At 69.6% G+C, this 57,671-nt stretch carries 38 protein-coding genes, 1 tRNA gene and 2 pseudogenes (2 of these 41 cut by a window edge); 31 read left to right on the plus strand and 10 right to left on the minus strand.

The features are described 5' to 3' along the window. Positions 1-852, minus strand: partial view of a hypothetical protein gene (locus M8J74_RS19065; RefSeq protein WP_249837591.1) — the 5' portion only. The gene continues 288 nt to the left of window position 1, outside the view; the window shows 852 of its 1,140 coding nt (coding positions 1-852); it begins with the start codon at positions 850-852; the stop codon falls past the left edge of the window. Between the two features lie 456 nt (positions 853-1,308). Between M8J74_RS19065 and M8J74_RS19070 the strand changes: the two genes are divergently transcribed. The 3 genes from M8J74_RS19070 to M8J74_RS19080 all read left to right on the plus strand — a co-directional run bounded on the left by M8J74_RS19070 (position 1,309) and on the right by M8J74_RS19080 (position 6,258). Then, positions 1,309-1,956, plus strand: a complete 648-nt coding sequence (locus M8J74_RS19070) for a nucleotidyltransferase domain-containing protein (RefSeq protein ID WP_249837592.1) — start codon at positions 1,309-1,311, stop codon at positions 1,954-1,956. 403 nt (positions 1,957-2,359) lie between these two features. After that, positions 2,360-2,557, plus strand: coding sequence for a hypothetical protein (locus M8J74_RS19075; protein ID WP_234042171.1), 198 nt, complete (start codon positions 2,360-2,362; stop codon positions 2,555-2,557). An 89-nt stretch (positions 2,558-2,646) separates the two neighbouring features. Then, entirely contained in the window at positions 2,647-6,258 is a 3,612-nt protein-coding gene (locus tag M8J74_RS19080; protein WP_249837593.1) for an NACHT domain-containing protein, read from the plus strand. Positions 6,259-7,128: 870 nt separating this feature from the next. On the opposite strand, the gene M8J74_RS19085 is transcribed toward M8J74_RS19080, so the two are convergent. Continuing rightward, the gene (locus M8J74_RS19085; RefSeq protein ID WP_249837614.1) at positions 7,129-10,020 is read right to left on the minus strand and encodes a class I SAM-dependent DNA methyltransferase; all 2,892 of its coding nucleotides are present in this window, start codon (positions 10,018-10,020) and stop codon (positions 7,129-7,131) included. A gap of 248 nt (positions 10,021-10,268) precedes the next feature. After that, positions 10,269-14,702: an AAA family ATPase gene (locus tag M8J74_RS19090; RefSeq protein WP_372500212.1), complete on the minus strand. Its 4,434-nt coding sequence runs from the start codon at positions 14,700-14,702 to the stop codon at positions 10,269-10,271. 156 nt (positions 14,703-14,858) lie between these two features. On the opposite strand from M8J74_RS19090, the gene M8J74_RS19095 reads away from it, so the two are divergent. The 5 genes and pseudogenes from M8J74_RS19095 to M8J74_RS19110 all read left to right on the plus strand — a co-directional run bounded on the left by M8J74_RS19095 (position 14,859) and on the right by M8J74_RS19110 (position 18,644). Continuing rightward, positions 14,859-15,716: an alpha/beta fold hydrolase gene (locus tag M8J74_RS19095; RefSeq protein WP_093600681.1), complete on the plus strand. Its 858-nt coding sequence runs from the start codon at positions 14,859-14,861 to the stop codon at positions 15,714-15,716. A gap of 438 nt (positions 15,717-16,154) precedes the next feature. Beyond that, positions 16,155-16,337 (plus strand): annotated as a pseudogene (locus tag M8J74_RS44840) (hypothetical protein); the annotation flags it as partial. Next, positions 16,279-16,560 (plus strand): DUF6207 family protein, encoded by a 282-nt coding sequence (locus M8J74_RS44550; protein ID WP_308406069.1) that lies wholly within the window; start codon positions 16,279-16,281, stop codon positions 16,558-16,560. The pseudogene M8J74_RS44840 and the gene M8J74_RS44550, both read left to right, overlap by 59 nt. 146 nt (positions 16,561-16,706) lie before the next feature. Then, positions 16,707-17,096 carry a hypothetical protein gene (locus M8J74_RS19105; protein ID WP_093600456.1) on the plus strand — a complete coding sequence of 130 codons (390 nt, stop codon included), beginning with the start codon at positions 16,707-16,709 and terminating at the stop codon, positions 17,094-17,096. A 147-nt stretch (positions 17,097-17,243) separates the two neighbouring features. Beyond that, complete coding sequence (locus M8J74_RS19110; RefSeq protein ID WP_249837595.1) at positions 17,244-18,644, plus strand: HEPN domain-containing protein; 1,401 nt, start codon at positions 17,244-17,246, stop codon at positions 18,642-18,644. A 175-nt stretch (positions 18,645-18,819) separates the two neighbouring features. Here the strand turns inward: M8J74_RS19110 and M8J74_RS19115 are convergent, their stop codons facing one another. Beyond that, the gene (locus M8J74_RS19115) at positions 18,820-20,907 is read right to left on the minus strand and encodes a DNA methyltransferase (protein WP_249837596.1); all 2,088 of its coding nucleotides are present in this window, start codon (positions 20,905-20,907) and stop codon (positions 18,820-18,822) included. A gap of 119 nt (positions 20,908-21,026) precedes the next feature. Between M8J74_RS19115 and M8J74_RS19120 the strand changes: the two genes are divergently transcribed. Genes M8J74_RS19120 through M8J74_RS19135 form a run of 4 tightly spaced genes read left to right on the plus strand, consistent with a single transcriptional unit; the run spans position 21,027 to position 29,941 of the window. Beyond that, positions 21,027-23,525 carry a DISARM anti-phage system protein DrmE domain-containing protein gene (locus M8J74_RS19120; RefSeq protein WP_093600465.1) on the plus strand — a complete coding sequence of 833 codons (2,499 nt, stop codon included), beginning with the start codon at positions 21,027-21,029 and terminating at the stop codon, positions 23,523-23,525. Continuing rightward, entirely contained in the window at positions 23,522-27,082 is a 3,561-nt protein-coding gene (locus M8J74_RS44845; RefSeq protein WP_093600468.1) for a helicase-related protein, read from the plus strand. Before M8J74_RS19120 ends, M8J74_RS44845 begins: the two co-directional genes overlap by 4 nt. Continuing rightward, positions 27,066-28,880 carry a DUF8724 domain-containing protein gene (locus tag M8J74_RS19130; RefSeq protein WP_143041107.1) on the plus strand — a complete coding sequence of 605 codons (1,815 nt, stop codon included), beginning with the start codon at positions 27,066-27,068 and terminating at the stop codon, positions 28,878-28,880. Before M8J74_RS44845 ends, M8J74_RS19130 begins: the two co-directional genes overlap by 17 nt. Further along, complete coding sequence (locus tag M8J74_RS19135) at positions 28,877-29,941, plus strand: phospholipase D-like domain-containing protein (RefSeq protein ID WP_093600474.1); 1,065 nt, start codon at positions 28,877-28,879, stop codon at positions 29,939-29,941. The genes M8J74_RS19130 and M8J74_RS19135 overlap by 4 nt, the downstream gene beginning before the upstream one ends. A 149-nt stretch (positions 29,942-30,090) precedes the next feature. Here the strand turns inward: M8J74_RS19135 and M8J74_RS19140 are convergent, their stop codons facing one another. The 3 genes from M8J74_RS19140 to M8J74_RS19150 all read right to left on the minus strand — a co-directional run bounded on the left by M8J74_RS19140 (position 30,091) and on the right by M8J74_RS19150 (position 34,494). Beyond that, on the minus strand, positions 30,091-31,242 hold the full coding sequence (locus M8J74_RS19140) for an ATP-binding protein (protein ID WP_176945246.1): 1,152 nt from the start codon (positions 31,240-31,242) through the stop codon (positions 30,091-30,093). A gap of 124 nt (positions 31,243-31,366) precedes the next feature. Continuing rightward, positions 31,367-33,718, minus strand: coding sequence for a transposase family protein (locus M8J74_RS19145; protein ID WP_249837597.1), 2,352 nt, complete (start codon positions 33,716-33,718; stop codon positions 31,367-31,369). Positions 33,719-33,735: 17 nt separating this feature from the next. After that, on the minus strand, positions 33,736-34,494 hold the full coding sequence (locus M8J74_RS19150; RefSeq protein ID WP_093600541.1) for a TnsA-like heteromeric transposase endonuclease subunit: 759 nt from the start codon (positions 34,492-34,494) through the stop codon (positions 33,736-33,738). Between the two features lie 706 nt (positions 34,495-35,200). Between M8J74_RS19150 and M8J74_RS19155 the strand changes: the two genes are divergently transcribed. From M8J74_RS19155 to M8J74_RS19190, 8 genes and pseudogenes are all read left to right on the plus strand, one after another. Then, on the plus strand, positions 35,201-36,100 hold the full coding sequence (locus M8J74_RS19155) for a hypothetical protein (RefSeq protein ID WP_249837598.1): 900 nt from the start codon (positions 35,201-35,203) through the stop codon (positions 36,098-36,100). Positions 36,101-36,166: 66 nt separating this feature from the next. Continuing rightward, the gene (locus M8J74_RS19160; protein WP_093600486.1) at positions 36,167-37,081 is read left to right on the plus strand and encodes a hypothetical protein; all 915 of its coding nucleotides are present in this window, start codon (positions 36,167-36,169) and stop codon (positions 37,079-37,081) included. A gap of 8 nt (positions 37,082-37,089) precedes the next feature. Continuing rightward, positions 37,090-38,115, plus strand: a complete 1,026-nt coding sequence (locus M8J74_RS19165) for an ImmA/IrrE family metallo-endopeptidase (protein ID WP_093600489.1) — start codon at positions 37,090-37,092, stop codon at positions 38,113-38,115. A 144-nt stretch (positions 38,116-38,259) separates the two neighbouring features. Continuing rightward, positions 38,260-38,541 carry a DUF3892 domain-containing protein gene (locus M8J74_RS19170; RefSeq protein ID WP_093600492.1) on the plus strand — a complete coding sequence of 94 codons (282 nt, stop codon included), beginning with the start codon at positions 38,260-38,262 and terminating at the stop codon, positions 38,539-38,541. Positions 38,542-38,595: 54 nt separating this feature from the next. Further along, positions 38,596-38,842, plus strand: a pseudogene (locus tag M8J74_RS19175) (transcriptional regulator NrdR); the annotation flags it as partial. Between the two features lie 62 nt (positions 38,843-38,904). Beyond that, positions 38,905-40,209, plus strand: a complete 1,305-nt coding sequence (mblB, locus tag M8J74_RS19180; protein ID WP_249837599.1) for an anti-phage 6A-MBL system MBL-fold protein — start codon at positions 38,905-38,907, stop codon at positions 40,207-40,209. Then, complete coding sequence (gene cap2-3 / locus M8J74_RS19185; protein ID WP_249837600.1) at positions 40,206-42,746, plus strand: anti-phage 6A-MBL system cap2_3 protein; 2,541 nt, start codon at positions 40,206-40,208, stop codon at positions 42,744-42,746. The genes mblB and cap2-3 overlap by 4 nt, the downstream gene beginning before the upstream one ends. After that, entirely contained in the window at positions 42,743-43,843 is a 1,101-nt protein-coding gene (locus M8J74_RS19190; RefSeq protein WP_093600501.1) for a patatin-like phospholipase family protein, read from the plus strand. The genes cap2-3 and M8J74_RS19190 overlap by 4 nt, the downstream gene beginning before the upstream one ends. Positions 43,844-43,932: 89 nt before the next feature. Here M8J74_RS19190 and M8J74_RS19195 read toward each other — a convergent pair whose 3' ends face one another. Further along, on the minus strand, positions 43,933-44,979 hold the full coding sequence (locus tag M8J74_RS19195) for a hypothetical protein (RefSeq protein WP_249837601.1): 1,047 nt from the start codon (positions 44,977-44,979) through the stop codon (positions 43,933-43,935). A 191-nt stretch (positions 44,980-45,170) separates the two neighbouring features. Between M8J74_RS19195 and M8J74_RS19200 the strand changes: the two genes are divergently transcribed. The 7 genes from M8J74_RS19200 to M8J74_RS19230 all read left to right on the plus strand — a co-directional run bounded on the left by M8J74_RS19200 (position 45,171) and on the right by M8J74_RS19230 (position 51,709). Continuing rightward, positions 45,171-45,434, plus strand: a complete 264-nt coding sequence (locus M8J74_RS19200) for a helix-turn-helix transcriptional regulator (RefSeq protein ID WP_093600507.1) — start codon at positions 45,171-45,173, stop codon at positions 45,432-45,434. A gap of 169 nt (positions 45,435-45,603) precedes the next feature. After that, the gene (locus M8J74_RS19205; RefSeq protein WP_249837602.1) at positions 45,604-46,452 is read left to right on the plus strand and encodes a DUF6083 domain-containing protein; all 849 of its coding nucleotides are present in this window, start codon (positions 45,604-45,606) and stop codon (positions 46,450-46,452) included. After that, positions 46,449-46,931, plus strand: a complete 483-nt coding sequence (locus tag M8J74_RS19210) for a hypothetical protein (RefSeq protein ID WP_249837603.1) — start codon at positions 46,449-46,451, stop codon at positions 46,929-46,931. The genes M8J74_RS19205 and M8J74_RS19210 overlap by 4 nt, the downstream gene beginning before the upstream one ends. Beyond that, positions 46,928-48,397, plus strand: a complete 1,470-nt coding sequence (locus tag M8J74_RS19215) for a UvrD-helicase domain-containing protein (protein WP_249837604.1) — start codon at positions 46,928-46,930, stop codon at positions 48,395-48,397. The genes M8J74_RS19210 and M8J74_RS19215 overlap by 4 nt, the downstream gene beginning before the upstream one ends. Positions 48,398-49,289: 892 nt before the next feature. Next, positions 49,290-49,577, plus strand: coding sequence for a helix-turn-helix domain-containing protein (locus tag M8J74_RS19220; protein WP_093600520.1), 288 nt, complete (start codon positions 49,290-49,292; stop codon positions 49,575-49,577). Further along, entirely contained in the window at positions 49,574-51,133 is a 1,560-nt protein-coding gene (locus M8J74_RS19225) for a helix-turn-helix domain-containing protein (RefSeq protein WP_249837605.1), read from the plus strand. The genes M8J74_RS19220 and M8J74_RS19225 overlap by 4 nt, the downstream gene beginning before the upstream one ends. Further along, positions 51,134-51,709: a transcriptional regulator gene (locus tag M8J74_RS19230; RefSeq protein ID WP_093600526.1), complete on the plus strand. Its 576-nt coding sequence runs from the start codon at positions 51,134-51,136 to the stop codon at positions 51,707-51,709. Positions 51,710-51,774: 65 nt separating this feature from the next. Here the strand turns inward: M8J74_RS19230 and M8J74_RS19235 are convergent, their stop codons facing one another. Beyond that, positions 51,775-52,539: a hypothetical protein gene (locus M8J74_RS19235; protein ID WP_249837606.1), complete on the minus strand. Its 765-nt coding sequence runs from the start codon at positions 52,537-52,539 to the stop codon at positions 51,775-51,777. Between the two features lie 210 nt (positions 52,540-52,749). Between M8J74_RS19235 and M8J74_RS19240 the strand changes: the two genes are divergently transcribed. After that, positions 52,750-52,823: transfer RNA gene (locus tag M8J74_RS19240), tRNA-Met, on the plus strand. A gap of 55 nt (positions 52,824-52,878) precedes the next feature. Here the strand turns inward: M8J74_RS19240 and M8J74_RS19245 are convergent. Beyond that, on the minus strand, positions 52,879-53,916 hold the full coding sequence (locus M8J74_RS19245) for a TniQ family protein (protein ID WP_176945247.1): 1,038 nt from the start codon (positions 53,914-53,916) through the stop codon (positions 52,879-52,881). 176 nt (positions 53,917-54,092) lie between these two features. Here M8J74_RS19245 and M8J74_RS19250 point away from each other — a divergent pair, with 176 nt between their 5' ends. The 3 genes from M8J74_RS19250 to M8J74_RS19260 all read left to right on the plus strand — a co-directional run. Beyond that, positions 54,093-56,468: a DEAD/DEAH box helicase gene (locus M8J74_RS19250; RefSeq protein ID WP_249837607.1), complete on the plus strand. Its 2,376-nt coding sequence runs from the start codon at positions 54,093-54,095 to the stop codon at positions 56,466-56,468. Positions 56,469-56,664: 196 nt separating this feature from the next. Continuing rightward, positions 56,665-57,168: a hypothetical protein gene (locus M8J74_RS19255; RefSeq protein WP_249837608.1), complete on the plus strand. Its 504-nt coding sequence runs from the start codon at positions 56,665-56,667 to the stop codon at positions 57,166-57,168. A gap of 157 nt (positions 57,169-57,325) precedes the next feature. Next, on the plus strand, positions 57,326-57,671 hold the beginning of the coding sequence (locus M8J74_RS19260) for a DEAD/DEAH box helicase (protein ID WP_249837609.1). 2,093 nt of this gene lie beyond the right edge of the window; the window shows 346 of its 2,439 coding nt (coding positions 1-346); its start codon is at positions 57,326-57,328; the stop codon falls past the right edge of the window.

Here is a 57,671-nt window from a genome sequence, read left to right on the forward strand (position 1 = left end):
CGGGCCCTGTCCACCGGCGGGGCTCGCATCGGGCAGACGGTAGCCGGTGTGGTGTTCCGGCCCGTAGGAGACCTGTCCGGTCATCGCCACGTGGCGGGCGTCGTCGACCATGGAGGCGGCCGACGCCAGCCGTACGATCAACGCGATCCGGTGACGCTGTTGCCCGGGAGCCTCGGGGATCTCCACGAGAGTGGGTTCCTCCGCGCGGTCGGCCAGCCGCAGCTGGCGGACCTGGGTGCGCTGCTGGGCACCGAGCGGAGTGCGCAGCGAGCTGCCGAGCACAACCCCGGGAACCACCGACCGCCCGGCCTGCTGCGACAGATGCATCACGACCAGCGACGTCTGGACATCGTCGGCCAGGCGTCGCCCGAGGAGAAATGCATCCTGTAGATGCGCGAGGACGTAGAGCGCGACCTCCGGCTCCGCGGCTCCGGCCGCCCGCAGCTCCTCGATCTGCGCGTCGACGAGCCGGGCTACGAAGTCGACGATCTCCGGACGCCCCTGCACCGAGACTTCGCCGGGCCACAACAGCGCACGGTCGACGACCAGCGTCGCGTCATGCGTCCGGCGCGAGGCGTTCTTCAGCGCCAGGACGCGGGACGCCTGCGTACGGTCCGCCGGATACAGGCTGACCACCACGCCGAGCCCGCGCGGACGCTGCAGCACCCACCCTGCCAGGACCAGGACGAGGGCTGCGGCGAAGACCGCGGCGAACACCCACGGCCGGTGCGTCCATTGCTCCAGGATGTTCGGTACGACCCCGAGCGCGACGGCCGTACAGGCCGCCATCAGCAGTGTGCCGCCGCCCTCCCGCGAGAACACCAGCCGTGTCAACTGCCCCATCCACCGCATGCGCCTACTCCTTCCCGCCCCAGTTGCGACGATCCTGCGCCAGGAACCAGAGGCACGCCACCCTCGACCCGGTGTACGTCCCGCCGAACCGGTGCGTCGCCCACCTGCGCGGACGAGCTGCCTGCCGTCTGCTGACCGAGCCGTGTTGATCAACGGGCCCGGCGGCACGGGGAATTGTCAGTGGCGCGTCCTACGCTTGTGGTTGAGCAGCCGGAAATGCCTGTTGTGGCCGCAGATCTCTCACCGAGGAGTCAGCGGCCGCGGTGTGCACCCGGGTGGACGTCACGCCTGAGGAGGCACAACGCATGGTGAACGGCGAGCTGTCCGACGCGCTCCTGTTCCCGACGGCCTCCAGTGAGGCCGTCGGTCCTCTCCTTGCCGGCCCGGCCCTGTCGAAGGGGTGAGCCAGGCCCAGCGCTGCCCACGCAGTCACATCTCTTGGATCGGAGGGCCCCGATGGCTCACCTGAAGCAGCAGTTCAAAGAGGCGCTGAGCTCCATCGAGCCCGGCGACGACAAGACCAACGCGCCCGAGGCCCACCGCCTCGTCCGTGATGTCCTCGAGGCCGACCCGAAGCTCGCCGAGTACGGTGTCAGCCCGGTGTTGATCGGTTCCTACAAGCGCAACGTGTCCATCCGCAGGATCAAGGACGTCGACGTGTTCGTGCGCCTTACCGACGTCCCCGGGGACGTCACGGCGAAGGACATCCTCGACAGATTCTTCAAGGTTCTGCACGCGGAGTTCGGCACCGACGCCGACGGGCACCGGCGTACCAAGCGCCAGGACCGGAGCCTGCAGGTCTCCTTCCCGGAGTACGACCTCTACGTCGACGCGGTGCCTGCCCGTCCCTACGGGGACGGGACGTGGGAGATCCCGCAGAAGGGCGACGGGAACGAGTGGGTGCGCACCAACCCCGACGGGTTGACGGCACTGTCGAGCACGATGAACGCGGACCACGACGAGTACTACGTGCCGACCGTCAAGTTGCTGCGTCAGACCCGTCGTGCCCTGCTCGGCATGAAGAAGCCCGGCGGCTTCTTCATCGAGATGGCTGCCTATCAGGCGTTTGCCTCGGGCTCTGACAAATCCGCCAGTGATCACTAGATGGATGATGCGTTGACCTTGGAATATAGTGATCGACCCCGGATTCTCGGCAGTGGCGCAGTGCAGTTCTGAGCTGGGGTCTTTCTGACAGCTCTGGGACCTGAAGAGGCTCCGAAGTGCAGGTCTAGTGATCATCTCGGAATGTAGTGATCGGCACGAGATTTTTATACAGCTGCGTGGTGCGGAGAGTCAGGTATGTGCTGGTCAGGGGCGCATTTGGCAAATCGCGTCTGTGGTCGACTACTGAAGAGAAGCACGGCCACAGGCCAGGGGAGTGGGCCGTGTACGCGCTGGACAGGCAGGCCTGCAGTGGCTCCCCGCCTGCCGAACTCGCTGCGCCGAATAGTGGCGCTGCTTTCCTCGCTCTTCCAGAGACCCGCAGCGTCTTGGACAGTGCTACCACGTGGTAGCTGCTGCCGATGGAGACGTCGTCTGTCAGGCCTGTCTCAAGAAGCCGGGCGACTGCGGTGGTGCCTGCGGCCTGTGCCAACGCATCGATGAGTTCTCCGCCGCCATCCACCAGTGGCTGGTGGTAACCGGCCGCATCGACCCCGCCGCGCACATCACCCACCTGGAAATCCGCACCTGGCGGCCCCGCTAACGCTAGCCAGAGGGACGCTCGGAGGCCGACGGTCTGCAGTGTCTCCGCGAACCCGAAGATCATCGTGGGGCAGCCTTTACGCTGTGTACGTGGTCGACAGCTTAGAGGCGAGGCGGGGAAGCGTTGCTGGCGCTTCTGGTGATGCGGGCACTGAGTACCGGCGCGGCGTTGCTGCCTACACCGTTGCATGCGGTCTGGCAGGAGTCTCCCTGCCGCGCATCGGGATTCCATCCGCACATGCCCGAGTGGCATCGGTGTCGCTGGAGACCGACGACCCGGTCGACGACATCCGGATCGATTTCGACTCAGGGTGGCGAGCGCTCGTACAGGCCAAGCGAAGCCTGACGGCCGGGAAGCCTCTTAAGGAAGCCGTGGCCCAGTGGGTGCACGCCGCGGAAGCTGGTCTGAACCCCGCCAAGGATCGTCTGGTGATCGTCGCCGGAGCGCTGAGCGGTCCCATGAAGCACCTCCAGCGGGTTCTTGACCGCGGGCGGACCGATCATCCCGGCGCGCCCAGCAAGCCCGAGGCGGATGTGCTGGCGGATGTCCGTCGACTACTCGGCGCTTTGGACGAGCAGGCACAGGACCTGGTCCTCAAATGCACGGTGATCTGGGAACTGCAGGTAGAGGAACCGGGTGACCCAGGGGCCCAGCTGGCCATGGACCACCTGCGTCACGTGGTCGCCGACGGCACCCACAAATCGGCGGGCGACGCGTGGGAAGCCCTGGTCAGGGTCTCAGGCCGCGCTGCGCGGCTCCGGGGCGGATACAAGATCGCTGGCTGGCTGGACGCCCTGCACGGTGAAAGCATCGAGATCGGCAGTACCGGCAGCGCGCCGACGGCCGTGCTTGAGTTCCGGCGAGGGGCACTGCAGCGGTATATCGCGCGCCTCACTCGCGAGGGAACGCAGATCGACCTGCGTGCGCTGGGCGCCGAGCTGCCTAGCCTCCCGCTCGCGCAAGCAGACGCGAATATCAAAGTGGGCACCGACACTGAAGATGAGCGGAGCGAAAGCGAGTTGATCTGGGCTTTCCTGCGGCGCGGTCGCGTTGTGCTGACGGGCTTGCCCGGCGGTGGCAAGACCACTGCGCTGAAGCAGCTGGCGGCGGAACTGGCTTCGGACCGGACCCTCCCGCTACCGGTGCGGGTATCGCTCCGTGAAGTCAACACGGCTGGGTCGCAATCCAGTTTCCGGGACCGTCTCATCGCCGTCGCGGTGCGCGATGACAGGCCAGGAGACCGAATCGAGCTCACCCACGAGATCAACGAGCGCCTGGATCGAGACGGCGGCATCGCTCTGCTCCTAGACTCGCTGGATGAGACTTACGACCAGCGTCGGAAGGTGGTCAGCGAGATCGCCGACCTGGTTGCTGACCTGCCGGCAGGAGTCTGCATCCTGCTGTCCACACGCGATGTCGCCTATGGACAGGCTTCCACCCTCGGCTGGCCGAGCCTGCGTCTGCGATCACCCTCCGAGGTGGAGAGCACGGTGACCGCTGTCCTGGAGGCGGCCGCATCCCAGAAGCGTGCCAAGCCAACCGACCGGCGGGACTGGGTTGCCCAGCGCGCAGCATGGGTGCGGTCAACGCTGGCGCAGGACGCACAGCTCCGCGAAACGCCCCTCCTCCCCGTGCTGTTAGCGCTGCTCGCCGCACGGAAATCAACCCAGTCGCTCCCCACGCGGCGCGCGAGAATCCTCGAAGCCGTCGTGAAGCAAGTCGTCGCCGATCACGAGGTACAGCGCCGCGACGGACGCACTCTGGGACCGTTGACAGGCACTGCCCTGAACACGGCGAGCATGCAGGCATTCACCAGCGAGGCTGCAGAAATCCTGAACAGCCGGGGACAGGCCGATGCGGAATCAGTCGCGGCCGCCGTCGCCGCCGACCTCCGCGAACCCTGGGGGCTGCCGCCGGCGCAGGCGATTACCGCGGCCTGGGAGGCGGTCCGGCTCTTCGACGAGACCGGAATCTTCGTCATGTCAGGCCCCGACGAGACCATCGCCCCACGCATCACCCTCTTCGCGGAGATCGGAGACGCCATGCAGATCGTCTCGCGCCCGCAGGAGATCCCGGCATGGGTCGCGGCGCGAATCGCGGCCCAGCAATTCGAACCACTGGTGCTGGCGTGCGCTCTCAGCCGGAGCGTAGCGCGCGCCACCTCCGACGCCCTCCAAAGCAGCCCCGGGAATATCGCGCTGGCGAAGGCGCTTGCCCAGGCCGACCGGGAAGGGGCGGACCTCGACGACGCCACCGTCCGGCAGGTCTGCGAGAGCTTGATTGCTCACGTTGCTGAGGGAACTCAGGATGCGTGGTTGAGCTGGACCGACCTCCTTCGGCTGTCGATCCCCGTTGACCTGCGTGCCTCCGCGGAGGCCGCCGCAGCGCATCACGGCACGGACTACGCCCTGGTGGCGCGGGCGTCGCTGGCGCTCCACTTTCGCCCCGACGGCTCCCGCCCGGAAGATCCCCAGATACTCAAGGACCTGCTCGGCCTGCGGTCCCTGCCGCGCCGACCGTCAGTGAGCAAGAGCGTGAAGGTCACCCTTGAAGCGTGGATGATGGACAGGACATTGGGCGAGACACAGCAGAAAGCTGCCGAGGCCCTGCTGGAGCATGTCCCGGACGCTTCTTCTCTCATCGCAGCTCTTGCCATCGACGCTCCGTACGGGCTGCAGGAAGCCCTCACACGACTTCTCGACGACCGGGGCTTCGAGGACGATGTTCAAGCCATTCAGCACGCCAACGCGCAGCGATTCAAGGACTTCAGGCTGCCCTCGTGGGCCCCAGAGCGCGACGGCACCGCCTACGCACACTTCCTTGAGCTGGTAGCCGACCACACCACGTCCGACCTCACTACCGTGCAGGCAATCCTCCTCGATGAGCTGGCCGAGTTCGTCGAAACGATGGAGATGAACGACGGCGGCGTAACGCAGCTGCACAAGCAGCCGGACGACGTGCTCCGAGAACTCATCGCACTGACCACATCCCTGTACGGATTCGACCGTTCGGTCCTCGCGACCCAAGCCAAGATCGCGTGGTTCCGCCTGGAACACTGGGACGGCAACGCCCCCTACTTCGCGCTCTTCGACGCCGCATCCAAGCGATCCCGCCCCGACTGGACCGCGGTGCGCGATCGCGATGCGGCGGTGCGATTGCTGATGCGGCTGTTCACCCTTGGCCTCGGGCAGGCAGTATTCGCAGCGAGGTCCTTGTACGACACGTCCGTCGCCGAGCAGGCAGCCCCGCAACTACGCCAACTCCTGCCCCAGCTTCGCCCCAGCACACGACATGAACACATTGCAGCCGTGACGCTGGCATCGCTCACGCCAGGCCCGGAACCCGATTGCTGGGCGGACAGCGAGGACCCGGTCCTGCGTTCCGTGGCGGCTTTGTTGATCGAGCCCGTCATTGGAAACACCGTCGGTGCCCAGTTTCGACAGCTTCTTGACGACCCCGATGGCCACGTCCAGGAAGCAGCGCTCCGACACCTCATCAAGGCCCGCCCACCGGAACTCACCGCGATCATGAACGACATCCTCGCCCGGCCAAGACCAGGATGGATGTGCTTGAACTGCCGCACCGTGAACCTCCCACCGGGATCCGCCTCATGCACCAGCGACAAGTGCTCCACAGTCGGGGCCGATCCCGCCAAGCTCGCGGCCGAGTTCCTGCAGGCAAAGCCGCACGATGCGAGCTGACTGCCTCCGACGCGCAGATGCTTGGCTGCCGTCGCCCGCGCCGGCCCACCCGCAAGGTGGCGGGCCGCGCGGACCCTCCCGACTCGGCTGGGCAGGGTGACCCACCAGCGAGCAACAGGGAAGTCAGCCATGGCTGACGTCAGCCACCAGCGCAGACAGCGCGCGCGATAGGCGGAACAGGCGGCGCACCGGCCCGGCGGGCGAGGACCGCCGGTAGCTTCGTGCTATGGCGCCTCTTCGGATTCCCCCTCCAGTCTGTGGACGACTTCCATGAGGCGTCGATACGTCTCGCCATCTGCCCGACCGGAGAGATAGCGGAGGCTGTCCTCCAGCGGCGGGTAGCGTCCAGGTGCGCTGCTACGCAGGTCATCCAGGATATCCAGAAATTCCGGAGAAGCCCCTGCCTCTCGGGCATCGCGCGCGAGCTGGCGAAGCAGGTCCTCGTTTCGTGGCCGGGGGAAGCCAGGCACCTGTGCGATTTCCTCGCTCGTGACGGGGCCGGGCCGCTGGGAGTCCAGAACCGTAATGCCCTTGGTTGTCGAGGCTGTCGGGCTCAGAAGGACGCGTGTCTGCCAGGAGTAGGCAATCCTGTCAGGCTCGCCGGTAAGAGGGCCAACCCGTCCTGGGCTGCCAGCAGCCAGCGTACGGAGGCAGTGAACCACTACTTGCGCCCATCGATCTCCTGGCGACGCCTGCTGGAAACGGCCCGTCTGGAGCACGGGCGCCCCGGTGCCGTCACGAGTGCCGCCCGGCAGGCGAGTTGATCTGTCCCTGCGCAGGCTGTGAGGATCGTGACGCGCCGGGGCACCTCACGTCCTCTCCGATCTCCTCTCGCTCATCTGCTCGCGCCCTCATGTGTGGCTGCAACGTTCACGGGGTGCTCCACTCGCGCAGTGCCTTGAAAACGGAGTCGCTGTCCAGCTCGTGGCCTCGATCCAGGCTCTTGAGGAGAGCCGTGGAACTCGTCATGCGGTCGGGGTAGTACAGCTCGGGTGCCAGGCACGTGGGGCAGTCGCTCAGGAGGCAGAACGGCGAGAGGGGGAGGGGTTCGTCGTTTGGGGGGATGAGGTACAGCTGGTCGTCTGCCAGAGGGTGTGCCGTGTCGAAGGAGACCGTTGCGAAGTCGGGGTGATCGCCCATCAGGGCCAGGCCTGATACGCGGAACTTCCCGGCGTCGGGCATCCATTGAAGCCGGTCGGTGTGTACCCATCGGGTGTGCGCAAGGAATGCGCATCCCGAAAGGCTGCTGAGCATCAGCGGTTCGATGCGTCCAAGGCTCCTCTCCAGCTCGGCTCGTGTCCGGGGGCCTGCGCCGTGACGGATCTTGTTGCGGAGCTCGACCAATTGGTCAAGGTCGGCGAACAGGCCCTTTTTGCCCTTCTTGCGGGCTGTTGCCTCGACGAGGCCGGCGGCTGGGTCTCCGTGCTGGCGGGCGTCGTCGGCTACTGCCCTGACCACCCCCACCCAGTGGCCGAGAGAGACACCGCCCCGCTCAACGGACTGGCTCCACTGGGCGATGGCCGGCAGATCCTGACGGCCGCGGTCGGTGGCCAGGGCAAGGGCCATGATGCCCAGAGAAAGGATCAAGGACTCGGTGCACTGGATGGCTGCCTCGTGCTTTTCGGCCAGGGACAGGGCGTGGCGGAACTTGCGGACCGCGCGGGCTACGGCGTAGGGGTACGAATCCTGGAACAGCTTGTAGGGCTCGTTGTGTCGGCGCAGGTTCTGCGCGGTCAAGGAGCTGATCGCGGCGGCGTCATCGAGCCGCCCGCGCCGGGCCGAACCGGTTCCGCTTTCGAAAATCTGCATCCGTTTGCGGTGGAGATCGTCCTGGATGCGTGCGGCTTCCCGTTCTCCTTCGTCGAGCATGGCGAGGGCGGCGCGGATTTCCGAGAGGCTGCCGTCACACCGGGGGATCCAGATGTCGGCCATTTCGCGGGCCTTGATGTGCGGGATGACTCCGTACTTCGGCAGCTGCTGCTCGGCCAGAGCGCTGGACAGGTAGGCGATCACGTACTCGTGGGGCAAAGGCTCCTCGGTGAGCCGGATGACGATCAGGCCCTGGCCGGGCTGCACGCCGTCGTAGTGGCTCGGCACGCACGTCCAGTGGCGGGTCCCGGCGAGATCCCGTCCGATGATGTCGCCCTGCCGCAACCGGCGGCGGGGTTCGCGCTGGTCCGCGCGCAGGGGCAGGTCTGCCACGTCCGGTAGCGTGCTGGTCAGCAGGGTGGGTGTCAGAACCCGCCGTTGCCCGTCCGTGTCCGTCGCATCCGGTTCTTCGTCCAGATCGGCTTTGCGTACGGACCCGGGAAAGATTTCAGCGAAGTCCCCCAGACGGATGCCTTCCTGCGCGGCCCGCTGCATCTCATGGATCTGACGGAATCGCTCCAGTGACAGGTTGTAGTCCTCCGCGGCGATGTCCGCGGCTGTCACGCAGAAGCTCTGCTCGGACCGTGCACGCCGGCGCTCGCTGCTGCGCCGCAGCCGCCAACGCCGCATGAGATCCGGGAGGTTGTTGCGCGTGTGATCGACGGCATCCAGAACGCTGTCGGGAGCCAGCCCGAGCTTATCTTGCGCCAGCAGCGGCTCACGCCGGTCGTCCAGGCTGAAGCCGTCCGCCGTGAGATCGTAGAACCACACGCTGTCGTTCTGTCCGGCGTCCTTGGTGAAGAACAGGATCGCCGTCGATACCCCCGCATACGGCTTGAAGGTGCCGCCGGGCAGCTGGACCACAGCCTCCAGCCCGTGCACGTCCACCAGCAGGCGCCGAAGTTCGATGTGTGCAGAAGTCGAGCTGAACAGCAGACCGGCGGGGACGATCACAGCCGCGCGTCCCTTCGGCTTCAACAGCTCCAGAATCATGGCGAGATGAAGAAGCTCGGTCTTCTTCGTACGTACCATTGCGAGCAACTCGGGTGCGACGGCCTCGTAGTCGACGCTGCCCGCGAACGGGGGATGGGCCAGGACGACTGAGTAGCGCTCACGCTCCGTCCCGGTGCCCTCCGCCAGATTGTCCCGGTAGCGCAGATCAGCACCTTCGTAGCCCTGAAGAGCCAGCCGCATGCTGCTCAACCGCAGCATGGTCGTGTCGAAGTCAAACCCGTGGATCCTGCCGCTCACCTCCGCTGCGCTTTGCTGCGCGGTCTCCCGGCGGGACCGGTGGACGAACTGAGCAGCGGCAGCGAGGAGACCGCCCATGCCGCAGGTTGGATCGCACACCTCCTCGTCAGCTCCGGGCTCAGCCATCGCTGCCATCAGAGCCGCCAGATGAGGAGGCGTACGGAAAGCACCATAGGGACCGGCCGTGGCGATCCGGGCGAGCAGGTGCTCATACAGAGCGCCCGCGATGGCATCCCCCGCCGAGAGCGTCTCTTCCAGCAGGCCCACAACCCTGGCGAGGAGACTGGGGGTCGGGATCGTGAAACGAGCATCCTTGACGAGCTGCGAATAGCCCACTCCGGCGAAAGTGTGGCGACGCAGCCAGGGAAACACCTCGTCGGTCATCGACGTGTACATGCGTTGAGGTGTCAGGCGGATCAGTTGGGACCAGCGCAGATGCTGCTCATCCTGAGTGAAGACTGGCTGCTGCTGTGGGGATTCCTGCCGAACAGTCTCCCGCTCCCAGTGTTCCTGGACGGCGTCCAGCTCGCGGAGATAGAGGAGGTGGGATATCTGCTCCACGATCTCCAGCGGACTGGAGATTCCCGCTGCCCAGAAGGCGTCGAAGAGGCGGCTGGTGGTATGCCTGAGACCGTCGTTCATCACGCATCGGAGACTATCCGCGCTGTCCACGGCCCGGTGGCGCATCCCGGCAAACCGGCGGGCGCCTGCGCCACGAACGCCCCGCTCGAGGATGTGCTGACCGTGCATGTCTTGCCCAGGCCCGCAGCGGCGCCAGGACACGAGCGGACCGGATCTCGAGCCTTCGACGAGGCATTGCTGCCCAAGCGCGTGGGGCCCGGCCCGCGGGCCATCGGCGGTGACACGTCATCAGCGGGCCATTAGCGTCCCTACGACGGTTCTGCCTTCAGCGGCCAGTCCAGGGTGGCAAGTCCTGCCGGCCCGGCAATGTGCACATGCTGCGTATCGCCGGCAGTGTGCACGATGTTGGTGACCGGTGCCGCGGTGAGCAGGCTATGAACGAGGCGTCCGGTGAGAGGGTCCCACAGCCGCATGCCGGTGCCGTTGCCGGCTGCCAGCAGCCATGACCCCGAGGGCTGGGGGAGTGCGGTCATCACAGCGGTGTACGGGGTGTCGATACGGCCCATCCGGCTCCACCCCTGCGGATCCCAGAACGCGATCTCATGAGGTGTGGCGATGGCCACCACGACACGATTTTCGGGTAGGGGGACGAGGCACAAGGCGGTGACTGTGTTGCGGTAGGGCAGCGTGCGTTCCTCGACGAGTTCGCCACCGGCCGCATCCCACACCAGCAGCCGGGAGCGCACCGCCCCCGCCACCAGGCAGCTGCCGGCGGGGGACGGCAGCGCCAGCAGCGCGCTGACCGGCCCGGTGCCGGGGAGCGGTCTTACCTCGCCGGTAACGGCATCCACAATGATCGTCCCGCTGCGGTCGGCCACCACGAGAGCGGGTTGCCCATCCGGGAGCTGCACGGCGCAGCAGCGGGCTTGCTCGAACGAGCCGTTCACCAGTGGCCGGGCGACATCATCTCTGGTGTTCCACAGACGGATGCCCTTGGTGTCGCCTACGGCCACGGCTGCTGAGCCGCCCCGGATGGGCAGGGCTTCCAGGAAGGTCACGGGGGAGGGCTGCTCGTAGTGGTCGAGACACTGCCCGGTGGCGACGTCCAGGATCTCCACCTGGGAGCCGGTGGGGACGGCCAGCCGTTGCGTACCCGTCGCGGACGGCAGGGCGGCCATCAGGTGCGCTGCCCGCGCGACCCGCTGCGGCTTGGCCGCCTGCCGGGGCCGTGGCGAGGGTGATGGGCGGGAGCCCCGCTGCACCGCAGGGCGGGGACCGTGGAGTTGGATGCCCTCGTCACCGGTGATGGCAACCTTCCATGCCTTGTCCGGGCTGGGAATGCCGGCGAACATCGCTCGCGGCGACGCCGGGTACGTCCCAATATGCTGCGGCTCGGGCCGGGATGTATCCCACACCTCGATGGCGTCGTCCGTCACGATGCCGGCCACACTGGCGCCGCCTGGAGCAGCCAGCGCCACGAGCCGCTGACCCTGAGTGGGCAACCGGCCGACCACCTCGCCCGCCTGGAGGGCATCGGTGGGGAAGAGCTCGCTCTTGCGGGCGGTGATCTGGAAGGGGTTGAACAGCCAGACCGGCTCGTCCGGGCCGCCGCGCAGCACGGCCAGTAGATCGCCTTCCGGCCCTTGCACGGCGGCCATGGACCGGGCAGTGGAGAACGGCAGGTGCAGGGGCAGGACGTCGCCGGTCAGGGGATTGAACAGCACCCACCCAGCGCGGTGCCGTTTACACAGGTGGTAGCCCCGGCCCCGCCGGTCACGGACCCAGGTCAGCCGCTCCGGCAGGCGAAGATCGTCAGGCAGACGGACCAGCTGGACCACGTCCTCTGACGGCTTCCACAGGGCCAGTTCGTCCCGCCCGCTGGCCAACACCATCGTCCACCGGTCGGCGCCATCCTGCGCCACCACCACCGTGCGCACACTGAGCTGTTCCAGGCCCGCCAGTCGGCGGCCCGAAAGCGGATCGAACACCGCCGCGCTGCGGGGCCCGGCCGCCACCAGGAAAGGACGCCCGCTGGTCCCCTTCGCGACCGTCAGGCCATGAGCCACACCGGTGTCGATGTGGGTGAGCTGCTGGCCGGTTGTGCTGTCCCAGACACCGATGCCGTGACGGGTGCTGGCGGCGAGCAGTTGGCGGCCGCCCACCGTCGCCAGCGAGCACAGGGCGTGCACCCGGCCCATGGGGGACGCCACCACGTTGGTCCGCGCCTGCCAGTGCCCCCACTGGGTGCGCAGCCGCGGGCCGAAGGAACGGGCGGGAGCCGGCGATGCCGGCAGCAAGTCCTTGCCCTCTTCCTCCCCCTGTGTCGCCAGCTGGAAGGAGAGGCTGCTGAAGCGGGACGGGGCATCCACCGACTCATCCAGGTACGGCTCGATCAGCCCGGCCGATGTGAGCACCCGACGCTGGGGGTCACCCACCGGCAGCGGCAGGCCCAGCCGTCCGCGCAGCGACCTTGAGCTCTCCCAGACCGCCAGTTCCACCGGCATGATCGAATCGTCCAGAGCGTGGCCCAGCTCGGCGTGGGCCACCGTGTGGCGGCGCACATAAGGATGCGGTGCCAGGCGGCCGCCCTGCTCGGCCAGGTGGGCGCAGGCCTCGGCGATGGCACGGTGGACCTGCGGCACGGGCCGCAGGCCTTCCATCTCAGCAGCCCATTCGGCAGGAAGGCCCTCAAGGGGCTCCCCGATCAGCAGGCCCGGCTCGGTCAACAGCACCTCGGCCACCCGCTGGTGGACGGGCCGGTAGGTGACTCGGCCGTCCTCCTCACCGGCGGCGAGGTAGCCGACCAGGCGGCTGTGGCGGACCGTGCGGATCACCGCATCGATCTCGTCGGCGGGCGGTGCAGCCGGGCCGAGGACCGCGGCGGCCACCGCCGGCCACACTTCCGCCCACGGCAGCCCCGCGCCTTGGGCGAAGGCGGTGGCCCGCAGCACCGCCAGCAGCATCGGCAGGCTGATGTCCTGGTCCCTGGCTACCTGCCGCACATCGCTGGCCAGCAGCGCCGTCGTCCCGGCCAGCAGCCGGCCACGCCAAAGGGGATCGTGCACGTCCTGCCAGCCGATCGCGGACCTCAGCTGGGCGGCGGCCAGCCTGGCATCGAGGAACGACGGCTTCACGGCCTGCGCGATCACCGAGGCCACCTCGGCAGCCGCCGCGGCGTGGCCGGCATACGGGCTGTCCGCAGCCGCCTGCAGCACCATCTCTACATAGGCGGTGATGTCGGCGGCGGTCTGGGCCCCGTCCGTGCGCAGCAGGTCCAGCGGCACGCTGCTCTCGCCCATCCCCGCCTGCAGCACGGTGTACAGGAAACCCAGCAGCTGGTCGGCCGCCGCATCCTGCAGCTTGCCGCCCTCGACGTCCTGGGCCGAACTACGCATTCCCAGTACCAACCGCACCGCCGGTTCCCCGTCCGCACTCCGCAGCCGGGCCAGCGGGGCGATCACGTCGGACAGGCAGGCGGTCGGTTCCTGCGCCTCATCCAGACCGTCGACCACGAGTGTTATCGGCTCCCGCACCTCCGCGCAGACTGCGGCCACCCGGTCCAGCAGTGCCTGCACGTGTGGCTCGCCCCCGACTCTCTCGGTGCCGAGGGCGGCCAGCAGATCCTCGATCAACGCCAGCGACGACTTTCCCCGCGCCAGCACGGCCGCGTCCACCGCACGCTGCCGCGGCCGCAGCGGTGCGGGAACCGCCTCCACCATGTCCGCGAACCGGGTAACGAACAACGGATCGCTCAGCGTGACCAGCCGGGCCAGCAACGCCGACTTGCCCGAGCCGGCCGCCCCGGTCACCACTAGCACCCCCGCCCCGGCATGAACGAACTCCACCAGCGCCTGCATCAGCGTCTGGCGCCCGCTGAAATACCAGCCCGGATCATCGTCATCGGTACGGCCCGAGGCGCGGGCCAGCCAGTACTGCGCCAGGGTGGATGCCGAAAGCGACACCGGCTGCCGGGACGCCTCCACGACCTGTTCCTGCGGCTGATAGCGCGGGTTGGGCAGGCACAGGCTCGGCTCGTCGCGGCGCGAGTCCGGCCACACCCACAGCGCCCGCAGAAGGGCGGGGTTCTCATCCCCGACCGTGTTGAGGAGCTTCTCCCATTCCTCGAACGACAGATGGGGCGCGGTGAAGCCGGCCGACTCATCCCTGGCCTTGTCCAGCGCCAGCTTCAGCAGCTGCGTGAACTCGCCCCGGTGCGGCTCCTGCTCGAAATCACCGCTGGTGATCACAGCGAGGGTCTTCAGATCGCGCCGCTGCGCGCACAACTCCTCAAACAGCACGCCCAGTTCGCTCTTGAGGCTGCCGGCGAAGCACGAGTCGACGAGCACCAGCACGTGCTCCGCCTCGCTGTCCATGACCTGCGTGATCAGCTCGCTGGTGGGAAACGCGGTACCCAGCAGCCGACCGGGAGAGGTGTGGCCGAAGGTCAGGTAATGGCGCCGGGACTGGCCGCGCAGGCCGTGCCCCGTGATGTAGACGACCAGCGCCTGGTCCCACTGCGCCTGCGCGAGTTCCTGCTCGGTCAAAAACAGCCGCAAGTCCTCCGGCTGCGTCAGCTCCTTGGGCTGTGCGACCTCGAACCGCCGCTCCTCGTCCATCGCGGGATCGGCCAGCCAGCCGGTGATCGTCTCCACCTGCTGCTGGATCCCCGCGGTGAAGGCATCATCCTCGGTGAAGTACTCGTCGACCGCCACGACCACCAGCCGCCGAGGCCACGGCGTCACCCCGTTCAACTACGCCCCCTCACGCACACGTTGCCCAGCACTCTAACCACCCCGGCCAGACCGAGGCCGCGACACGACCGCGGCCTCGGCCGGATAGGATCCCGGCAGCCACCACTCCCGCATCTGCGGGACAGTAGGCCCAGGGGGAAGATCAGCGTGCACATCGTCGGTATCCACGGCATCTGGCAGGGCAATACCAACGCCGTGAAACTCTCGGCCGACTGGGCCGGTGCCCTGACCAAGGGCTTGCGCACCTACCACGGGCCCGCCTGCCCCATCCCCCCGCTGACAGTGGCCTACTACGGCAACCTCTTCCGCAACCCGAGCAAACGCCTGGGCGCACAGGCCGCCACCCCGCTCGTCGATGACGCCGACCCCTTTACCGACCAGGAAGAGGCGTTCGTCCTCGAGACCCTCGCCCTGTACGCCCCACCCGGCCTCGATCCCGAGCAGCTCCAGACCGAAACCCTCGGCCCGGGCATCCCCTACATCCCCCGCCCCGTCGCCCAGGCCGTGATCGCCGTCGATCACAAGATCGGCCGTGACATGGGGCGGCGCCTGCTCGGCTTCGTCCGCCAGGTCTACCGCTACCTGCACCACGACATCGGTGAGCGCATCCGCGCCGAGGTCCGCACCGAACTGCACCGCCCCGGACCCCGCTTGGTCATCGCGCACTCCCTGGGCAGCGTCATCGCCTTCGACATGCTCACCCGCGAGGACACCGGCCCCGGCCCCGACGGCCTGACCGCCCTCGTCACCTGCGGATCTCCCCTGGCCTGGCCCACCATCCGTCATTCGCTGGGCCAGGACGGCGCCCTCGAACTGCCCGACGGCATCGACTGGCTGAACCTCCACGCTGCCGGTGACCTGGTCGCCCAGAGCGGACTGGGGGCCGTCGCTCCGGCCGTCCGTGACGAACTCGTCCGCAACGGCATCACCGATCCGCATACTGCCGTGCGCTACCTCGAGAAGCAGCCGCTCGCCGACCTCATCGTGCGCACCACCACCGCGTAATGCCACCAGGGCAGGTGCAGACGGGTGCGCCTCGAGGGCCGGACCGCACGGAGACGGCCGCCTGGGCGAACACTGCTGCACGCGGCGGCGGTTGAGCCTCACAGAGGGTGCCGCAAGCCGTTGCTCTGAGCCTCAGCGGCTCTCAGCACCGGGCATTCCGGCCCGGAAGATCCGTCACAACAGCAAAGCGTGAGAGCTTCGGTTTGAGTACGGTCTCTCGCTTCCTCCTGCCGCTGCTTCGGCAGGGTTGCGCCACCTGCCCGCCCGCCTCCGCCTTGCGGCGGGGCGGGTCTCCTCGTCGGTTCCATGAGCAAAACGCTGGCCTGGGGATCTAGTAATCATTTCCGGATTTGGCTGTGGTGTGGCGCGGCTTTGGACTGGGGGCTTGTGGAGCTGCAGGAGCTGGAGAGGTCCTGAAGTGCGAGTTCAGTGATCGGCGTGGGATTTCCTTGTGTCTGCGCGGCTGGACCGGGGCGTCGACGGCCCCGAGGGCCTGCCACTCAGCCGAGTGAAGACGCACTGCGGCGGAACCCTCCCGTGGACACCCGGCGTAGTGCCGTACATGAACGAAGTGCACGTAAGCCGGTTGGCCTGGTCGACGTCGCGGCCGCCGACGACGCCACCGCGCTCGCCTTCCAGCAGCTGCTTGCCGACCGGTGGGCGACGGCGAACAGCGGAGCACACGACCCAGGACGCGGGCGAGCTCGGCCTTCGGCTGCGCTGCTACCTGGACCTGCGTCAGCTCCATTTCCTGACCTCCTCGGCCTGGAACCGACGCATCTCGCTGGCCAGAGACCTGAACAAGGTACCCGTGGCGCGCCATGGGCCCTCCTGCGAAGGTTGACGGCTTAGCCCACAACCAGGGGCGCGCCACCCGTGCAGGTGCGCGTCCTTCCCTCAGCGTGGGTGGGCGTACGGAGGATCACGAAGTGGCCGCCGGAGGCACGTGACCTGTGGCAGGCTCATCTCCCTGGGGGAGAGGAACGACTGATGACCCGTTACCAATGCGGATCTTGCTCGTATCAGAGCGACCATCTCGGCGAGGCGCAACAGCACTCGCACCAGACGGGCCACGTTTGCATCGGCAAGGACGGTGCCGGGCCAGCCGGAGGTAAGTTCGGCAAAGTCAGGGTCGCGGTTAAGGTCGGCGCCAGCGTTCTGGCCGCCACCACCATCGGGGTCCTTACCTGGAAGTACAAGGGGCTTCAGGAAGAGCATGAGGAGCTCCAGGCGAAGCACGAGGGGCTCCTGTCCATGGCTGCCGGACTGGTCGTGCAGTTGGCGGAGTCGACGGCGGAGAATGAGAGCCTGAAGTCGGAGAACGACTACTTGAAGTCAGCCACCGGTGCCTCGAAGACGCTCAAGAGCTACGACTGCTGAGTGAGGGCGTACTACAGGTAGGGCCACTGGCGGACGGGTGCCCCGGAGTTCGATGCTCGAACAACGCGGGAACGGCCGCTCAGGCCGGGAGCTGTGGCCTGGTGGTTGGGTGTGGCGGGCGGCAAGGGTGCGCTATTTTCGTACCATATGGAAGACACTTTCCCGCTGCGTCAGGCCGTCCTCGCCTGGCTTGAACAGGCACGGGACCTGCCCTCGATACCCCAGGCGATCACCGATGTAGCGCTGTCGACGCAGCCGGAGTTCGATGCCGTGGTCAACGCGGTGGTGGGCGCCGCGCCGAAATCCGAACACCGCGACCTGTACGGCAAGGCCGATGGTGACTGGGTGCCCCGATGGTCCACGCTCCTGGGCGGATCAGGGCTCGGGGACGCGACCCGTCTGGTTGCCCAGGGGGCGACGGTGCCGGTGGAAGAGGTTGCGGACAGCTTCGTCGCTTTCTGTACGGCGCCCGCGCCGGCAGTGGAGGACTGGCTGCTGCTGAGCGGCGAACTCCCCGAGGGGACACGGATCCCGCTGGGCCGGTACACCCTGCAGACTTTCACCGCTGACGAGCTGAGGCAGTTGGGTCCGATGCCGGCCCTCCACGGCCTTCAGCCGGGCGGGCTCGACCTCCGTCTCCTGGCTGGTGCGCCGTTCGTCCACGCCCCCGATCCGGACCGTGCCTCGGACCGCAGTGGCGCGCCCTGGTTCGATTTCACCGGCCCGCGGCCGGAGGCCCGGCACTGGAGGGCGCTGCTGCCGCTGATCCTGTGGAGTCCCGAACTCCTGCATGTCAACGCGGTGTTCGATGTTGAGCGCGGCCGCGAGTTCGGGCTGCACCCAAACCACGTGCCCACCACCCTCCAGATCTACGAGGACCATGACGGCAGGCAGGAGGAAGTCGAGGTCCGCGAGACCGGCACCTTCCACGTCACCCAGGCGCAACTCCCGCGCCTGCAAGCCTTCTGCGCCGCCGTGACCGCAAAGATCGACGCTGTCATGGACGGCGCCACCAGCAGCCGAAGGCTGCCCAGGAGGCGCGCCCTGCGCTTGGAGCGCGCGGCCCGGCACCTGCTGCAGGCCCACCAGCGCACTCACAGCGACTACGGCGTGTGGGAGCAGGAGGCCGACGAGCTGCACCTGGACTACGTCATCACGCTGGAAGCCCTGATGGCTAGCCCCGACGACAAGCACGAGGGCGTCAGCGAAAGGATCCGGTCCCGTGCAGCCGCCCTGTTCCTTACCCCGTCCCTGCGCCAGCAGGTCGAGACAATTGTGCAGGAGGCGTACAGCGCGCGCTCCAAGTACGTGCACGGGGACGTCCTCAAGGACCAGGAGGAGAGCGAGAAACTGGCCGCCCTGCGTGACCTCAGGCTGATCGTGCGGCAGGTTGTTCTGCGCTGGCTCGTCCTCACCCCTTGCGACACTGAAGACCTCGCCCCCCTCCTCGACGCTGCTGCTGCCGGCACCGGCCGCGAACGCGCTATCGATGAACCCCTGCGTGCCTTCTTCCGCGCAACGCCGCCGCAGGACCGCCTCGGGCTCTGAGCCGGACCATAGTGCCGGTCGTGAGCAGTGCGACGCGGCCCGCTGTTCCTGGGCAGGCGACTGGCAGCAGTGCGAGGGCAGTCGCCGGCGGGCGGTCCGCGTGCTGGGGCCGTCCCCGGTCCTCCTGGCTGGCTTGGGCCAGGCCGGGATGTGGCAGGCACCGGCACCGGGGGAGTCAGGTGGTGCTGAACTCCGCTACCGCCGCCGTGGCTCGCTGGTCTGCCTCTGCTTGCAGGGTCTCCCAGTCGGCGGCCACCTGGCGTGTTCCTGTCGCCAAGACCGCGGCGCGTACGGCGGTGCGGACATCGCCGGGACCCACCCGCAGCCCAGCTCCCCTAAGACCCTGGATTTCCGACAGCGCCTGCGCGGCGGCCTGGTCGAGGTCGGGGGCTGCCCCGGCAGACGTGCCCGCGGCGTCCCGGCACAGCACGATGACGTCGATGCGGTTGGGCTCCGCCGCTGCGGTCTTGGAGAGACTGGTCGCCACTTCGGCGATCACGGCGCGGGTCGTGGTAACGGTGAAGCCGGCGTCGGACAGCGACCGCATAAGAGCGCACCAGCCCGTGGTCTGCGACTGGTGGAAGCTGAACAGGAGGCAGCCGCCGGGCTTGAGGACGCGCCGGCACTCGCGCCAGACACGGGCTGCGGTGGCTTGGAATCCATCAGGGGCGGCGTTCTGTACTTCCTGGACGGCCCGGGTGCTGGGCATGTCCGGGTAGCCCTGGTAGGGGCGCATGGCGCTGAGCCACGCGTGGAAGAAGTCGGCCAGTTCCGAGTAGTGGACGTTGTCGACGTAGGGGGGGTCGGTGACGATGAGGTCCACGCTGTTGTCGGGGAGATCCGTCTGTGAGGCGTCGCCGGTGGTGGTGTAGGCCGTTGCGGGATTCCGCACGAACTGCTGCCACGTCGTGCTCAGGGGGCGGGCGACGGGCAGCGAGGACTGGTCGACGGCGAGGATCCGGCCGGCCTCGGCCCTGAAGTCCAACGGGGTGCTCTTGTACTGGGCTGCTTTGTGCAGCCGGGTGAGCACCCCGGAGAACCCGGCCGATCCCCCCTGGGCGCCCCAGGGGTCTCCTTCGACGCTGCACCGCTCCGGTCGCAGTACGTGGTTGTGGAAGACCGAGCGGACCGGGCCGGTGCCCTCCCCCTTGTAAGAGCAGAACAGGTTGTGGTGTTCGACGGTTCTGCCGAACGATGCGATGAGCGCCTCGCGTTCCGCGGACGCCCCGGGGAGATCACGCAGCGCCGCGCCGATCAGTCCCAGGCTGTAGCGCTGGCGCTCGTTGAAGAACCGCTCCCAGGAGTCGTACCCCCAGCGCAGCGCCTGGATGGTGCTGACGCCTTCCTCCAGCGCGCCGAGCGGGCGTACGAGCTCATCGGGGGATGTGTCGGCGAGGGACTTTGCTGCCTTGTCGTACAGGCAGAGGTCGAAGTCGTCGATCGCCCGGTACTCACGCTGGCCGTCGGCGCGCAGCACCAGCTTCGCGTACATGCGCCGCTCCGGGACGGCGCCGTTCAGCGCGGCAATGACAGGGGTGCGGTGACCGTGACGGCACGTCATGAATCTTCCACGGGCGGCCCCTTGGAACGAGAAGGCCATGCCGCAGGCGGGACAGTGCCCCCTCTCGTCCTTGCTCAGGTCGGTGACGCAGACGCCCCGGCAGCCCGGGCATACGGCCTGGGCGCGCGGGAATCGGCGCGGGTATGCATGGCGGGCGAACACTCGGGTGGTGAAGAGCTCCACGTCCTCGCCGCACTCCGGGCAGTACGCGAGGGCGACCCAGAAGTAGTGCAGGACCGGTTCGTTGGAGGCGGTGCGGTGCAATTCCTGGACGGGACGGGCGCACTTCCTGACGACCTGCCCGAAGAGGTCCGCGAGCACCTCTAGATCCCATGGTTGCAGCGCCTGCCGCTGGGTGAGCGTCGCGACGGGGTTGATGTCGCGACCGACAACGGCGGCCCCGAGTTTGGCCGCCTCGACGAGGGTGGTGCCCGATCCGGCGAATGGATCATAGACGACGAGCCCCCGCAGCCTGGCCGCGGCGTCCGCAACAGAGTCGTCCGGCCCGGACACCGCAGCCAACAGTAAGTGGCGTGCGACGCTGCCCAGGCGCCTCGCCCACCACTTGTGCACGTAGGTCGCGGGCCGGTGCACCTCCTTGCGCCACGACTCGTGCTCGGCGATCCGGCTCCACTCCACTGGCGCCGGCCCGGCCTCGAGAAGTGACACCGGGGGAAGGCCCGCCCCTGGCTTCTCGTTCATGTGTACGCCCCCGGTGGTCCGAACCCGGATCCACCGCCCTCGGATTGGGCAGGAGCAGGTGACGGCCTGTCAACGTGCGTTACTGTAACGGCAGGTAGTGGGGGGATACCAGGTGGGTGATGGCACGCGTGACGTATCTGGACTGTCTCGTCCCTCCCGACGCAGACCCGGCCGACTTCTTCGAGCGCGTGCAGGCCCTTCGCATGACGGACCGCGGCCGCACCGTCGATCTCGGTCCACTGGACCGCGCCACCCTGACCCTGCTGTCCCGCGCCTTATCGAGCGACCAACACAGCGTGTACCTGGGACTCCCGCGCGGGCGGCACGACCTGGCCGTGCTGATCGGGATCTACCTCCAGCTCATACGGCGCGGCGCAGAGCTGACCGGCGGATCGCCCTGTCCGGTCCCTGACGGACCGGTGGTTGTCGTCGGATTGCGCACCAACGTCACCGTACGGCTGGCACAGCTCGCGATCGGCCGACAGAACCTCTCGCGAGCCCTGCGCATGCAGAGAATCCGCGGTGACGGGCGGGTTGTTGACCTCCAAGGAAGGATCACCAGGGCTGTCGACTCGCCCTCGGGACTGTTCTACCTCAACACCGCGCTCGGCAGGCCCTCACTGGGGAGCAGCGTCGGCACCGTCGTCATCGACCGCACCAGCATGGCCAACGACCAGTCCTGGGAGCGCGCGTTGGCCTGGGCGAGCGAGCACGACGCCGCTCGCGTCGTAGGCGTCGCCGACCTGGGCACCCAGCCGGGCAGCAGCAGGGCCTGGACCCAATGGCCGTGGACTCCCGCGCTGCGCACCGACGTGCGGCACACCCTCGGACACCGCTCCGCATACGGCCCCCTGACCAGCAACGCCCTCCTCGCCCATCGCCCGGCAGCCGCACCAAGCGTGGCGGTATACCGCCACGAGCAGCTCGCCGAGCTGTACCGGACCGTCGTGGCGGGTGTGGTTGCAGCACGGCGTATCCACACGTCGGAGCCCTGGCCACAGCCGATCGCCGACGCCGTGCGCCTGCTCAACCTGCTGTGGTGCAGCTGGGGTTCGATCGGAAAGCAAGACGCCTGGCAGGTGCTGATGGGGCGCGGCAGCGGCGCACGGGCGCTGGCCCGGTCGGTGTCCCGCGGGACATTGGAGGGCCGGGCCGGGCCGTGGGGGCTGTTCCGCGAAACCCAATGGCCCGACCTCCGGCGCAGCGTGCTGGACCTGTATGAACTGCTCTACGACGACAACCCCCGCCGGGACCTGCTGCTTGCGCTGATCGCCTGGGCACGGGCCGACCGGGCAGACGTCCCCGTTCTCGTCCGCACCCGCTCCCGCTCTGCCGCCGCCGCTGTCGCCGAGGAGCTGGCCGACACGCTCGGCGGCGACGCCGACTCCCTGCTGCTCGCTCCCCGGTCCGGGCCCGCCGCCAGCAGGGGAGCCGGAACGCTGCATGTGATGCCCTATACAGAACGCCTGCCCTGGGACGCCTCGCCGAGGCTCGAGCTCCACCTCGGTGTCCCCGCGGCCTCACGCACCGGCGTGCTGTTCTCCGGTGCTGCCGATGAACACCTCGCCGTTGTAGAGCAAAGCGAGTACACCTGGCTGGAACGTTCAGCCGACCTGGCGCTGCACGGCTGGCACGAGCAGATACGCCAGACCGCCGCGGTGCTGAGGCTGGGCGAGGTACCAGAGCGGGTGACGCCCCCGCTGCCCGTCGCGTACGGCCCCGTCGACCTCTCCAGACCGTCCACCGCACCAGAAGAGCCGCCCCAGCACGACAGTCGGCTCGCCCTCGACCTCTCAGCGCTCTTCGAGGACTACGACGCCCCGGCCAGGGCCATCGGCACCTCGGCGGACCCCGGCCGCAGCGCCACAGCGGTGGCGGCCGCGGACGACCCGGTGCCGGCCACGGCCGTGCTCACCGAACCCGAAGGGGCAGTGCTCTGGCTGCGCAGCGACGAGCAGGTCGACGTCCTCATCGGCCAGCGCTACGCCAGGGTGCCCGTGACCGCACTCACCCCCGGCAGCCGGCTCCTGCGCGCACGCGGCGACGGGCAGTCCAGACTCCACGACCGGCTCGTCATGGTGATGCACGACAGCGCCGAAGTGACCGCCATGGACACGATGATCGGCTTCTTCCGCCAGGCCATCACCACCGTGCACGAGCAACGAGGGTCGTGGCCAAACGTGCTCACCGCCCTGAAGAACCTCGGGAGCGAGGTCTCGTCATGGCAGGCGGTGAGCAAATGGGCCGACGGCAGCGTCATTGCCCCGGAGGACCCGCAAGACATCCACCGGGTTGCCCTGCTGGCCCGGGACACCCGCCTGACCGCAGGAGGCACCTGGCAGCGCCTGGCCCGCATGGCGGAGGAACTACGCCGCTTACACCGGGCGCTGGGCCACACCGCGGCGGCGGCGATGACCGAGGCCGCACGGGGCACGGAAGGCCCCGCGCTGCGCCAGCTGAAGACACTGTGCTCCGGGATCGACGTCTCGGAGGTCCTCGAGGAGTTCGACCTGGTCGTCGTCCGCAGCGTCGGCGGCCAGAAGAGCGTGTCCACAACCGCCCTGGGCCGCGTGCCAGGCCCCCGCAGCGCAAGCAGCTCACCACAGGAGGCGCCGTGAACGATGCCCGCAACAACCCGCTGGCGCCGCACCCCGACAGCGCTGCGGACAACCAGCGGGAGACGGTGCTGATCGACCACCTGACGCAGGTCCTCGCCGACAGGCTCGCCGACCGTAGCGGAGCGCCGCACAAACCCCCGTGGACACCACGCGACCACGTCGTCGTCGGCGTGCTGCCCGCCGTCGCGGTCCCGCCGCAACAGCCCCCGGCACCAGACGAGGCGACGGCCGACCCGGGCCGCCGGCCCGTCGAATCCCTGCGCGGCACACAGGCGCCCCCGGTCCTGGCACTCGACTTCCGGGTGGGCACCGCCCCCGGCCGCCGGACCGCACAACTCGCCGTCCACTGCCGATTCGCCCTGTACCTGGAGGACATCGCCAGCTACGCCGAGCACATGGAGTACCTGCGCGGCGACGAAGACCCCTCCGGCGCACAGGCCCGGCCGGGAGAGCTGCTGGGCGTCTGGCGCCGCCATGACGTCCACGTGCCCGACCTGGTCATCGAAGTGCCGCTCGGGGAAGGCGACCTCGATCCGCACGCGCTCAGCGAGGCCCAGCAGGTGCTGGACCGGGCGGTCCGCCGAGCGGTGGACGCGCACTTCGCCCGCCCCGAGGCCCGTCGCCCGCTCACCGCGGGGCCGCAGAGCCGCCAGGGGCGGCGCAGGCGCAATGTGCTCCCCGCGGAGGCCATGGCCGACGAGGAGGCATTCCACCGCCACGTCGCGGCACTGCTGGACCGCGACACCGCCCCCTGCGCACCTCAACTGGTGCTGTCCGCGCACGCCCAGGCCCTGGACGGCGGCGACCACCTCATACGCGTCTCCCTGCACAACCAAAGCGATACGGCGCAGAGCGACTGGCAGGACCTCTCCGTGTACGACTGCCGCTTCGCGGTCTTCCCCGGAGACGGCATCAGCATCGTGCCCCAGCGCTTCCACCTCGCCCCCCGCGATTACCGCCTGGAGGAGCTGGCGGAGGTGATCGGTCGCGGCACCGGCTGCGCAGCCGTTCCCCACGGCAGCGGTCTGCGGACCGAGACCCTGCCCATCCATGTCCAACGCACCGTCGTGCCCCGCCAAGCCGGGGTGCGACACCCGCGGTGGCGTGAGCTGGCCGACGATCCGACCCCGATCCTGGACTCCGTCGAGGTCGCGATGGCCCGCTACGCCCGGGAGTTCGCCGCCGCCTGCCGTGCCGCCCAGCAGCTGCCGCACCACAAGGCCATCGAAGCCGACCGCGCCCAGTTCGACGACGAGGCCAGGCGGTTCGGCCTCGGCCGCGAGTGCCTGGACCTGGACCCGGACCTCAAGCATGCCTTCCGGCTCGCCAACGAGGTCTTCGCCCGCGTCAACGACGGCCGCCCGTACGACAGTTGGCGGCTCTTCCAACTGGTCTACATCGTCTCCCACCTGCCGGCCCTCGCCGTGCGCGAGCACCCGCAGCGGACGGACCTGCGCGCTGAACTCGACCACACCGACGTGCTGTGGTTCCCCGCGGGCGGGGGGAAGACCGAGGCGTACCTGGGACTGATCCTCACAGCCCTGTTCTACGACCGGCTGCGAGGCAAGCACGCAGGGGTCACCGCCTGGCTGCGCTTCCCGCTGCGCATGCTCAGCGTGCAGCAACTCGACCGCACCCTGCGCATGCTGATCGCCGCCGAGGAGCTCCGCGTCGAACGCCGGATCGGATCCCCCCACGACGACCCGTTCGCGCTCGGCTACCTCGCCGGCGGCACGGGCAGCCCCAACGATCTCCACTGGGATGGGGGCTGGTGGCGCGGCTGGGAGACCGAGGCCGCCGCCACCCGGGCGGGGACCTTCGCCGAAGACCACCTGCGCGACCGGCTCGTGATCACCTGCCCCTACTGCGAGCGCGACAGCGTACGGCTGCGCCTGGACATCGATGCGGTCCGCCTGCATCACGAGTGCGCCGCCTGCCAGCGGATCCTGCCTCTGCACGTGAGCGACGTCGAGGTCTACCGCACCCTGCCGGCGATCGTCATCTCCACCGTCGACAAGCTCACCGGGCACAGCTGGTTCCCCGAGTTCACCGCGTTCCAGCACGGACCGAAGCACCGCTGCGCCGAGCACGGCTACTTCTCCTTCCCGCGTTTCGGAGTCTGCTCGGCCGGGCCGGACCACTGCACCGCGCCGAAGGGCGGCTACCCGGCGGCCCGCCCGATCAAGGACCCGGTACCGGCACTGACGGTGCAGGACGAGATGCACCTCCTCAAGGAGGAGCTCGGCGCGTTCAACGCGCACTACGAAGGCATGATCGCCGAACTCCAGTCAGGAGCAGGCAGCGGCCTGCCCAGCAAGGTACTGGGCGCCTCCGCCACCATCGAGCAGTACCAGGACCAGCTCCGCCAGCTCTACGGCCGCCGTCCCCGCGCCTTCCCCGCACCGGGATGGACACTCGGCGAGAGCTTCTACACCACGACCCGGCCCGACTTCCGGCGCGTTCACATCGGAGTGCTCCCGCACAAGCGCCGCAAAGCCGACGTCGCCGCGATCGTGCAGGGCGAGCTCCTCACCGAGATCGCCCGGCTCCAGGAGGAGCCCAAGGCCCTGCGCGAGCGCCTCGCCCTGCACGGGCTGCCCGACTCGGACCTCCCACGGCTCCTCTTCCCCTACGAGGTCTCCTTGGCCTATGTGAACAGCAAGCAGCACGGCACCCAGCTCGACGAGGAGCTCGGCCAGCTCTCCGACGACCTGCAGCACGCCGGACTCGACCGCGTCGAGCATGCGGTGCTCACCGGCGAAGTCCCGGTCCCCGACCTGGCCGCGGCCATCGCCCGGGTCCAACGCGAGCACTTGGACACCCCGCGAGGAGAGCGGCTGCGTGCCCTGGTCGGCACCAGCGTGCTCAGCCACGGGGTGGACCTCGAGCGCCTCAACCTCCTGGTCCTGGCCGGCATGCCGCCGACCGCCGCCGACTACATCCAGGTCACCGCCCGGGCCGGGCGAACCCACGCAGGCCTCGTCGTCACCGTCTACGACCCCGTCTCGCGCCGCGAACGCTCCATGTTCTCCAACTTCCTGAGCTACCACCGCCTGCTCGACCGCATGGTCACCCCCGTGCCCGTCAACAAGTACGCCTACTTCGCAGCGCGACGCACCCTGCCTGGCATCGTGCTGGCGCTGCTTCACGACGCCGCCCGTGACCCCGCGCTGAAGCCACCACCGGAAGGAGCCGACTACTCCAAAGACTTCAAGCGCTGGTGGAGCGCCCAACGACCACTTCTCGACCCCTGGCTGGAACGACGCATCCCAGCCTGCTACCGCGAGCGTGTGGAGGGCGTCAACGGGCGCGGCCTGGAGAACGACCTCGTTGCGCGGATCATGGACACCTGGCGGCAGGAGGAACGCCCCAACCTCAACAAGGGCGCAGAGGAAAAGCGCACCGCCTACCTGTTCCTCCAACAGCCGCTCACCAGCTTCCGCGACATCGACAAGAGCACAGCGTTCCAGTCACTGACCAGCAGCCAGGACGCCTTCAAAGCGCTCGCCACCAACACTGCCGACAGCAAGGGGGGCGAGGATGAACCGCAGCCGTAGCCAGGCCATGACCGCCTTCCTGCCCGGTGCGGTCTTCCGCCACGAACAGCGGCTGCGAGGCAGGGTCCAGGCAGTCGACGGGGACGTGGTCAAAAAACTCAACGAAGACGTCATCTATGACGAAATCTCCCGCTACCTGGAGCGCTGGAGCGAAGACGCCAGAGCCGCCCTGCCCGTGCCGCAGGGCCGACTGCGGCAGAATTTCGTCCTGGTCAGTCCCGACCTCGTCCGCTTCGAGGTGTTCCCGCTCGTCCTCGAATGCGTCCGCCGCTCCTGCCGCCGTGTGCGCACCTACGCGAAGGCCCAGCAACTCGCGGCCGACCCCCGGTGCCGCACCTGCAGCGCACCGCTGCGGCAACTCCCGTACTTCAACGCGCACAACTGCGGACGCATCCGCCCCATGTACGTGCCCAAGTGCCGTGTTCCCGCGCACGGCTACGACCACATCGTGTTTGAGAACACGGGAAGCTTCGTCACCGCCCTCTGGCGCTGCGTCGGCCCAGGCTGCGGCGGCGCGAAGCTCCAGGGCACCTCGCAGTCCCCCTGCGGCTGCGAATGGAAGGACGCCGCCGGCCGAGCCATGATGCGGGCAAGGACGTTCAACGACACCCGCGCCTACCAGGTCCACGCCCTCCAACTCGTCAACATCGACAACTCCGAGTTCCGGCAGTACCAACGCCACCCCCAGCGCGGCCGGATCGCGGCCGCCCACTACCTCAACCTGATCGACTCCACGGCCCAGGGCCTCGGCGACGCCGCCCAGACCGTCACGGTGCCACGCCTGTCCCCGCAGGAATGGCAGCAAAAAGAACAACAACTGCGCCAGATCAACATGGGGGAGGAGGCAATCGAGCAGATCCGCAGAATGATGGGCCCCGAGGAGAGCGGCCTGGCTGCTCTGCCCAGTACGGACGCCGACAACGCGCGGTGGGAACTGCTCGGTGCAGACCGCCCCTTCGTGGAACGCGCAGCCGTCTTCGACCCCGCCCAGATCCAGCGCATTACCCTCGACGACCAGTGTGCACGCTTCGCCGAGCTCCAGGACCGGCTGGCCCAGCAGACCACGGAACGCGCCCGCGAGCAGGCCCGCACCCTGGGGATCGCGGAGATCGCCGTCACCTGGGAGTTCCCCGTAGCCCGAGTCGCCTTCGGCTACACCAGAGAAGAGCACGAGCCCGAACGGGGCGTCCTGACCGGCTTCCACAACAAGTACCACCACGACGGAAAGTACCCGGTCTACGTCGCAGCATCAGACACCGAAGCCCTCCTGGTCACCTTCTCCGCACGTTCCGTCCTGTCATTCCTGAACGCCAAAGGACTCACCGCCGGGGTGGCCGAAGACGAATCGGCGGCCCGCCGGCGGCTGCTGGAACTGTTCACGGACCAGGACGACCCGGAAGCCGCCCGCGCGGCAGCAACCGTGCACACGGTCATCCACACCCTCGGCCACCTCCTGCTTCGCTCCCTGGACGACGGCCAAGTAGGACTGGCCGAGAACACGCTCGCCGAATGGGTCGTCACGAAGGCACTCACCGTCGCCATCTACGCCGACAACGTCCGTGAATTCACCCTCGGATCACTGTGGACCCTGCTCAGCAACCGCGTGCTCAGCTGGCTGGAGAGCACCGCCGACTCCGTGCTCAGCTGCGAGAACGACCCGCTGTGCCATCAGTCCTCACCACGATGCTGCGAACGCTGCGTCTACCTCACCTTCGGCTGCCAGCTGTTCAACGACGACCTCGACCGGGGCCTCGCCGCAGAGTTCCTCCGCCACACCGCCGCCTCGAGCCACACATGACCGACGAACTGCGACCGCTGGTCCCGCTCGCCCAGCTCCTGGAGCGCCTCGCGGGCAGCTACGCGGCAGCCGCCGAATGGACACGGGAGATCGCCAGAGCCGACACCCTTGACGCCCTCCGCGTCCACGGGGTCGCAGACGATCACGCTACCGCCGTACGCCAGCTCGCCGCCGAGTGCGGCCTACTGGGCTCAGGCCGGCACGCAGGGCTCGTCCCTGCCCGCCTCTCCCAACTCCAGGTGCTCCTGGACGTCCTGGACGGCCTTGACCCACCGCCCGCAGCACCACCATCCGAGCGCCCCCTGGTGTTCACCACCCCCCGAGCCGCCGCCCACCTCGTAGCGCCCCCCGTCCGACGCCTGGACCTGCTAGTCCAGGACGTCATCGCCGGAGCCAACAGCGAACTCCACATCGGCGGCCCCTTCTGGAACCGCCACGGCTGCGACCTACTGCGCGAGGTCCTGCTGCCCGCCGTCGCCGAGCGCCAGGTCGCCGTCCACTTCTACGCCCACGACCCGAGCAGCCGGGCCCAACCCCTGACCGACCTCGTCAAAGACTGCGCCGACTACGGAAGAACGTCCTTGTACTGGTGGACCGGGGCCAACCCCGGCATCATGCACGCCAAGTTCGTGGTCGCCGACCGCGCCACCGGCTACTTCGGCAGCGCGAACCTGTCCTCCCTCGGTCTTCAAGAGCACTTCGAGATCGGCATGGAACTGGGAAGAACCCAGGCATCCTCACTGGTGGACCTGTGCACCCGGCTGCGCCAGGAAGGCTTCTTCGCCCAGGTCACCGAGGGACCGGGACGCGCACCGGACCCGCCCGTGTTCGTAGAGACCGCCGACGGGAAACGCCGCTTCGGCCAGTTGCGATCCTGGCACACCACCAGGGACGGCCGCCGTGAAGCGGACGTGCTGTGCCGCCTCTCGGACGACGCTCCGCGGCCGGCCAGGGTCCGCGTCGATGAGAGCCGCATTAGGCTCTTTCCCGGGGTCGACTACGCCAACGTGCCGGCAGACGGCGCTCGTGCGGGCGACGGCGAAACCGGATCCACCGGGTAGTTCATGACACGAGGCGAACGGCCCGCTGCCCGCCATGTTTCAGGGTCGAGCGGGGCCGTTGCGGCGTCGATCTCCTCCAGCGCGATCCGCAAGCAGCCGCAACGCTTTCGGATCGCGATGACGGTGGCGGCGGTGGAGGCCGGCCGGCTTCACCGCTCGCCTGCGGCTGGTTGCCAGGGGCCGAGCTGGGCTGTCGCTGCTTTGAGCTCTTTCTCGGTGATGTTCTCGCTGCCGCTGTGGATCGCGATGACGGCGGCGGTGGAGATGACGTAGGTGAGGGCTTTGAAGTAGCCGCCGGTGAGCTGGTGCAGTTGGGCGGCGTGCTTGCTGAGGGCGTTTTCCTCGAGCCGGTACAGGCTCAAGTCAGCCTCGAAGCTAGCCAGTACGCGCCGGAACATCTCCTGTTCCTCGGCCTTGGGGCCCAGGGGCAGGGGGTGCAGCCAGGTCACGGGCAGCAGCGCGGTGGGGGAGGGCGAGACGGGATCCGCCGGGCGGCCCGCCTGTTCGAGCCGTACCCGGTTCTCCGCGCTGACCCGGGTCAGGTCCTGGGCCAGGATGCGGGCCTGGTGCAGGAGGTGGCTGGCGCCGGTGCCGCAGAAGATGAGCGAGATGCCCAGCTTGTCGCGCAGGTAGTCGAAGTAGGGCAGCACGTTGGCCAGTTGCTGTGGCGAGGACCGGTCGATGTCGTCGACGAGCAGCAGACGGGTCTGCGCCGTCTCCAGGACGTAGTTGACCGACAGGGTCACATCCTGGTGCCTGCGCATCTCCAGGACTTCCGTGAGGCTCTTCGGCTCGGGGTTGAGACCCAGGTAGGAGCCGATCTCCCAGATCCAGTTCACCCTCGGCTCCGGGTCCGCGGGGGTGGTGATGTGCACCACCGGGATCGTGTTGGGCTGCCGGCCGTTCGTGGCGACTTCGATCTCCTGCTGGGCGGTGCGTCCGATCGCCCGCAGCAGGCAGGTCTTGCCAGTGCCCGCGGGCCCGTCGATGACATGGTCCATCAGGCCCTCACGGCTCCCGCTGTTGCGGTGGACCGCCTCGACGACCGTCTTCTGCATGTGCGTCATCGCGTCGGTGGGCACCATCCGCAGGTGCCGGTGGTAGGCGATGGCCTGTTCGTCCGTCTTCCTGTCCTCGGTGGGACTGGTGCCTGCCGCCAGGACGGGCGGGTTCACCTCCTCGTCGACGAAGTGGGTCCAGCCGGTGAGCTGGAACAGCGGCAGAGGCCGCATCGGGGTGTCCCTCAGCTGCTGGCGCAGGCGGGCTTCACGCTTGTCACGCAGTTCGACGGATGCCTTCATCACGCTTCTCCCTCATCACGGTTCCTGCCTCGACACCGCGGACCGGCCCCGGGCCGGAGGACGCATCCGGCCCCCGCGGGGGCCGGATGCGGCTGCGTCGTTCACGGCCCCTGCCCCAGGTCGCCTACACATCCCATACGTCGTTCTCGGCCTCGTCATCGTCCGGATTGGGGTCGTCGAGGAGCTCTGCGTCGACGACCTCGTCTACAGATGCCGGTGCTTCGGCCGTGAGGGCCTGCGGCCCGCTGCCGTCGCCGTCGTCGGGGAAGAGCGCTGCGAGCGGATGCGGAGCCAGCCCGCTGCCCGAAGTCGGCCCCACGTCGTTGCTGCCCGCGGGCAGCAACGACGTGGCGGGTGCTGAGGGGGGTGCCATGGGGGAGATGGGCAGCGCCGGGTAGGGCCGCAGGGTCGACAGGTCGAACTCCTCCAGACCCGCGTACGGGTCCTGGGACGGCTGCTCCGTCTCCAACTCCAGCCCCTGGAAGGGCGGTTCGGCCCCGGTGCGCTTGGGCGGCGGCCTGCGACTGCGACGACGCCGGTCGCGCTGCGCCAGGGACAGGGCGATCGCCTCCTCGTCCTGCTTGCTGCCGCCGGCCGCCAGGTGCCGCTCTGCGTGTTCCTGCCACATGTCTGCGGTCCACGGATCGTGCAGCAGGTGCCGCAGCCGGAAGTCGCAGGTCACCCAGGTGCCGGCGGTGTGGTCGTACAGCCACACCCGCTCGGGGTGGTACGGGTTGAAGCGGCATTCCCACTGGTCGCCTCGGCCGGGCAGTTTCGAGCCGCCGCGCAGAAGGATCTCGCGGTAGTGACCGGCGTCCTGCGCGATGGGCTGATAGATCCGATAATCGATCATGAAGCCGCCCTTGCCGGGGCGGACCCACTGCCGCAGCAGGAAGGAGCGGTTCTCGGCAGGGGAGAGCGGCACCGCCCGGTAGCCGCTGCGGGCCACCTGGACCGCATACATCTCGTTGGGCGACAGCACGACGTGGGGACGGAACGGGTCACGCAGCCCCGCGTCGGGGGTCTGCTGGTACTCGAGCGCCACCCACTCCTGGGCCATCTGCTGGAGCTCGGCAATCGTGTACAGCGGCATCCGGTCGATGCCGCGGCCGCGTTTCTTGTGGCTGCGGCCCTGCCAGCCGTGCGTCACGTGCTGACTGAAGCGGTGCGCGAGGGTGACGAAGAAGTGTTCGGGGAGCGGTTTGTCGGTCGGGGTCTTCTTGCGCGCCGGGCGGCGGGCGATGCGCAGCCGGTCGCAGACCTCGGTGAAGTGCTCGCTCACATAGGGGCTGCCCTGGTCGTAGATGATCAGCTCGGGGCGGATGACCGGGCGGGCGGCGGTGGCCTCGGTGAACCGCTCGTCCGCGGCCCGCAGCGCCCCGAACGGCAGACTGGAGGCGGCGGCCGCACTGAGCGGGTCCCAGCCGGGCATCACCGGCCAGGGCGCGAATGCCTGGGCCAGCATCAGGGTCAGGTCGATCGCCCGGGTCGCCTGGCCCGCCTGCCCGCTCTCGGCGTCCCGGGGGCGGCTTGGCGTGATCATCAACGCACACACGGTGTGGTTGGCCACATCGATGAGCGAGGTCAGCTCCGTCGCGGTGGGCCGGCCGTCGTCGCCGCGGGCCAGGATCCGCAGCGGCGTGGTGTCGGTCTGGGTCACCTGTCCCGGCCGCAGCACGACCTCGCGCCCGCCATGGGGCAGCGGCGGGGTGGAGGCCAGGGCGGCCCGGGACCGTGTCGGCTGGCCCAGGGCATCGGCCAGGCCGGACTCCTTCATCCGCAGGTAGAAGGTGGAACGGGAGGGCAGCAGAGCCGCCACGCCAGCCGAGCCGAGTTCCTTGGCGTACCGCGAGTGCAGCAGGTCCTCGACTTCCTCGCGGATCACGTCGATGGTCACATCCGACGCGTGGGCCCGCCGGGCCACCACCTCCTGCATGGCGGACAGGCACCGCGGATCGGTGAAGCCACCCGGCCGTTTCTCCCGCCCTGCGGGCAGCAGCACAACCGGGTTCTCCCCGGCCGCTTTCCACTTGCGCCGCTTGTCGGCGAGGGTGTGAGCGGAGCAGCGGATGCCGTCGGCGGCCAGCCGCGCCGACATCGCGGCGCACCGCTGGGCCAGCGTCGTGTCCGGCCCGAATCCCCGCGCATGCTCGCTTCGGCCCGGCGCCAGACCGGTATCGATCTCCACCATGCGGGCCTGCCACAGCTCGGCCTCCTCCTGCCCCTCCAGCCGCCCTCGCCCCTCAAGTGCCGCCCCGCCCGCGGCCGGTGCCGCACCGCCGCTGACAACAGCGAAATCCTCCGCGCTCACCAGCCACCGGAAGGACACCGCCCGGGGCGCCTCCGCGCCGTCCTGCGGCACCAGCGTGACCAGCGGCCCCTGCCACTCCGCCACCTCCCACTCGCGCTGGTGCCAGCGCACCAGCGCCCCGATGGATAGCGATCCCGCAGACCGGCCCTCGTCTGTTCCCGCCATGCGCTCCTCCCGGTCGTTCAGGCCGTCCAGGCCATGGCATCGGGCAGCAGCGGATACGCGGTATCGAACAGCAGCCGCCGTTGCCAGAGCATCCGGTAGGCGAGGTCCAGCCCGGTCAGCTCGTCCAGTCCGCTCGCCGCCACCCCCGCCCGCAGACCCGTCGGCTGCCTGAACGCCTCCAGCAGCGCCTGTCCTTGGCCCTCCTCGTCGCCTTCGGGGAAGCGGTAGCCCGCCAGCCACCCGAGATTGCGCGCGCGCACCCCCGACGGCTCGCGGACCTGCCGCACCCGCCACCCTGCCGGCCGGGCCACCTCCTCAAGTACCTGAAGCCGCGCCGCGGGCAGGCTCTCCTGGCCGGACGGCTTCAGCACCAGCACCTCACGTACACCATCGGCCGTGCGCGCCAGGAAATCGGGGCGCCAGCGGCGAAGGCGGCCTCCTGCCCGCCACCGCAGTTCCACCGGGCCGGCACTGAACGCCGCCCAGGCCGGCTCGAAGTCCAGTTCCACCGCCAGCCGCCACTGCCGCAGGCTGCCGCACACCACGGTCGCCTCCCGGGTCGCCACCGGCCAGTAGGTGATGATGCCCCTGCGGCCCCGATAGGGCACCGGCTCGCTCACCGGCCCGAATTCCTCCAGCGCCACGCCCTGAAGCCCGTCCGCGGTGCACGAGTACACCGGCCCGTACGGCTCGCGGTACAAAGCCACGACACCCTGGCCCGCCTTCGGCACGGCCTCGCCTTCCAGCAGTCCGCCGGCGACCTCCACCGCACTCATGCCCACCCCCTGCCGTGCCGCCGCACGGCCCCGCAGACCTGTCCGCCCGTCAACTCCTGCATCTTCGGTCCCTGGCCGTGCGCCCAGCCGGCCCACACCGCAGCCCGGTACCCCCATGCTGCTGTGCGCCGCGCCGCGAGAACTTCCCCGCCCGCCGGATACGCCTGAAAGGGTGAATACGGTGGTGACAAGGAAGTCGGGCACCCCCTTCCCGCGCGGACCACGGCGTCCTGCGCGCCGCCTTGGCTGTTGAACTCGCCCGCCACGCGGCCCGGTTCGGCCCGCTGAACATCCGCTGCATCGATCAGTCCCAGGAAGGGGAGGGAGCGAGGAGACCCACCGCGGCCCGCCGGGATCCGATCACCGGTGGGGGAAGGACCCTGGCGCCGCCAACCGGCCCCGGCACCCCGCGTCCGGGGCGACGGGTATCCGGCAGCTGCCGGGCCAGGACGCACCAGACCGTCTGCGCCTCCGGCCGACGAGCGGTGTCCGCACCACGGCGATCCGCGGGGACGGTCCGCGTGACGAACAGGCTCGCGGTTCCCGCCTTCGGGCATGTTGCCTGGCGGGCCTGAGACGGCAGGTGTATGCAGGCAGGAAGCCTGGGACCGTCCGTTCCAGGCGGGTCGGGGGTGGTGAGCTGGTGGCGGGTGGAGCGTACGAAGAACTGTCACACACGGGCCAGTTGGGGCCGGAGACGTTCGAAATGCTGCGACGTTTGGTTCATCAGGTCCGCCAGTCGTCCGGATTCCCGCCGCCCGAGGGGTACGCAGAGTGGAATGACGACGCGGCCTACGACGTGATCACGGCCATGCTGACCCGCGAGGGCGCCGGGCAGCACTTCGTGACCAGCTGCTTCGCCCTGGCCGCCGACGACGCCTCACTGGAGCGGCTGTTCCTCACGTCGATCAAGAACTTCCTCATCGATGAGGCGAAGAAGACCCCGCGCGGCAAGCTGCGGCGCCGCATCGCCCGGCTGATGGGCACCGACGCGTCCTTCCGCCGGATCCCCGGGCCTCCGCCGCGGTGGGCGCTGAGTGAACATCCCGAAGGCGCGGTGTGGCAGGGGAATCTGGATGATCTCGTTGCCGGGGCCTGGCGCGTACGCGGGGTGGGGATCACCCGCTGGAACCATTCCGGCCCGACCCCCGCACAGACGGTCCGGGCCCTCATGGCCATCGTGACGCAGGTCCTGCGGCACGCCCGGGGCGCCGTGCGGGAGGAGGACCTGGCCAAGGTCCTCGAGTCCCGGTTCGAGCTTCTGACACCGGCCCGCTTCACCCCCCTCTACGCCGACGACGGGACGCTCGCCGCTGCGGTTGAGGCGAGCGCGGCGTCGGAGGCTGACCCCGCGGGCGCTGGCGGTGGCGCCGCCGACATCTGGCAGCGGCTGACCGACAACGAGCGTCTGCTGCTGCCCTACCTGGATGAAGACGGCCAACACGCGGCGCAGTTGCTGGAGATCGGACAGGCGCATGCCGGGGCCGTTCTGGCAGGTCTGAAGGCAAAACTCCTGCTTGCCCTGTCCGAGGACAGCGACCGGGAAGCGGTCATGGGAGCGCTGCTGCGGCGCTGCGCGGATCCGCCCCCTGAGCCGCCCCTGTGACGTCGTCCGTATCCAGTGAGAAGAGAATGCGCTGATGGATCACAGCCGAGGAGAGGGGGAGACAGGATGAAACCCGCCCAGGGCAGCAGCGCCTACCAACGGCTGGTGGCCGCCGCAGCGGGGCTGAAGGTGCCCGACGCCGTCCGGGAGGTCGCCACCGCGCCGCCGCGGGATCCCGAACCCGGCCAGATCTGGCGGGCCGTGTGGGAGCAGACCATCCAGCTGCTGGTGATCACTACGGTCGACGACGACACGGTGCACGCCATTCCGGCCTCCTTGGAACGCTACGCCGACGCCCACACGCTGCTGCTGCCTGCCGAGGCATCCACGCTGGAGCAGCCGCTCGCCCTGTGGTGGGGACTGAAACAACCTCTGCCCTGGTATGTGTTGGACCGTCAGGTCAGCCAGCTGACGGTGCCGCTGCCCGCCTTTCTGCACCTCGATCTCGCGCACGACCCGCCGCCAGGGGCACGCTGGGGCAGCACCGCGCCGTCACCCGCCGCGGCGGCCGCCGAGTACCGGGGTGTCCTGGCCGACAACCTGGCGAGGCTGAGCGCCGCACGATGGGTACCGGAAGGATCCGGCGCGCTGCCGCAGCTGCTGCAACAGCGCGGTGTCACCCCCCAGCAACTGGGATCACAGCTGCAGCTCCCGCCCGCCCAGGCCCTGCCGCTGTGGCGCGGCCACCACCCCCTCACAGCCGACCAGGCCGAGAAACTCGCCGTACTCCTCGGCCTGGGCGCGCAGGAGGTCCTCGCCGCCAATCCCGCGCCGCCGCCCGCCGTGGTGCACGAGCTGAACCGGCCGATGCGCCGCCAGCACCTACGAGCCCTCGCCGCCCGGCACCTCGAAAACGAACAACAGGCCCGGCTCCGTGCCGCCTACGGCATCCTCACCCTGGCGGCCCGCCAGGACGACCGCACCATCACGGACTGGGCGGCACGCGCGGACACCTACTTCGAACTACATCTGGGCCAGTAGGGGCTGCCATGGTCAACTACGTGCTCGCGGCCGCCGCCCGCGCCCAGGCGACCGCCATGATGGCGGAACTGGACGCACACAGACCCGGTGCGACCCAGCGCCTGGCCCAGGACGCCCTCGCCGAGATGCAGACATGGCCGGAGCTGACCGTCCGGCGCGTTGCAGAGGCCCAGACCGGCCCGCGCTGCAGCGTCGCCGGCGCCTACGCACCCGGCCCGCCCCCGCAGATCGTCGTCGCCGACTCCACCAGCCCTGCCCGGCAGGACTTCACCGCCCTGCACGAACTGGGCCATCACCTCCAGCAGAACAGCTTCGCCCTGATGGATGCCTTCGCACGCCAGCCCGATCGCGGCGTGCTGCTGGAAGACGCGGCCTGCGATGCGTTCGCCGCCGAGATCCTGCTGCCGGCACCGCTCGTGGAGCATCACCTGGCCTCCGACGGACCCACCGCCCCCGACATCGTGGAATTGTGGCGTGCCAGCGGCGCCTCCCGCATGGCCGTGTGTGTCCGTGCCATCCAGCACCTGCCCGCCCCCGGACACATCCTCATCCTCGACACCGGCGGACAGGTCGTCTTCGCCGCCTCCCACGGCCTCCGGCCGCTGCAGCGCGGCAGCTTCCAGGGCGACATCCCCACCATCGCCCAGGCCCGGGCCGGCCAGGGCCGCGCGCAGGGACGCACCCAAATCCGCTACCGCGACGGCATCCTGGGGCGAGAACTGCACGCGCAGACCGCGCCGATGGACGGCTACCTGGTCGCCGTCCTCGTCACCGACTCGGCGCCCTGGCGCGCCTTTACGCCGCCCACGAAGGACACCGGCCCCCAGGCGCGCGAGTACATCTGCGAACACTGCGACGAGGAGTTCCGCTCCTTCGAACCCGCCTGTTCCGTCTGCGGCGTCCCCCGCTGTCCCGAATGCGACCGCTGCGCCTGCCCGGCGCGCGTGACCGAACGCCTGTGCCAGGGATGCTTCATTCGGCATCCGCCCGCGATGTTCACCGACGGCGCCGACCGCTGCCTCGACTGCTCCTGACGCCCCGCCAGTGCCTTCAGGACACCCTCGTTTCTCTACCCGCGAGTTACGTCGTCCGTCCCGGGCGAATCACCCCACACCGGGGTGACGGGACCCGGCACCGGCTCCGGGACCCCGTCGGGCAAGGCCGGCAGAAGAAGAATCATGGCCATCCAGATCACCGCGGTACGCCTGTCCGGCGGCACCACGCACCAGCACATCACTCGCTTGTGGTGGACCAACCCGGCGACCGCCAAGACCGGCGACAACACCCGGGCGGAGATCGTCACCTGGATCGAAGACGAAAAGGGCCAGGCCTACACAAGCGACGCCGGCGGGCACCGGGCGGAGGTCGCCGTGGTGACCCCGCCGCGCGGCGAGAAGTACCTGCAGACCCGCGCCGATGGCGTGTGGACCAACAACCTGCTGGCTCTTCCCCGCCGCTGAGCAGTCCTGCCCCCGGGTGAGCAGAAAGGCGGCCGCCGCCCTTCCTGCTTACCCGGGCGGCGGATCGCGGAAGCGGTGCGGGCCGCCGGAAGGATCGGGCCGGCCACCCACGACGTGGGACTGACCATGCCCGGCCCGCGGCAGGGGCACGGTCTCCTCGCCCTTGCGGTTCGCGTCCGTCTGTCGGGCGTTCGACATGCTCGAGGACTTCGAGGCGGCGATCACGGAGCTCCGGGGGCAGAGACCGAACACCCTGCCGTCCGATCGCGGCGGCGTTGTCAGTGGCGCGTGGTACATCTGACTTTCAAGTGAACTTGTGTGCTTTTCCCGCTAGTTGATCAATATCAAGTGAAGAGGCAGGACATGGTCGAGACGGAACTTCCCGAGCAGGGGGTGGTGTTCTGGCCGGTGGGCACGGGTGACTCCACCACGATCGTGCTGGGCGGCGACCTGGTGGTGCAGGTGGACCTGCGGGACATGAAGGCGGCCGACGAGGACGACGCGGTGGTCGCCGCCGTCATCGACCGCCTGGAGGAGACCCTTCCGCAGCCCGACGGCAAGACGCCCTACCTTGCGGTCTTCGCGCTGACCCACGCCGACAAGGATCACTGCTGCGGCTTCGGCGACCTGCTGGAGAGCTCCATCCTGATCGGGGAGATCTGGGCGACGCCCCGGCTGTGGCGCGAGCTGTCCGAGGACAAGCCCATGTGCGAGGACGCCCGCCGCTTCCAAGAGGAGGTCGAACGGCGTGTAGACGCCACCCTCCAGGCCATCAAGGACGGCAAAGAGCCCGCGAGCGGGGACCGGGTGCGGATCATCGGCTACGACGAGGACCGCGAGGGCCACTCCTACGCGCAGCTGCCGGACGAGTACTTCACCTTCCCCGGGAAGCCCATCACGACCGTCGACGGCGTGGAAGTCTCGGACAAGTTCGAGGCCTTCGTCCACGCCCCCTTCAAAGACGACTGCGCCGGCGACCGCAACGACACCTCCCTGGCCCTGCAGGTGCAGCTGCACACGGACGACGGCACGACGGGCCGGCTGCTGTTCCTGGGCGACCTCGCCTACCCCACCATCAAGAAGATCTTCGGCTACAGCGAGTCCCACGACCGCACCGACCGCATCGAGTGGGACGTGCTGCTCTCCCCGCACCACTGCTCCAAAAAGGCCATGTACGCCAAGGGCGAGGACGGCGAAGAGGAGCTCAAGCAGGACATCCTCGACCAGCTCGAGGCGCATGCCAACGCGGACGCCCGGGTGATCTCCAGCTCGCGGCCCTTCCGCGACAAGGACGACAAGGGCAACGACCCGCCGCACCTGCTGGCCCGCACCGCCTATGAGTCGATCACCGACTACCCGGTGCTGTGCACGGGGGAGTACCCCTCCAAGGAGGAGCCCCGCCCGGTGGTCTTCGCCCTGGAGCCCGGTCTGGGCCTCGAACTCGTCGACGTCACCGACCTGGAGAACAAGGGCCAGGTGCTGAAGGCCGCAGGCGGGGGACGCCGGCTGCTGGCCACGCTGGGCACCACGCGCTTCCCGGCCGCCGCCTTCACTGCCGCAGCCGGCCTGCCGCACCAGCGCGGCACGGACGCCGCCCGCGCCGGTGTGCAGCAGGCCAGGGGTGACAAGGCCGAGCCGGCGGTACAGATCGGATTCGGTGCCGCGTGAAGGACAGCGCCACCCTGGAACTCACTGAAGGCCAGCAGCTCGCCCTCGACCAGCTCCACCGGATCGTCCAGGCCTCTCACGGAGCGGTGGCGGCCACGCACGTGGCCGCCACCGCCAACCGGCCCGGGTACGTCGAGGCCCGTATCAGCGTGGGCTGCGCCAACTTGCCGCGAACGGAGGGCGGCCTGCGGCTGCGCAGCGTGGAAGCGGTCACCCTGCTGATCCCCCCAGATTTTCCCTTCAGGGCTCCCAGCGTGCGGACCCGGCACACCCGGTTCGCCGGCGCCCCGCACGTCAACTGGGGCCGCCACCTGTGCCTGTACCGCTCGACGGCGACCGAGTGGGATCCGGCCGACGGCATGTACGGGTTCGTCAACCGCCTCCTGGACTGGTTCGAGGCGGCCGCCGCGGGAGAACTGGACCGGCCCGGTGACCCCCTGCACCCCCCGAACGCCCTGACCGACCACACGGCGGGGCTCCTCGTGATCCGCCGCGACGCGCCCGTCGCCCTGCCGGACCGGTCGTGGCTAGGCGCCGCCGTACTGCACCAGGTCAACGAGACGCGATGCGACGTGGTGGGCTGGCTCGCCATCGAGGACCCCTGGCCCGCAAGCCCGGAGCAGCTGCGGGAGAGCGCCGCGCTCCCGGCCGACGCCCACGCGTTTCTCGCCCCCGCCGTCGTCACCACGAAGCACCTGACGTTCGAATACCCGCTCACCGCGCGGGAACTGGTCGATGCCCTGGCCCGCGACCACCTCACGCCACGCCTGCTGCTGGGGCTGACGGGAATCGTCGCGGACCATAACCGCACCCTGCTCCACCCCGGCGGCGACGCGCCGGCCGACGAGGAGGACACCCCGGCCGCGCCGGTGCACCTGTTGCTGGGCACCCCCTCGCGGGGCATCGCCGGTGACGGGCCGCGCCAGACCCACTTGGTGGCCTGGCACCTGCCCGACTTCGCCGACAGGGTCGGGCGCCTGGCCGCCGACACTGCCTTCAGCGGCCGCCCGCAGCTGGCCGAACTCGGCGACGAGGTCATCCAGTTCGGCACCGAGTGGCTCGACCGTCTGCCCACCCGGTGGATGCGCATCTACGAGGCCCGCCCCGAGGTCACGGTCCGCCGCGACCACGCCACCCCCGCGGCCTGGCTGCGGGGCAAACGCATTCTCGTCCTGGGCGCGGGCGCCCTGGGCGCCCCCGTCGCCGAAATGTGCGCACGCGCCGGTGCCGCGCACCTCACCGTCGCCGACCAGGCGCTCGTCCACCCGGGCATCCTGGCTCGCCAGCCCTACACGGACGCCGACATCGGCCACTTCAAGGCGAGCGTCCTGGTCGACCGTCTCAACCGGATCGACCCCCACACCACCCGTGTCGAAGCACTCGTCGGCGACATCACCACCCGGCTGTCCGGACTCGACCTGCACACCTTCGACCTGATCTGGGACTGCACCGCCAACCGCATCGTCCGTGCCCGACTCGAACGCGCCCGCCGCACCGATGCCGCCCCCTGGCCCCACCTGGCCACGCTGATGATCGGCCACCACGCCACCCGCGGCCTCGCCGCCCTCTCACCCCGCGGCGCCACCGGCGGCGGCGCCGACGTGCTGCGCCGCACCGCGCTGGCGGCGCATACCGACGCCACGCACGTCTTCGACGACCTGATCGAGGACTTCTTCCCCACCCAGCCCCCGACCGAGCTCTTCCAGCCCGAACCCGGCTGCTCGGACACCACCTTCACCGGATCGGCTGCCGACGTCACCGCGCTGGCCGGACAACTGGTGGCCGGCATCCTTCACGCCCTGGCCGCCCCCGCAGACCGGCGCACCATGGCTACGCTCATCGTGCGCATGCCCGTCGGCCCCACCGTGGCCCAGCCCGCCGGGCCGCGCTGGCTGACCTGGCCCGACGACACCCTCGTCACGGACGAGGCCACCGGCTACGACGTACGCATCACCCCCGCCGCGCTGGCCGAGATGCGCGCGGAGGCCCGCCGCGGCGCCCGCGTCCGCGGCCCGCGCGTGGAAACCGGCGGCACCCTGCTCGGCGTCGTCGACGACGCCACCGGCGTGATCTTCGTTGACGAGGCCACCGGCCCGCCCCCCGACTCCCTGCTGACGGAGGCCTACTTCCGGCACGGTCTGGACGGCGTCAGCAATCACCTCGCTGCCCGCCGGGAGGCGACCGGCAACCTCAGCCGCTTCCTGGGCATGTGGCACACCCACCCGCACACGGCCGCGCAGCCCAGCGCCACCGACCGAGCCGCTATGACCAGCCTCACCCTGCCGCTGGACGACGCCCCCGCCCGCGCCCTCGTCCTCATCGCCGGAGGACCCGGACCCCTCTGGCGCAAATGGCTCGCCACTGGCGACGGCCCCGACTTCTACGCTCACCTCGCCGCCCGCACCGCCCCCGCCGCGACCGAGCCCCCCGCGCCGGAAGTACCCGCCCACCTCGGCCCCGTGACGTGGTGGCCCGGCGGCTACGCCATCCGCCCCCACCGTTCCGTCCCCGTCCCACGCAAGGGCTCCCGCTCATGACCCGCACCCTCGGCCTCGCCCTGTCCGGCGGCGGCTCCCGCGCCGCAGCCTTCCACCTCGGCTGCCTGCGCGCCCTTCACGACCGCGATCTCCTCGACCGCATCCGCGTCGTCTCCGGCATCTCCGGTGGCTCCCTCCTCGCCGCCCTGTGGGCCTACGGACCGTCCGACTTCGCCGACTTCGACATCCGCACCACCGACCTCCTGCGCCGCGGCCTCCAACTGGACATCGCACGCCAGGCGTTCAAGCCCTCCGCGGCCGCGCGCAACCTCACCGCAGCCGCCCGCGCAAGCACCCGCCAACTGTTCTCCCGCCACAGCGACGTCAGCGTCGCCCGCCCCGCCAACCGCACCGACGCCCTGGCCGCCGTCCTCACCCACAAGGCGTTCGGCCCCCAGACCATGGCCGATGTCACCCACCCGGGCCTCGACGTCGTCCTCACCGCCACCGATCTGGCCACCACCAACGCCGTGCGCTTCGGCAGCACCCGCAGCGGCTGCTCCCGCTACGGCACCATCACCGAGCCCATCCACGTCGCCACCGCCGTGGCCGCCTCCGCCGCCTACCCCGCGCTCCTGCCCGCCCTGGAACGCACCTTCACCTTCCAGCACCCGGGCGGACACAACCAGCAGCACACCGTGCTGCTCACCGACGGCGGCGTCTACGACAACCTCGGCCTGTCCGTCCTCGAGCCCGGACGCTCACCGCACCACACCCAGCATGTCTATGACGTGCCCTTTATCATCTCCTGCGACGCCGGCCTGGGCGAACTCGCCCTGAAAGCACCGCACTTCATGCCCGGACGACTCAACCGCTCCTTCGCCACCGTCCACCGCAAAGCCCAGGACTCCGCCCGCTCCCGCCTGCACGAGTGGGCCGCGAGCGGACGCATCGACGGCTTCGCCCTCGCCTACCTCGGCATGAAGGACAACCGGCTGCCCACACCGCCCGCCGACCTCGTCCCGCGCAGCGCGGTCGCCTCCTACCCGACCAACTTCGCAGCCATGACCCGCAGCGACCTCGAGGCCATCACCACCCGCGGCGAACAGATCATGCGCACCGTCCTTCCGATGTACCTGCGCCGGGCACACCGCTGAGACAGCAGCGAAGCAAGCGGTGTGGTGCCCCTCCGGTACGCGCAGCGGCAGGATGACCGGGGCCCGGCAAACGGGCCACAGTGCTGCCTTTACGCGCCAGCCTCTCTGGCGGCGTCTTCGCTGGGCGGCGAGTGCGCGGGCAGCTCCCACCGGACCTCGCCGCTGTCGTGATGATGGTGCCAGGCCGTGACGAGGCGGGCGCGGACCAGTTGGTCGAGGAGGTCTTCCAGCTGCTGGGGCGGCTGTCCGCACTGGCGGGTGAGGGCATCGAGCTCGCCCCCGCCCGCCCCGGCGGTGCTGTGGGCGGCCAGGGCGAGTGCGGTCAGCCGCAGGGCGCAGGGCAGGCCGGGCGAGGCGGCCAGCGGGGCGGGGCGCAGCGCCCATTGGGCGGCGCGGATGCGCGCGGTGCGTCCGGGGGCCTGGTGCAGGACGGCGGCGTCGAGCAGCTGTGCCTGGACGGGCGAGCATCTGCGGCTGAGGCGGTGCAGCCAGCCGGCGTGCTCCAGTTCGAGCCACAGCTCCGCGCGGCCGTGCAGCCGCATGCCGCGCAGGAACCCGTGGGGCAGGCGGATCTGCCCGTGATGGTCGGCGCGCAACGCGCACTGCAGGGCGAGTAGCCGGGCTGCGGGGGAGGAGAAGCGGGGCAGCGCTGTGGCGAGGTAGGTGAGCATTTCGCGTACGCGCTGCTGCTCTGCCGGGTCGAACGGAGGCGTGGTGCGCGCAGGGCGCGCCATGCCGGCGGCCGGCTGGGCGCGGCCGGTGCCGAGCAGGGTGGGCGGCACGACGGCGGTGCGGCTCATCGCCGCCGCGCAGGCGGCGCAGGCATCAGCCAGCCGCCACGCACGGCCGCCGCGGTCGCAGGTCAGGGCGAGCAGGACGGGTCCCGCGCAGCCGCGGTGGCGGGGGTGCCAGTGGCAGCCCAGTGCCCGGCACTGGCAGATGCGCAGGTACCCGGGCAGCGTGTCGGCGCGGGCGTGGCGGGCCAGATGGGTGAGGGCGGCCGAGCGGGCGGAGGCGGCCGGCAGGACGGGGCTGTGTGCGCAGCGGGGACAGGTCAGGGCCGGCCCGCCCGTCTGCGGGCGCAGGTGCACCGTCCAGATGCGCTGCACCGCAGCGTGTGTACTGGCAAGCCGCATCGGCTCGTTGTCCCTCCGTTCTGGTCCGCGTCGGCCTCGCGCGGTGGCCTCCCGGTACGTACGTGGGAGCCGCCCGCACCGTAGTGCAGATACCTGCACTCGCGCAGTGCGAGTGCAGGGCGCGCTCACCTGCGCTGATAGTGCAGAAATCCGCACTGACAGGGCAGGTGTCTGCACCGTCGGATGGTGGGGTGACGATCTTGCCGCCCGACCCGGACCGCGACGCCCTGCGTGTGACGCTGGCGCGGCTGAGGAACGCGCGCGAGTGGACCTTCGACGAACTCGCCGGCCGCAGCGGCCTGGCCCGGCGTACGCTGATCGACCTCGAACACGGCCGGGCCGCAGGCACCGTCACCACCTGGCATGCCCTCGCGCACGCCTTCGATGTCCCCATCGAGCAGCTGCTCGGCTCGCTCTGCGACGACCACACCCCGCCCGGATCCAAGGGCGCCTGACTCCGGCCGCGTCAGGCCTGGCGCGCCGCGCAAATCACCCGAACCGGCGAGCATGCATAGAACGCACACCCGCCGACTCGCATTGCCGTTCGACAGGGCTGGGCCGCCCGGGGGACTGCCCGTCCGCCATCCCCGCCCTCCGGGCGTGTCACCTGGCACGGTCCTCGCCATGCGCCCCCACTCCATCCCCGGCTGCCACTGGGACGGCAGCCCTCGCACCGCCCCGGCGCGCCGTCCCCTGCGGGTGGCCGCCACCAGTCCCAGCCGCCTGCTGCGCGCCGGCCAGAGCGGCCGCTGCCGCCACTGCGGCAACCGCATCGACCTCTACCCGCGTGCCGACGGGCGTCCCATCGCCCTGCATCCCGCCGAACTGGCCACCGCCCACGCCCCTGCCTCCTGCCACTGGCACCTGAGCTCCGGCATCGCTCACCCGCACGGCGACGGCAGCGCCTGGTGCCGCATTCCGCACGCCGTGCTCTGCCCGCAGCGCACTCCCCTCTGCCGGATCAACCCGTCCCTCACGTCGGTGCGCCGCCAACTCGCCGTACGAACCCGTCGCCTGATCGACACCGGTGTCTTCATCCCCACGGCTGCCCCCACCAGCGCAGCGCCTGACGGCCCCGACCGCCCTCTCGTACGGATGCTGCTGGGCTACTACCTCGCCGACGGCCCCGTGGAGGCCATCCGCTGCGTAGCCCAGACGAGCCACCGAACCCGCTGCCCCCGTCCCGTCCTGGCCCCGGACGCCCCGCCCGGATCCTGGAGACTGCTGCCTGTCGGCACCCAACGCGGCCAACTCGCCCTGTCCGAACAGGTGACGGCCGTCTACGACCTCAGCCAGCTGCCCCATGCCGAACAACGGCGCTGGCGTATCCAGCGCTGCCCCGCGCACGCCACCACCCACGGCGCCGCCGACCTGGCCCTGACCGGATGGCAGGTCTTCGATCCCCTCCTGCACGCCCAGCACCTGCGTACCGGTCTGCCATACCCACCGGCACCCGGCAGCAAAGAGAGGTGACAATGCCGCACCACGCCCTGGAAATCCTCCTGACGCGCCCGCTGGTCCCGGCGGAGCTCCGTGACGCCGCCCGCGTGCTGCCGCTCGCGACCAACCACGACACCACCCGCCTCATGACCCTCGTACGCGCCAAAACCCCCGGCCGCGCCGCACACCGGCTGCGCCAGCACCTCGCCACTCGGCTCCCCGTGGACGTGATCACCACCCACTACCCGGACGCCGCAGGGCAGGTCCTGCTCAACCTCGCCTTCCCGCCCACCGTCCACGCCACGATCCGCCACGCCGCCCATGAAACGGGGCGGAGCCCGGAACTCTTCGTGAAGCTGGCCCTGCACCGCGCACTGGCCCAGCACGCCAGCGACGAGGCCGACCGGCTCGACCGGGCCGTGCAGCACCTGCTCGCCGGCACCACGGCCGCACACCTCCTGGCAGCCGTCGGCCACGCCCTGACCCGCACCCCCGGAGCAGCCCCCGCATGAACCCGACCGACGAACAGACGGCCGCGGCCGACACCTTCCACGCCGGCCACCACCTTGCCCTGCAGGCCGGCGCGGGTACCGGCAAGACCACCACCCTGACCCTGCTCGCCCGCACCACCAAACGCCGCGGCCGCTACCTCGCCTACAACCGGGCCATCGCCCAGGACGCACGCACCCGCTTCCCCGACACCGTGCAGTGCAAGACCGCCCACGCCCTGGCCTACGCCGCCGTCGGCCACCGCTACACCCGCCGCCTGAACGCCCCCCGCCGCCCGGCCTGGCAGACCGGACAGGCCCTCGGCATCACCAAGCCGATCCGCATCGGCGACCGCGACATCTCACAAAAGACCCTCTCCAACGCCACGCTGCGCACCGTGGCCGGCTTCTGCCACACCGCCGACGAGACGATCACCCGCCATCACGTCCCCCGCCTGCGCGGTCTGGAAGACAAGGACCTGCACACCCAACTCGCCGCCCACATCGTGCCGTTCGCCCGCAAAGCCTGGGCCGACCTGCAGCACCCCGACGACGGGGCCGTGCGCTTCGACCACGACCACTACCTGAAGATCTGGGCTCTCAGTCAGCCGAAGATCGACGCCGACTTCCTGCTGCTGGACGAGGCCCAGGACACCAACCCCGTCGTCGAACAGATCTTTCTCGATCAGCGCGGCCACGCTCAGCTGGTGATGGTCGGCGACTCCGCCCAGGCCATCTACCAGTGGCGCGGCGCCAAAGACGTCATGACAGGCTTCGAGGGCACTCAGCTCGTCCTGTCGCAGTCCTTCCGCTTCGGCCCCCACCTGGCCCAGGAGGCCAACCGCTGGCTTTCCATCGCGGAGGCACCGATCCGCCTGACCGGCACCCCCGCCGTGCCTACCGAACTCGGGCACCTCGTCCGGCCCGACGCCGTGCTGTGCCGCACCAACGTCGGCGCAATGGCCCACGTCATGGACCTGCTGGCCGCCGGATACCGCGTGGGACTGGCCGGGGGAGGGGACAGCCTGCGCGCCCTGGCCCTGGCCGCCCGTGACCTCAAGGAGGGCCGCCGCACCTCCCACCCCGAGCTGGTGCTGTTCCCCTCCTGGGGCGAACTGCAGGACTACGCAGCCCACGACCCGGCCGGACGTGACCTGCAGCCGCTGGTCGACCTCGTCGACACCCACGGCACCGACGCCATCCTGGCCGCCCTCGCTCACCTCACTCCGGAGCAACAGGCCGAGGTGACCGTGTCAACGGCCCACAAGGCCAAAGGCCGTGAATGGCCCTGCGTGAAGATCGCCGACGACTTCACCCCGCCGAAGGACACCGACAAGCACGACGACACCGGCCGCCCCGTCCCCGGACCGATCAGCGACAGCGAAGCCCGTCTCGCCTATGTCGCCGTCACCCGCACCCGCCGGCGCCTCGACCTCGGCGGCCTCTCCTGGATCCACGAGCACCCCGACGGAAACCCGCCGGCACGCTGACCGCCCTGCGGCAGAACGGGAGCCGTCGGTGCGAGTGAACCGAAGCGCGGGCGCGGAAGGACCTCAGCAAAGGTGATCGCTTCCCGGCCGATGGTGACGAGCTGTCGTCGTTGATGGCCGCTGCCGGATGCGACCTTTCTTGCGCGAGCCCTCTGAAGGATGCGTGTTTACACAGGCCAGCCACAGTTCTGGAGCATGGTCCGTAGACTGACGTCCCCTTGGAGGCCGCTTCCCCTCGTCGCCCGTTGCAGAACCGGCCCGTTGCGGAAACCAGGGAGAGCGTGGCGTACGCGGCGTTCTCCGCAACCGGGGCGCCGGCTGAAGCGGTACGGCGGACAGGCTCGACGCGCTGCCCGAACGACGGCGGGCGGGAGGGGGGCTTGGGCGGAGTGGACTGCCGAGAACTGCCGTAGGCCTTCAGGCCGGCCGCTGTCCACAGACGGCCCGGGGCAGGCTCCTGAAGCCATGAACACTAGCTCGCCGGGCCCCGCCTGGCATTCCTCCTGGCCGCCTACACCCGCAACGCCTCCGCGGTTGCCGCGCTCTTGGGCACCCGCGCGCGTACGGTGCACCGTTACTGCCGCGGTTGGTCGATGCCTCCCGGGCCCCGACTGCGCCGGGCCCTGCGCCGCCGTGTCCTGGACCTCGTGTGCCCACGGTGTCTGTCCGACCGGGCGGTTGAAGAGGCACGCCAGGCGAAGCGGGACGCCCGGCGCGCGGCCCGCCGGATTCCGCGTGAACAAGACGGTCCTCATCGCTGACTTGCAGGCCTGAGCAGAGACTGCCATAGCAAGGGTCCGCGCAGATCATGATGATGAAGCTTCTGTGCATCATTGAAAGCAATTGGCTGATATCCATGCGGAATTTGCATCGACTCGGATACAATGAGGGCGTGGGATTGACCTTGGAAGAGTCGCTGCGGTTGACGGTGGCCGCGTTGATGCAGGTGACGGGTGACTCGCAGCGGTCGGTCGCGGCAGTGCTGGGGCTGACACAGACGCAGGTGTCGCGCCGGCAGTCGGGTGCCGTTTCGTGGAGCCTGCGCGACGTGGATGTCCTGGCCGAGCATTACGGCATCGGCGCCCTGGACTTGCTTGCGGGTCCGACCAGAGCATGCGAGGCGCTACACGCCGGCCGGCGCCGTTCCGTCCGGGCCGAGACGAAGGGGGCGAGCCGGTGAGTGACTTCGACGCGATCGACTCGCTCCTCGACGCCGTCGGCCCGCAGGCCGAACTCCCGCCCTGCCAGGTACGCCGCGAGCTGCGGGAGCGAGCCCGGCTGTCCAAGGCGCAGGTGGCCCGTGCGCTCGGGGTGAGCCCGTCCACCCTCAGCGGATGGGAGAGCGGCCGGGACCCGGCCGGTGAGGTCCGCACCAAGTACGCCTATCTGCTGGACGGGCTGAACGCCAAGCTCGCCACCGAGACCGAAACCAGGACCATGGCGGAGCCGGCTGCGGAGCGGCCTGTGGCATCAGGCACTGCTGCGGCGGCCGTCACCTCTACGTCTTCGCCGGAAGTCGGCCAGGACGAGGACGAGGTGGAGCTGCTCGCCGTGCCCGAGCCGTGTGTGCTGTGCGGCCGTCCCGCCGAACAACGCGTGGCGGGATTCGCTCAGCACCTGGACCCCTCCGACTGCCAGGCGACCCCTGTCGAAACCCCGAAACCCGAGCCCGCCGCGCCATCTACCCAGGCCCACGAGCCGCGTACAGTACGCCCGCCTCGTCCGGCCGGCGGGAAAGGCACGGCCCCGCGCGGGCGGGCGTTCCAGGAGCCGTCCGGGCCGGCCGACTTGATCCACGAAGCGGTGCACGCCGTGCTCGCCGAGCACCGGGGCGCCGTCGAAGCCGCGAGCGCCGTACTGCTGAAGCGGGCCATCCCGGACGCGATGCGCCTGCTGGACGAGACCCGCAAGGGCGCCCGCTACGACGTGATCGCCCACCCCTGGATCCCCGACATCCTCAAGAAGCAGACCTCCAGGGGCGCCGACCAGATCTGGGAGGCCCGCCCCAAGTGGACGCGGCCCGAGCTGCCGCCCGGGAAGCACGAGGTCACCGCACTCGACATCAACGGCGCCTATTTGAGCGCTCTCAAGACCCACCTCCCGCTCGGCCAGCTGGAACATTCCACGGGCTTCGCGCACGACCGGCGCCGCGCCGGAGTCCACCTGATCACCCCGCCCGCCTGGGAGCACGACGCGGTGCTGCCCAACCCGATCGGCCAGCGCGACGAACCAGGCCCCCTGTGGGTCACCGAGCCGACCCTGCGCCTGCTGCTGCGTCTGTCCGGACCGAAGCACGGCCTGTGCGAGCCGCCCCAGATCCACGAGTCGTACACCTCGGGAGCCACCGAGAACCTCCTGGAGAAGTTCCGGATCGCCCTCAAGGATGCCCGCGACACCGCGATCGCTGACGGCGACGGGCTGACGCTGGAGTACGTGAAGGCGATGTACTCCAAGTTCGTGTCCACGATGGGGGAGTCGAACTACAACCGGGAGCTCTACCGCCCGGACTGGATGCACATCATCCGCTCCCAGGCATTCGCCAACCTCTGGATGAAGGCGCTCAAGGCCCACGACGCGGGACTGACGGTCGTGCGGGCGATGGGAACCGACGAACTCCACGTCATCGGAGACTGGCGCCGTGTCTTCCCCGAAGGCCGCTCGGTTACCGAGGTGAAGGTCAAGGACACGTACACCGCCGGGACCGGCACCGAAGCCGGCACAGGGCAGGAGCAGTAAATGCCGGAGAAGAACATCGACTTCGGGAAGTTCGGCGCGAGCGGCATCAAGGGCAGCGAAGCCGTCGCCCGCCAGCTCGACCGGCTCGCCGCTCACATCGCCACCCCGGTGACCGCCAGGCGCGGCCTGATGGCCCGCCTGCACTACCTGACGACGTCGGACAGGGCCTGGCAGGCAGCCAAGGACGCCGGACTGACCGTGAGCGACCGGACGCTGAAGGCATGGATGCAGGGCACCCGCCGTCCCTCGAAGGCCAACCTGGAACGCATCGACGCCGCCTACAAGGCGGTGCGACGCCGCAACGTCGCCCGCCACCTCACCGCCCGCCTCAACCGCGCAGGCCGCGGCACCCGCGTGGAGATCCACCCCCTCGACCAGTCCGGCGTGGCGCGCCAGCTCCAGCGGATGGTGGCCCACCGGACGATGAACGTGCGCCGCTGGGACAAGATCGTCGGATCCTGGGCGGCCGGCGACCACCAGGGCCTGGACGACGCCTGGACCGCCGATGTCCTGCCCGACCTGGGCTCCCAGTGGGGCCAGTACGAGTACGTCAAAAACATCGGCTTCGCCGCGTAGAAGCCGCCCCTCTCGGCCCAGGGGACCGACGCCGGACGCTCCACCGGCGCGATCGGAGCGGTCAATCACGCGGTGGGCAGGCCCCAAAGCCGGTCGTAGGCGGGATCGCCGGGGAAGGCGATGGACTCGACGTGCTGCGGCGGGATCGCGTTGCGGTAGAGGACGTCGGCGTTGGCGGGGGCGTAGCCGATGGCCTTGCCGACGAAGGTGTGCACCACCGATTTGAAGACGAGGTGCCTGCCGGAACTGGCCAGGTCCACGTAGGCGGTGACCAGTGCGGGCCGGCCCAGGCAACGCAGCCTCTGAGCAACACCGGCAGGGTCGTCGCAGTGCTGCCAGTAGATCGCCTCGCCGCCCCAGAAGGACAGCAGCCGCCACGCCCCGCCTATGTTGTGGGTGGTGGCCTCGGTCGAGAGGGTCAGGCAGACCTGACCCTCTCGACTGCCCATCCTCGGCCTCCCCGGGGCGACCATGCTCTGGGAGCGCAGTGCCTCCCGCTCAGCGTCGGTCAGATAGCCCCGCTCATGGGCCTGGTTCAGGCGGTCGTCAACGAGTGCGGCATCCAGGAGGCGCAGGCCATGGGCACGAATCGCATCGGCCTCGTGGTCGAGCAGCCTGGTGCAGTGCTGCGCCCGCAGAAGGTGGCCGCGGAGCAGGTCGAGGATCTGCGCCTCCCTGTCCTCCAACTCCAAGTCGACGTACAGCTCCGGCTCGTCCAGTTCGGCTTCTTCGGCGATCTTGTAGATGAGATCTGCCAGCGGCCCGGGCCAAGTGGTGGGGCTGTCCACATCCACGACGGGCCGGGTGGTGGCGGCGTGAGCCGGTGTCATGGTGAGCCAGTATCCCACGGCCGGACCAACAGGCTCCGGACCGGCAAATGGGCCACGAGACCCGGACGATGTGCGGGGCCAGCGCGCCGGACGCCGCAACTACGGCCAGGTCAGGCCGACCTCGAGGGCCACAAAGATCCGGAACATACGACCCCCGGCCCATAATGGTCTCCAGCGCCCGCCGCTATGACGTACGGTGGTGTTCACCGACGCGGGGTGGAGCAGCTCGGTAGCTCGCTGGGCTCATAACCCAGAGGTCGCAGGTTCAAATCCTGTCCCCGCTACTGCAAGGTGGAGGGCTCGCAACCGTACGGTTGCGAGCCCTCCACTCTATGACGCCTACATGTCGGCGGCCGCCATGCCCAACTGCCAGGTCAGGCACGAGCGTTGGCTCACCGGACCGGTCCGGGACGCGATCCGGTTGTGCCCCGCCCCAAGTAGCAGCCCGTTTCCGCCCGCCGGACCGGACGGCGCGGGCACCCCCCTACGGTGGCGCCCCAGCCACATCAGCAGCGCCTGACGCCCTTCAGTCACGTCCACCCCCCACCCGGCCATCAACTGCTCCACGCCCGCAAGCCATCGGGACCGGTCCGCCGTATCCCGCCGCCCCGCCCGTTCGAAGTCCACCATGGCGTGCGCAAGTTCCGCGGCCTCCGAGTAGATCACCAGTGGGGCCGCCCGCATCTCCCGCGCGTCCAGCCCAGCCGTCCAGGCCCGGCGCACCCAACATACGGTGTCCGGCATCCGCGTCCACCAGTACACCGCCACCTGGAAGGCATCGGCGAACAACTCCTCGCCGGCCAGCCCCCACCGTTCGGCCAGCTGCTGCCGCACCTGGTGCGCCGTCACCGTCTCGGGCAGCTCGGCCAGCTGCACGAAGTCCGGACCACGGCCGCGGGAGTCGTCCGACCAGTAACCGTGCCGCAGACAGACCTGCCAGCTGTCCGGCGACATCAGCCACACCGTCTGGCCGACACCCAGGGCATCGGCACACAGCGGGCAGTACCGCACGAGGTGCCCCGCCACGGGCTCCCAGCGCCACCACCACTGCGCCGCCTCTTCGCCTGGCAGCAGGTGCTCCGCGCCCAGGCTGGGCAGATCCTGCTGCAGAAGACCAGCCGCACGGTCAGCAAGGACAGCCAGATAGCGCAGCCCCGCCTCGTTCATGTACATCTCGGTGGACTGCGGGTACTTCTCCACCCGCTCGGTGTACGCGGATGCCTCGCCCTGTCCGACGCGGTCGAGGAACGCCGCCAGGCTCAGGCCGTTGGCGTGCGCGAGCCGGTTCACGAACGACCCCGTCGACTCACCCGGCACCGGCCGCACACGCAGCGGCAGCGGCCGGCGAGGCCCGTACAGACCGGGATCGTCCAACACCGCTGCCCTTCCGCCGAAGCCGTCACCACGGGTCACCGTGACCGGCCCGCCAGCAGGCGGTCAAGAGCACCGACACTCGTTCAGGTGAACCCAGGCGAACGCCCAGGCACGGCCTCGCACACTCCTTCCACCCTGTGAACCAGGTGCCTGTGCACACCGTCACCCGGGGGAGGACCATGGCCACGACGACACGCATCCGCCCGGACACGACCGTCCCCGCCCCCGCGACTGCCTCGCGCCTGAAGACCCGCCTGCGCGGAGGCCAGCAAATCGCCGTCGACACCTCCGCGAGCAGCTTCATCGAGGGCTACCGCCGTGTCAGCGTTTACATGGCCACCGGCACCGGAAAGACCCTGGTGGCCCTGCACGTCGTCCAGGAAACCGCACCCGAAGGCGCCTCCCTGGTGGCAGTCCCCTCCCTGCGACTGCTTGAGCAGACCGCCGCGAAATGGCACAGCGAAGGACGTCCCGGCCGCTACCTCGGTGTCTGTTCCTCAAGCCACCCGGCAGACCCGTACCTGGCCGACGTCCTCACCATGGTGGGCACCGCCGACGACCTGGCCTGGCAGGCAGCCGACACCCCAGGACCGCTCAACGTGTTCTGCACCTACGACTCCCTGGACAAGGTCGTCGAAGCCCACCGCGACTTCCATCTGCCCCGCTGGGACGTCGTGGTCGCCGACGAAGCCCACCGCACCGCCGGTGACTACGACAAGCCCTGGGCCCGCATCCACCACGACGACAAGCTGCCCGCCCGCCACCGTCTCTACATGACCGCGACGCCCCGTGTCTTCGACGAGAAGAAAGCCCGCGAAAAGGGCATCAACGCGGACACTGTCATCGCCTCCATGGACGACGTGAGCATCTACGGGCCCGTCGTCTACCGCATCTCCCTGAGAGAGGCGATCGACGAGGGGCTCCTCGCCGACTACCGCATCGCCGGCGTCGTGATCAGAGACGAAGACCTGCGGGGCCTCCTGAACCGGCTTCCCGCGAACACCTGGACCGGCGAAGCCTTGCGTGCCGCAGCCGCTCAAGTGGCCCTGCTGGTCGCGCAGCACCGCTATGACCTGCGCCGCACGCTGACCTTCCACCCCTGCATCGCCGCGGCGGACGTCTTCGCCGAAACACTCCACGAGACCGCGGCCCTGATGCCCCCGGCCTACCACGCGCCCCTGCAGGTCGGCACCGTCAGCTCCCGGCAGAGTCCCTTCGAACGCCACAAGAATTACACCGGCTTCGCCTCCGCGCCCCTCAACACCCCCGCCTCACAGCAGCCGCCCCGCCGGGCCGTCCTCACCAACTGCCGCTGCTGCGCCGAAGGCGTCGACATCCCCGCCATCGACTCCCTGCTCTTCGCCCACCCCAAGACCAGCAGCATCGACATCATCCAGTCCATCGGACGCGCACTGCGCCAGACCCCAGGCGACAACAAGATCTCCACCATCGTCATCCCCATCTACATGGCACCCGGCGAAACCCTCGAGGAGGCCGTCAAGAAAACCGCCTTCCACCTGATCTACCGGGTTCTCATCGACCTCGACGTCTACGACGAGCACACCTTCCACCTCGTCGACCACTTCCGGTACCCGAGCGACCCCACCGCCACCCCCCAGATCGCCCCGCGCCCGGAACGCGCCGACGAGATCATCCCCGTTCTCGACCTGAACGATGTCATGGCCCCCAACCGCGTATGGGAGGCCGCCTTCGAGGTCGCCACAGACTTCTACCTCCAAAACGGCCACCTCGACGTCCCCAGCCGCTACCTCCACGACGGCCGCTTCTACCTCGGCTGGTGGATCGGCGCACAGCGCTCCATGCGCAAGAACGGCCTGCTCCTACCCGAACGCATCGCAGCGCTGGACACCCTCGGCATGATCTGGGAGCACCCTCCGCACAGCATCGAGCGCAAGCTCCTCATCGCCCGCGACTACGTCACCCGCCACGGACACCTCGCCCCCCGGTGGGTCGAACACCACCAAGGCCTGCACCTGGGCCGCTGGCTCGCCGACAGCCGAAAGGAAGCCAACACCCGCCGCCTGCCCCACTGCTACCAGCGGGCCCTGAACGAGATCTACCCCTGGTGGAACACCAAAGGCAGAGCCGAATGGAAACGCACCTACGCCCGCGCCCACGCCGCCGCACGCGACAAGACCCTGATCTTCCCCGGCCCGCACCAACTCACCGGCGCCGCCCCTGTGCTGACCCAATGGCTGGCCGAGCAGATCGACAACCTCGCCGGGCTCGAGGACTACCAGCGCCACCTCATGGGCGACCTCCCCATCGAGCACCCCCTGGCCCTCCTGCTGCGCCGCCCGCGAGGCTCTTCCCAACGGGCCTTCGCCCGAGGATTGAAGGCCGCCTACGCCTACCGCTGCCGCCACCAACACCTGGACGTTCCCTACAACTACACCTGCGAAGACGGCTTCGCCTTGGGAAGGTGGCTCGCCGAGAAGCGGCGTTTTCCGCAGGCCCTCTCACGAGAACAACTGGACGCCCTGGAAGCCCTCGACATGCGCTGTATCTCACGCCACCGGCACCGCACACCCTGAACCGCCGACCAACCGGCAGACCACGGGCGCGCCCCTGCGCTCCGCCCCCCGAACGAACAGCTGCACCAGATCCTCCCGGCAGCGCCCGCCGCACCCGCCCAACAGACCCGGAACCCGAGCCCGGCAGACATCACCAGACGTACCGCAGCCCAAAAGCACGAAAGAACCGAACGACCTCAACCAGGAGCACGGCATCATGACGACACCGCCCCACTCGCCCGGCCGGCTGCCTGCCTTCAACATCGGCCTCACCCACGTCACACTCCCCACCTCACAGGTACAGGCCAACCGCCTGACCGAACTCATCAACGAAGTCACTCTGGGCACCGACGTGATCGTGATCGTGGTGAGCCCCGCCACCCACCTGGCCGAGACCGACGTCGATCCAAGCCGCTTCATCTGGCCGACCTGGCAGGGAGAGACCATCCCCGAGGCCCACCAGAAGTGGAAGGCCGTCTTTGCTACCCAGGACCGCACCTTCAGGGGCATCTACTACGAGGGCCCCACCCTTGAAGAGACGCAGACCTTCCGCGTCCCGGCCACCGTTCTGTCCGACGCGATGTGGAAGATGACCCAGAACGAGCCGCCCTGCGCGGTCCTGTGCACCGGCCTCACCGGAGACCCCTCCGCAGCCGAAATCACGACCGCCCTAAAAGAAGGAAGGCTCCAAGCAGTCCTGGTAGAAGCCCTGTTCGCCTAACCGCAGACCAGCCCCACGCCATCCCCTAACGTTGCACGGACACAACCCGCACCCACCGACCCGGCCCGCTCCTCTCACAACACCACTCAGCGAAGGACACCCGACACGATGGATCCCGCCGGCCACCGCTCCATCGCGCACTGAGGATCTTGTTTCAATGCCCTCTGAGGAGCCCATCGCCGAGATCTCCGCCGTCACCGCCTCCCGCACCCGCCCCGCCAGGCTCTCACTACGCCCGGACCAGCAGCGGGCGGTCGACAGCGCGGCACGTCACCTGGCACGCGAACACACCCGCGGACATATGGTCTCGGCCTGCGGCACCGGCAAAACGCTCACCGCGCTGCGGACCGCCGAAGCCCTCGACGCCCGACACCTGCTGATCGCCGTGCCGAGCCTGGACCTCATCTCGCAGTGGGCCAGCACAGCCCGCAACGACGGACGCCCAGAACCGATGATGGCCGTCTCATCCCTGGCCGCAGCCAAGCACCCGGTCCTGGCCGGAG

Origin of the sequence: Streptomyces panaciradicis (genome assembly GCF_023516615.1) — a bacterium.
Classification (GTDB): Bacteria; Actinomycetota; Actinomycetes; order Streptomycetales; family Streptomycetaceae; genus Streptomyces; species Streptomyces panaciradicis.

What these genes read in the sequence shown, in the direction of transcription:
- M8J74_RS19235 (WP_249837606.1), bottom strand. Translation starts at nt 52,539, where the DNA reads ATGACACCGGCTCACGCCGCCACCACCCGGCCCGTCGTGGATGTGGAC.
- M8J74_RS19135 (WP_093600474.1), top strand. Translation starts at nt 28,877, where the DNA reads ATGACCGACGAACTGCGACCGCTGGTCCCGCTCGCCCAGCTCCTGGAG.
- M8J74_RS19070 (WP_249837592.1), top strand. Translation starts at nt 1,309, where the DNA reads ATGGCTCACCTGAAGCAGCAGTTCAAAGAGGCGCTGAGCTCCATCGAG.
- M8J74_RS19250 (WP_249837607.1), top strand. Translation starts at nt 54,093, where the DNA reads ATGGCCACGACGACACGCATCCGCCCGGACACGACCGTCCCCGCCCCC.
- mblB (WP_249837599.1), top strand. Translation starts at nt 38,905, where the DNA reads ATGGTCGAGACGGAACTTCCCGAGCAGGGGGTGGTGTTCTGGCCGGTG.
- M8J74_RS19150 (WP_093600541.1), bottom strand. Translation starts at nt 34,494, where the DNA reads ATGAGTGCGGTGGAGGTCGCCGGCGGACTGCTGGAAGGCGAGGCCGTG.
- M8J74_RS19105 (WP_093600456.1), top strand. Translation starts at nt 16,707, where the DNA reads ATGACCCGTTACCAATGCGGATCTTGCTCGTATCAGAGCGACCATCTC.
- M8J74_RS19195 (WP_249837601.1), bottom strand. Translation starts at nt 44,979, where the DNA reads ATGCGGCTTGCCAGTACACACGCTGCGGTGCAGCGCATCTGGACGGTG.
- M8J74_RS19155 (WP_249837598.1), top strand. Translation starts at nt 35,201, where the DNA reads ATGCTGCGACGTTTGGTTCATCAGGTCCGCCAGTCGTCCGGATTCCCG.
- M8J74_RS19170 (WP_093600492.1), top strand. Translation starts at nt 38,260, where the DNA reads ATGGCCATCCAGATCACCGCGGTACGCCTGTCCGGCGGCACCACGCAC.
- M8J74_RS19085 (WP_249837614.1), bottom strand. Translation starts at nt 10,020, where the DNA reads ATGAACGACGGTCTCAGGCATACCACCAGCCGCCTCTTCGACGCCTTC.
- M8J74_RS19215 (WP_249837604.1), top strand. Translation starts at nt 46,928, where the DNA reads ATGAACCCGACCGACGAACAGACGGCCGCGGCCGACACCTTCCACGCC.
- M8J74_RS19165 (WP_093600489.1), top strand. Translation starts at nt 37,090, where the DNA reads ATGGTCAACTACGTGCTCGCGGCCGCCGCCCGCGCCCAGGCGACCGCC.
- M8J74_RS19130 (WP_143041107.1), top strand. Translation starts at nt 27,066, where the DNA reads ATGAACCGCAGCCGTAGCCAGGCCATGACCGCCTTCCTGCCCGGTGCG.
- M8J74_RS19160 (WP_093600486.1), top strand. Translation starts at nt 36,167, where the DNA reads ATGAAACCCGCCCAGGGCAGCAGCGCCTACCAACGGCTGGTGGCCGCC.
- M8J74_RS19255 (WP_249837608.1), top strand. Translation starts at nt 56,665, where the DNA reads ATGACGACACCGCCCCACTCGCCCGGCCGGCTGCCTGCCTTCAACATC.
- M8J74_RS19120 (WP_093600465.1), top strand. Translation starts at nt 21,027, where the DNA reads ATGGCACGCGTGACGTATCTGGACTGTCTCGTCCCTCCCGACGCAGAC.
- M8J74_RS19145 (WP_249837597.1), bottom strand. Translation starts at nt 33,718, where the DNA reads ATGGCGGGAACAGACGAGGGCCGGTCTGCGGGATCGCTATCCATCGGG.
- M8J74_RS19205 (WP_249837602.1), top strand. Translation starts at nt 45,604, where the DNA reads ATGCGCCCCCACTCCATCCCCGGCTGCCACTGGGACGGCAGCCCTCGC.
- M8J74_RS19115 (WP_249837596.1), bottom strand. Translation starts at nt 20,907, where the DNA reads ATGAACGAGAAGCCAGGGGCGGGCCTTCCCCCGGTGTCACTTCTCGAG.
- M8J74_RS19140 (WP_176945246.1), bottom strand. Translation starts at nt 31,242, where the DNA reads ATGAAGGCATCCGTCGAACTGCGTGACAAGCGTGAAGCCCGCCTGCGC.
- M8J74_RS19230 (WP_093600526.1), top strand. Translation starts at nt 51,134, where the DNA reads ATGCCGGAGAAGAACATCGACTTCGGGAAGTTCGGCGCGAGCGGCATC.
- M8J74_RS19110 (WP_249837595.1), top strand. Translation starts at nt 17,244, where the DNA reads ATGGAAGACACTTTCCCGCTGCGTCAGGCCGTCCTCGCCTGGCTTGAA.
- M8J74_RS19190 (WP_093600501.1), top strand. Translation starts at nt 42,743, where the DNA reads ATGACCCGCACCCTCGGCCTCGCCCTGTCCGGCGGCGGCTCCCGCGCC.
- M8J74_RS44550 (WP_308406069.1), top strand. Translation starts at nt 16,279, where the DNA reads ATGAACGAAGTGCACGTAAGCCGGTTGGCCTGGTCGACGTCGCGGCCG.